Origin of the sequence: Naasia sp., assembly GCF_025465545.1 — a bacterium.
GTDB lineage: Bacteria > Actinomycetota > Actinomycetes > Actinomycetales > Microbacteriaceae > Naasia.
Genome location: NZ_JAODMK010000010.1, coordinates 111,486 through 169,156, shown reverse-complemented (window position 1 = coordinate 169,156; position 57,671 = coordinate 111,486). Strand labels below are relative to the sequence as shown.

Sequence of the window (57,671 nt, the reverse complement as noted above, 5' to 3'; positions counted from 1 at the left end):
GCACGGTGGCCGAGCTCGACGCCGGTGTGCACTCGATCGGCAAGAAGATCGTCGAGGAGGCCGCCGAGGTCTGGATGGCGGCCGAGCACGAGTCCGGCGACCGGCTCGCCGAGGAGACCTCCCAGCTGCTCTACCACCTGCAGGTCATGCTGCTCGCCCGGGGGCTCGCTCTCGAGGACGTCTACCGACATCTGTGACCCGGCGGGCGCCCCGCCCCCGGTCCGGCCGGACCTCTCCACCCCCAATCTTCCGAAGGCAGCCATGCTGAGAATCGCAGTGCCCAACAAGGGCACGCTGAGTGAGTCCGCGGCAGCGATGCTGCGGGAAGCCGGGTACGCGGTGCGCCGCGACCCCAAGGAGCTCATCGTCGCCGATCCGCGCAACGGCGTGGAGTTCTTCTACCTGCGCCCCCGCGACATCGCCACCTACGTGGGGTCGGGCGCCCTCGACGTCGGCATCACCGGACGCGACCTGCTGCTGGACTCCGAGTCGCCCGCCGGCGAGGTGGTCGGCCTCGACTTCGGTGCGTCCACCTTCCGCTTCGCCGGACCCATCGGCCGGTTCTCGTCGCTGGAGGATCTCAACGGGGCGCGGGTGGCCACCAGCTACACCGGGCTCGTCGGCGGCTTCCTCCGTGACAACGGCGTGAGCGTCGAGCTCATCCACCTCGACGGAGCCGTGGAGTCCGCCGTGCGGCTCGGCGTCGCCGACGCCGTGGCCGACGTCGTCGAGACCGGCAGCACGCTCCGCAAGCAGGGGCTCGAGATCTTCGGCCCCGTCCTGCTCGAGTCCAGCGCCGTCCTCGTGGCGTCGGATCCCTCGCTCGCCGGCATCGACGTGCTCGTCCGCCGGCTGCAGGGCGTCATGGTGGCCCACCAGTACGTGCTGATGGACTACGACCTGCCCGCGCCGCTCCTCGACCAGGCATCGGTGATCACGCCCGGACTGGAGTCGCCGACGGTGTCGCCGCTGCGCGACACGGGGTGGGTCGCCGTGCGGGTCATGGTGCCGCGCTTCGACACGAACCAGGTGATGGATGCCCTCTACGAGCTCGGCGCGCGCGCGATCCTCGTCAGCCCCATCCACGCCGCCCGGATCTAGGACGGCCGAGCGATGAGCGTCGCCGTCCGGGTGATCCCCTGCCTTGACGTGGCGAACGGACGGGTGGTCAAGGGCGTCAACTTCCAGAACCTCCGCGACGCGGGCGACCCCGTCGAGCTGTCGCGCACCTACTACGAACAGGGCGCCGACGAGCTGACGTTCCTCGACGTCACCGCCACCACCGAGCAGCGGGACACCATGTACGACGTGGTCCGCCGCACCGCGGAGCAGGTCTTCATCCCGCTCACGGTGGGCGGGGGAGTCCGCTCCGCCGAGGACGTGGCGCGGCTCCTCGCCAGCGGGGCCGACAAGATCGGCGTCAACAGCGCCGCAATCGCGCGCCCTGCCGTGATCGACGAGATCGCCGACCGGTTCGGCGCCCAGGTCGTCGTCCTCTCCCTCGACGTCACCCGCGCCGCGCACACCGACTCGGGCTTCGTGGTCACGACCCACGGCGGCCGCCGCCGCACCGACCTCGACGCCGTGGCCTGGGCGCGGGAGGCCATCGAGCGGGGAGCGGGGGAGCTGCTCGTCAACTCGATCGACGCCGACGGCACCAAGAGCGGCTACGACCTCGAGCTCATCGAGGCGATGCGCTCCGTCAGCACGGTGCCGGTCGTCGCCTCCGGCGGCGCGGGCGCACTCGAGCACTTCGCCCCCGCGGTCCAGGCGGGCGCCGACGCGGTGCTCGCCGCGTCCGTCTTCCACTCGGGCCAGCTCACCATCGGCGACGTCAAGCGGGCGCTCGCCGCGAAGGGAATCGTGATCCGCTGATGACCCTCCTGGATCCCGAGCGCGCCGCCGACATCGACGCAGTGGTCGCCCGCGCGAGCTTCGACTCGGCGGGCCTCCTGCCTGCCGTCATCCAGGAGGAGGGCAGCGGCCAGGTCCTCATGCTCGGCTACATGAACGCCGAGGCGCTCCGCAGGACGCTGTCCGAGGGCCGGGTCACGTTCTGGTCCCGCAGCCGCCAGGAGCTCTGGCGGAAGGGCGACACCTCCGGCAACGTGCAGTACGTGCGCGCCGCCGCGCTCGACTGCGACGACGACGCCCTGCTCGTCACGGTGCACCAGGTCGGCCCCGCCTGTCACACCGGCGCGCACGCGTGCTTCGACGTCGACCCGCTCGCGCCGGTCCTCGGCGGGCCCGCCGCGCACGTCGCGCCGGCCGCCGACGCGACGCGGGAGGCGAACGGTGGCTAGCACCACCCGCTCCGAGTTCGACGCCCTCGTCCCCGACCACCGGGTGCTGCCCGTCGTGCGGGTGCTCTTCGCCGGCGAGGAGACGCCGGTCGGCATCTACCGCAAGCTCGCCGCCGACGCGCAGGGGAACCCACGCCCCGGGACCTTCCTGCTCGAGTCTGCGGAGCAGGGCGGAATCTGGTCGCGCTGGTCCTTCATCGGCGTCTCCTCGTTCGGGGTGCTGACGGAGCAGGACGGCGCCCCGCTCTGGCTCGGCGAGGGCATCGACGCGGAACGCGCCTTCGGCGGCGAGCCGCTCGGCGCCCCTCTCGACGCCGTCGCCCGGCTGGTCGCGCGGTGGCGGACCCCGCGGATCCCCGGGCTGCCCCCGCTCACCGGCGGCCTCGTGGGCTTCATCGGCTGGGAGGCGATCCGCCAGCTCGAGCGCCTGCCCGACGCTCCGCCGGCCGACTTCGACGTGCCGGGCCAGGCGCTCAGCTTCGTCTCCGAGCTCGTGGTCGTCGATCACAAGACCGGCGCGGTCCTGCTCGTCGTGACGGCCCTCGCCGACGGAGCCCCCGACGCGGACGCTCTCTGGGACGATGCGCAGCGCCGGCTCGACGGCCTCCAGGCGCGCCTGTCCGTGCCGAGCCCCGCCGATCTGGCCGAGGCGGACTTCGCGCTCGTGCCGGCGCCGATCCTGCGCACCCGGCGCGAGGACTTCCTCGCCGGCGTCGAGAGGAGCAAGGAGTACATCCGCGAAGGCGACATCTTCCAGGTGGTGCTCTCGCAGCGGTTCGACCTCCCCGCGACCGCGTCCCCCGTCGACGTCTACCGGGTGCTGCGGGCCCTCAACCCGAGCCCGTACATGTACCTGCTCGGCCTCGCCCGCCCGGACGGCTCCCCGTACGCCGTGGTCGGCTCGTCGCCCGAGGCGCTCGTGAAGGTGAGCGAGGGGCGCGTGTTCACCCACCCGATCGCCGGCTCGAAGCCGCGCGGCGCCACGCCGGACGAGGACGCGCAGCTCGCCGAGAGCCTCGCCGCGGATCCCAAGGAGCGGGCCGAGCATCTCATGCTCGTCGACCTGGCCCGCAACGACATCTCGAAGGTCTGCGTCGCCGGAACCATCGAGGTGACCGAGTTCATGCGGATCGAGCGGTTCAGCCACATCATGCACCTCGTCTCGTCGGTGGAGGGTGACCTCAGCCCCGGCGCCGACGCGGTGGACGTGTTCCGCGCCACCTTTCCCGCAGGCACCTTGTCCGGCGCCCCCAAGCCCCGGGCCCTCCAGATCATCGACGAGCTCGAGCCCGCGCAGCGCGGCGTCTACGGGGGAGTGGTCGGCTACTTCGACTTCGCGGGGGACGCCGACCTCGCCATCGCCATCCGCACCGCGCTGCTCGCCGACGGCGTCGCCCGGGTCCAGGCCGGGGGCGGCCTCGTCGCCGACTCCGACCCCGAGTCCGAGTACCGCGAGTCGCAGAACAAGGCGGCCGCACCGCTTCGGGCGGTCGCGATCGCGAACGCGCTGCGCCGGGTGCGCTGACCGTGCCGCCGGCAGCCGACCCGGCCGGCCCGCCCGGCGTTCGGCGCGACGGGCGGCGGGTCAAGTACCTGATCCTGCTCGGGGTGCTCGCCGCGGCGGCCCTCCTGCTGGTCGCGGCCAACGCGCCATGGCTCACCGTCTCGCTCCGGGAGACCGGCCAGGACCTCGAGGTGCGTGGGGCGGACGCCGCGCCCGCCCTCAACGGGATCGCCCTCGCCTGCGCTGCGACCGTCGCCGCGGCGAGCATCGCCGCTCGGCCGGTGCGCTACCTCCTCGCGGCCGTGCTCGCGGCGCTCGGGGCGGGAGCCGCGCTCTCCCCGCTGCCCGCGCTCGCCTCCCCGGACTCCGCGGCCGGCACCGCGGTGGCGGCGGCGACGGGGATCACCGGGTCGGTGCCCGACCTCGTCTCCCGCATCGCCGTCAGCGCCTGGCCGGCCGTCGCCGTCGTCGCGGGCGCCCTGGTGCTGCTCCTCGCCGCGGCGATCACGGTCACCGCACGGAGCTGGCCGGGGACCGGGCGCCGCTACGCGGCCGACCCGGGTGCTGCCGACGTTCGCGGGGCCAACCCAGCCGGTCCTGATTCCCGGAACGCCGACGGAGCCGCTGCCGGGCCTGCCGAGGACTCGTCTCGTGCCACCGATCCGGGATCCGCCCCGGCCGACACCCGCGGCGCTCGCGCCGCCGATGCCTGGGACGCGCTCAGCGCCGGCAGCGATCCGACGGCGGCCGGGGGCGGGGCCGACGACGCGCACGACTAGAATCGCCACATGAGCAACGAGCACTCCGAGCCCGGCCATGGGGACTCGCCCGCCGCCTGGACCGCCGTCGTCGTCATGCTGATCGGGTTCGCCGTCGGCACCGCGGCGCTGTTCCTCGACGCCACCTACGACGTCCAGCTCATGTGGCTCGTCTGGGTCGGTGCGGTCATCGTCGTCCTCGGCCTGCTGATCGGCGCCGTGCTCGCGAAGCTCGGCTACGGCGTGCGCGGGTCCCGGTACGCCGCCAAAGCCGACAACGGCTAGGGCGCCGGTGTCCCTGCTCGCCGAACTGGTCGAGGGCGCCCGGGCCGACGCACAGACGCGGCGGGACGACGTCTCGCTCGTCGAGGTGGAACGGCTCGCCGCCGCGGCGCCGCCCGCGCTCGACGTGCTCGAGTTCCTGCGTCCCGCCGACCGCGTCAAGATCCTCGCCGAGGTCAAGCGCGCGAGCCCGTCGCGCGGCCGCCTCGCCGACATCCCCGACCCGGCGGCGCTCGCCGTCTCCTACGAGACCGGCGGGGCGAGTGCCATCAGCGTGCTCACCGAGGAGCGCCGGTTCGGCGGGTCGCTCGCCGACCTCCGCGAGGTCCGTGCCGCCGTCGGGATCCCCGTGCTCCGCAAGGACTTCCTGGTGGACGAGTACCAGGTGCTCGAGGCGCGCGCGGCCGGAGCCGACCTCGTGCTCCTGATCGTCGCGGCCCTCGACCAGGCCCGGCTCGCCCGGCTGTTCGAGCTCACCTCGTCGCTCGGCATGGCCGCCCTCGTCGAGACCCACGACGCCGATGAGGTGTCCAGGGCACTCGACGTCGGAGCCGCCGTGATCGGCGTCAACGCCCGCGACCTCTCCACCTTCGAGCTCGACCAGGACCTGTTCGGCCGGCTCGCGGACAGCATCCCGGGCTCCGTCATCCGCGTCGCCGAGTCCGCCGTGCGGACCGCGTCCGACGTCGCCCACTACCGCCGTGCCGGAGCAGACGTGGTCCTCGTCGGCGAAGCACTCGTCACCGGAGATCCGGTGGCCACACTCCAGGAGTTCCTCGCAGCATGACCGAGCACGACGCCGCCCCCGCCCCCCTGCAGCTGCCGGGGCCCTACTTCGGCGCCTACGGCGGCCGGTTCGTCCCCGAGCCGCTCGTCGCCGCGCTCGACGAGCTCACCCTCGCCTGGGAGGAGGCGAAGGCCGATCCCGCCTACCGGCTCGAGCTCGACGAGCTGCACCGCAGCTACACCGGCCGGCCCTCCATCCTCACCGAGGTGCCGCGCTTCGCCCAGCACGCCGGCGGCGCCCGCATCCTGCTGAAGCGCGAGGACCTCAACCACACCGGCTCGCACAAGATCAACAACGTCCTCGGCCAGGCGCTGCTCACCCGCCGGATCGGCAAGACCCGCGTGATCGCCGAGACGGGCGCCGGCCAGCACGGCGTCGCCACGGCCACCGCCGCCGCGCTCTTCGGCCTCGACTGCGTGGTCTACATGGGCGAGGTGGACACCGAGCGGCAGGCGCTCAACGTGGCCAGGATGCGCCTGCTCGGCGCCGAGGTCATCCCGGTCACCACCGGCTCCCGCACGCTGAAGGACGCCATCAACGAGGCGATGCGCGACTGGGTCACGAACGTCTCCACCACCAACTACATCTTCGGCACCGTGGCCGGCCCGCACCCGTTCCCGGCGATGGTGCGCGATCTTCAGCGCATCATCGGCGACGAGGCTCGGGAGCAGGTCATCGCCCTCACCGGGTCGCTGCCCACCGCGGTCGCGGCCTGCGTCGGCGGCGGCAGCAACGCGATGGGCATCTTCAGCGCGTTCCTCGACGACTCCGAGGTCGCCCTCTACGGCTTCGAGGCGGCGGGCGACGGCGCGAACACCCCGCGGCACGCGGCGACCATCACCAAGGGCAGGCCCGGCGTGCTGCACGGCGCCCGCAGCTACCTGCTGCAGGACGAGGACGGGCAGACGGTGGAGTCGCACTCCATCTCGGCCGGGCTCGACTACCCGGGGGTGGGTCCGGAGCACGCCTGGCTCGCCGACATCGGCCGCGCCAGCTACCGTCCCGTCACCGACGCCGAGGCCATGTCGGCCCTGCGGCTGCTCAGCCGCACGGAGGGCATCATCCCGGCCATCGAGTCGGCGCACGCCCTGGCCGGAGCGCTCGAGCTGGGACGCGAACTCGGCCCGGATGCGGTCATCCTCGTCAACCTCAGCGGCCGCGGCGACAAGGACATGACGACCGCCGGCCACTACTTCGACCTCCTCGACCGCGGGGCGGAGCAGGCGTGACCGCGGCGATCGAGAGTTCGGTCGGCGCACTGCTCGCCGAGCGCCGCGCGGCGGGCAGGGGCCTGCTCGTCGGCTACCTGCCGGTCGGCTTCCCCGACCTGGCCACCAGCATCGACGCCGCCGTCGCCCTGGTCGAGAACGGCGTCGACGTGCTGGAGCTCGGCCTGCCCTACTCGGATCCGGTGATCGACGGCCCGGTCATCCAGGCCGCGACCCAGCGGGCCCTCGCGGGCGGCTTCCGGCTGCGCCACGGCTTCGAAGCGGTCGCCGCGGTGCGCTCGCGCGTGGCCGCCCCCGTGCTCCTCATGACCTACTGGAATCCGGTCATGCAATACGGCGTCGAGCGGTTCGCGGACGACCTGGTCTCCGCGGGCGGCGCCGGGCTGATCACCCCCGACCTCATCCCCGACGAGGCCGGGGAGTGGCTCGCGGCGTCCGACCGCACCGGCCTCGACCGGGTGTTCCTCGCCGCGCCGTCGTCGAGCCCGGAGCGCCTGGCGAACACGGTGCGGCACAGCCGCGGCTTCGTCTATGCGGTCTCCACGATGGGCATCACCGGCGCCCGGGCCGATGTCGACCGTGCCGCGCGCGGGCTGGTCGGCCGGCTGCGTGAGGCCGGATCCGACGCCGCCTGCGTCGGCATCGGCATCTCCACACCGGAGCAGGTCCGGGAGGTTCTGGAGTACGCGGACGGCGCGATCGTGGGCTCGGCGCTCGTGTCGGCACTGGCCGAGGGAGGCGTCGGCGGGGCGGCTGCGACGGCCGCCCGACTCGCTTCCGGCGTAGTAGCCTGAGCCATCGTGATGCCCCGCAGCCTGCCGAGCCCGCCTCCCGAGTGGAGTTCCTTCACCCTCGGGATCTTCACGATCCACACCTACGCGCTGTGCATCCTGCTGGGCATCGTGGTGGCCCTGCTGCTCACCTCCCGGCGCATGACGCGGCGGGGCGCCGAGCCGGGCGTCGTCGTGGACATCGTGCTCTGGGCAGTGCCGCTCGGCATCGTCGGGGCACGGCTCTACCACGTGTTCACCCACCCGGCCGACTACTTCGGCGACGGCAAGGACCTCCTCGCGATCCTCTACATCTGGGAGGGCGGCAACGCCATCTTCGGCGGTCTGATCGGCGGCGCGGTCGGAGCCTGGATCGGCTGCCGGCTCACCGGCATCCGCTTCTGGACCTTCGCGGACGCCCTCGCTCCGGGACTGCTGTTCGCCCAGGCCATCGGGCGCTTCGGCAACTGGTTCAACCAGGAGCTGTACGGCCAGCCGACCGACCTCCCCTGGGGGCTCGAGATCCCGTCCACCAACCCGGCCTTCCCGGCAGGGCTGCCCGAGGGCACCCTGTTCCACCCCACCTTCCTCTACGAGTTCCTCTGGAACGCGTTCGGCGGGGTCCTGCTGCTCCTTCTCCAGCGCGAGTTCCGGCTGCAGTGGGGCAAGCTCTTCGCGCTCTACCTCGTCTGGTACGGCGCGGGCCGGATCTGGTTCGAGTCCATCCGCGTCGACCCCAGCGAGGTGATCCTCGGCCTGCGCGTCAACGTGTGGGGCGCGATCGTCGCCGTGGTCCTCGGGATCGTGCTCTTCCTCGTGCAGCGGAGGCGGCACCCGGGAGTCGAGCCGGGAGCCTACCTGGCCGGCCGCGAGTGGACTCGCCCCGACGCGATAGAATCGCGCTACACCGCCAAGGACTTCGAGGACGACGGCACCGACGCCGCCTCGCCAGTCCCGGGTGCGCCCGCCACAAGCACGGCGTCCCGGACGGCGGGTTCCGGCAGGTCCTGAACGCCGGGCGGAGCGGATCCGACCGGGATTCCCGCCGCATCGCGTCGACTTCCTGCCTGCGAGCCTTCCCCCCGCCGCGCCTGCGGCGCGTCCCCTGCTGCACAATGGAAAGCTGACCTTCCGTACGTTTCCATCCCGGGCCACCGCCGTCCCGTTCGAGCATCGTTCCCGTGAGGAGGCCCGCCGATGTCCACGATCTCCGCGTCGCAGCCGAGTGTCCCGTCGCCGTACCGCGCCTTCTCCACGGTGCCGCCCGCGCAGGGCATGTACGACCCTGCCGGTGAGCGTGACGCATGCGGCCTCGCGATGGTCGCCACCATGCGCGGAACGGCCGGCCACGACATCATCACCGCCGCCCTCGGCGCCCTGCGCAACCTCGAGCACCGCGGAGCCGTCGGCTCGGACGCCGGCACGGGCGACGGCGCGGGGATCCTCACCCAGGTCCCGGACGCCTTCCTCCGCGCGGTCGTCGACTTCGACCTGCCGCCGGCCGGTCAGTACGCCGTCGGCCTCGCGTTCCTGCCCACCGACGCTGCCGAGCGCAAGCGCCTGCAGGACGCGATCGCGGTGATCGCCGACGAGGAGAGCCTCACCGTGCTCGGCTGGCGCGACGTGCCGCACGAGCCGGACGAGATCGGCAACCTGGCGCGCGGCGCCATGCCCGCCTTCCGTCAGCTGTTCGTGGCCAGTCGCCGGCACACCGCCGACGGCGTTCCCTTCAGCGGCATCGCCCTCGACCGGCAGGCCATGCGCCTGCGCAAGCGCGCGGAGCGGGCGCACGGCGCCTTCTTCTGCTCGCTGTCGAGCCGCACGCTCGTCTACAAGGGCATGGTCACCACGCTCCAGCTGGAGCCCTTCTACCCCGACCTGTCCGACGAGCGCTTCGCGTCGACCCTCGCACTCGTGCACTCCCGGTACTCCACCAACACGTTCCCGTCCTGGCCGCTCGCGCAGCCGTTCCGGATGATCGCCCACAACGGCGAGATCAACACCATCCAGGGCAACCGCAACTGGATGCAGGCCCGCCAGTCGCAGCTGGAGACCGAGCTGCTCGGCGATGTCGGGCCGCTGCTGCCGATCGTCACCCCCGGTGCCAGCGACTCCGCGTCCTTCGACGAGGTCGTCGAGCTGCTCAGCCTCACCGGGCGCTCGCTGCCGCACGCCGTGATGATGATGGTGCCGGAGGCCTGGGAGAACAGCCCGGCGATGGACCCGCAGCGTCGCGCGTTCTTCGAGTACCACTCGCTGCTGATGGAGCCGTGGGACGGTCCCGCGGCGATCACCTTCTCCGACGGCTCCGTCGTCGGCGCGACCCTCGACCGCAACGGGCTCCGCCCCGGCCGATACCTCGTCACCGACGACGGCCTCGTCGTGGTCGCCAGCGAGATCGGCGTGCTCGACATCGATCCCGCCCGCATCGTGAAGAAGGGCCGGCTCCGTCCTGGCCGGATGTTCGTCGTCGACACCGTCGCCGGCCGCATCATCGAGGACGACGAGCTGAAGGCGGACCTCGCCGCGGCGCACCCCTACGCGGAGTGGCTCGCGGAGGGTCGCATCCACCTGGAGGACCTGCCCGAGCGCGAGCACATCGTGCACACGCAGAGCTCCGTCACCCGCCGTCAGCGCACCTTCGGCTACACCGAGGAGGAGGTCCGCATCCTCCTCGAGCCGATGGCGCGGGCCGGCGCGGAGCCGCTCGGCGCGATGGGCTCTGACACGCCGATCGCGGTGCTCTCCGACCGGCCCCGGCTCCTCTTCGACTACTTCACCCAGCAGTTCGCGCAGGTGACCAACCCGCCGCTCGACTCGATCCGCGAGGAGGTCGTCACCTCGCTCGGCACCGGCCTCGGTCCTGAGCCGAACCTGCTCCAGCCCGGACCGGAGCACGCCCGTCAGGTGGTGCTGTCCTTCCCGGTGATCGACAACGACGAGCTGGCCAAGATCCAGCACATCGACCCCTCGCACGGCAGCGCGACCACCACCACGGTGCGTGGCCTCTACCGGGTCGACGACGGGCAGCAGGCGCTCGAGCGGCGCATCGCCGCCATGTGTGCCGAGGTCGACGAGGCGATCGAGCACGGGGCGAAGTTCATCGTGCTCTCCGACCGCGACTCCACCGCCGACCTGGCGCCCGTCCCGTCGCTGCTGATGACCGCCGCCGTGCACCACCACCTCATCCGGCGCGAGAACCGGATGAAGGTCGGGCTCGTGATCGAGGCCGGCGACGTGCGCGAGGTGCACCACATCGCGCTCCTGATCGGCTACGGCGCCTCAGCGGTGAACCCCTACCTCGCCATGGAGACCGCCGAGCAGCTCGTGCGCGCGGGACGGCTCTCCGGGCTCAGCCCCGAGCAGGCCGTGAAGAACGTGATCAAGGCGCTCGGCAAGGGCGTGCTCAAGATCATGTCGAAGATGGGCATCTCCACGGTGTCCTCCTACGCGGGCGCCCAGGCGTTCGAGGCGGTCGGGCTGGCCGAGGCGTTCGTGGCCCAGTACTTCACGGGAACGATCTCCAAGCTCGGCGGCGTCGGCATCGACGTCATCGCGGCGGAGAACGCCGCCCGGCATGCGGCGGCCTACCCTGACGACCCCTCGAGCACGGCGCACGAGCGGCTCTGGGTCGGCGGCGAGTACTCCTGGCGCCGGGGCGGCCCGCCGCACCTGTTCAACCCCGACACCGTGTTCCGGCTGCAGCACGCCACGCGCAACCGCCGGTACGACATCTTCCGGGAGTACACCGCGCTGGTCGACGAGCAGGCGGAGAGCCTGCGCACCCTCCGCGGCCTGTTCCGGCTGCGCACCGAGCGTCGCCCCGAGGTCCCGCTCGATGAGGTGGAGCCGATCGAGAGCATCGTCCGCCGCTTCAACACCGGCGCGATGAGCTACGGCTCGATCAGCAAGGAAGCCCACGAGACGCTCGCCATCGCGATGAACCGCCTCGGTGGCCGCAGCAACACGGGCGAGGGCGGCGAGGATGTCGACCGGCTGCTCGACCCCGAGCGCCGCAGCGCGATCAAGCAGGTGGCCTCCGGCCGGTTCGGCGTGACCAGCATGTACCTCACCCACGCGACCGACATCCAGATCAAGCTCGCCCAGGGGGCGAAGCCCGGGGAGGGCGGCCAGCTGCCCCCCGGCAAGGTGTACCCCTGGATCGCCCGGACCCGGCACGCCACCGCGGGCGTCGGCCTGATCTCGCCGCCGCCGCACCACGACATCTACTCCATCGAGGACCTCAAGCAGCTGATCTTCGACCTCAAGCGGGCCAATCCGGCGGCCCGGGTGCACGTGAAGCTGGTGAGCCAGAACGGCATCGGCGCGGTCGCGGCGGGAGTCGCGAAGGCCAAGGCCGACGTGGTGCTCGTCTCCGGGCACGACGGCGGGACCGGTGCCAGCCCCCTCAACTCGCTCAAGCACGCGGGCACGCCGTGGGAACTCGGTCTGGCCGAGACGCAGCAGACCCTCATGCTCAACGGGCTGCGGGAGCGCGTCGTGGTGCAGGTCGACGGTCAGATGAAGTCCGGGCGCGACGTGATCATCGCGGCGCTCCTCGGCGCCGAGGAGTACGGCTTCGCCACCGCCCCGCTCGTGGTGGAGGGCTGCATCCTCATGCGCGTCTGCCACCTCGACACCTGCCCGGTGGGCGTCGCCACCCAGAACCCGGAGCTCCGGGCCCGCTTCACCGGCAAGCCCGAGTTCGTCATCAACTTCTTCGAGTTCCTCGCCCAGGAGGTGCGCGAGCTGCTCAGCAAGCTCGGCTACCGCACCCTCGACGAGATCATCGGCCGCAACGACCTCCTCGACGTGGACCGCGCGGTCGCGCACTGGAAGGCGGACGGCCTCGACCTCGCGCCGATCCTCGTCGGACCCAGGTTCTCCGCGGAGGAGCCTCGCTACGGCAGGGTCGCTCAGGACCACGAGCTCGACGAGCACTTCGACAACCGGCTGATCCTGCTCGCCGCCGACGTGCTCGACCATGGCGGCAAGGTCGAGATCGACCTGCCCATCCGCAACACCGAGCGCGCCGTTGGCACGATGCTCGGACACGAGGTCACCAAGCGGCACGGCGCCAACGGACTCCCGGACGGGTCGATCGACATCACCCTGCGCGGCTCCGCCGGGCAGTCGCTCGGCGCCTTCCTGCCCAGCGGCATCACCCTGCGCCTCATCGGCGACAGCAACGACTACGTGGCGAAGGGGCTCTCCGGGGGGACGGTCATCCTCCGGCCGCCCGCCGAGGCGGGCTTCGTGGCCGAGGAGAACGTGATCGCCGGCAACGTGATCGGCTACGGCGCCACCCTGGGCAGCCTGTTCCTCCGCGGCATCGTGGGGGAGCGCTTCCTCGTGCGCAACTCCGGCGCCACCGCGGTGGTGGAGGGAGTCGGCGACCACGCGCTCGAGTACATGACCGGCGGCCTCGCCGTGATCCTCGGCGCCGTCGGCCGCAACCTCGGCGCAGGCATGTCCGGCGGCACGGCGTATGTCGTCGACCTCGACCCTGACACGGTGAACCGCGAGGCGCTCGCCTCCGGTGAGCTCCAACTGGAGGCGCTCGGCAGTGCCGACGCCGAGATCCTGAGGGACCTCCTCGAGCGGCACCTCGCCGAGACCGGGTCGAGCGTGGCCCAGTCGATGCTCGCCGACTTCCCCGCGGTGGTCGCCCGCTTCACCAAGGTGTTCCCGCGCGACTACGCCGCGGTGCTCGCCACCCGCCAGACCGCGGTCGCCGAGGGACTCGATCCCGACGGCGACGTGGTCTGGACCAGAATCCTCGAGGTGACGAATGGCTGAGCTTCTCGCCGCGACGCCGCCTCCCAGCACGGAAGGAGGAACCCATGGCTGATCCGAAGGGCTTCCTCAAGGTCCGGCAGCGCGAGCTGCCGCCCCGCAGGCCCGTCCCCGTCCGCATCATGGACTGGAAGGAGGTCTACGAGCCGCACGACCCTGCCATGCTCCGCCGTCAGGCCGGCCGCTGCATGGACTGCGGCATCCCGTTCTGCCACCAGGGCTGCCCGCTCGGCAACCTCATCCCCGAGTGGAACGACCTCATGTGGCGCGGCGAGGACCGCGCCGCGGTGGAGCGCCTGCACGCGACCAACAACTTCCCCGAGTTCACCGGCAAGCTCTGCCCTGCGCCGTGCGAGGCGTCCTGCGTGCTGGGCATCAACCAGCCCGCCGTGACCATCAAGCAGGTCGAGGCGGCGATCGCGGAGGACGCGTTCGCGAACGGCTGGGTCGAGCCGCACCCGCCTCAGCGCCTCACCGGCAAGACGGTGGCCGTCGTCGGCTCGGGACCCGCCGGCCTCGCCGCCGCCCAGCAGCTCACCCGCGCCGGGCACACGGTCGCGGTCTTCGAGCGCGACGACCGGATCGGCGGCCTGCTCCGCTACGGCATCCCCGAGTTCAAGATGGAGAAGCGCATCCTGGACACGCGGCTGAACCAGATGCAGGCCGAGGGGACCCGGTTCCGGGCCGGCGTCAACATCGGCGTCGACATCACCTGGAGCGACCTCCGGGCCCGCTACGACGCCGTGGTCGTCGCCACCGGCGCAACGGTGCCGCGCGACCTGCCCATCCCGGGCCGGGACCTCGACGGTGTGCACTTCGCCATGGAGTACCTCGTGCAGGCGAACCGCGCCGTCGCCGGCGACCCGGTGCCCGGCCAGATCCTCGCCGAGGACAAGCACGTGGTGATCCTCGGCGGCGGCGACACCGGGGCCGACTGCCTCGGCACCGCTCACCGGCAGGGCGCCGCATCGGTCACCACCCTCGCCATCGGCAAGCAGCCTCCGGGGGAGCGCACCGACTCGCAGCCGTGGCCGATGTTCCCGGCCCTGTTCGAGGTGCAGAGCGCCCACGAGGAGGGCGGCCAGCGGATGTTCCTCGCCTCCACCGTCGAGTTCCTCGACGACGGTGAGGGCAACGTGCGCGCGCTGCGCGTCGCCGAGACCGAATACCTGGACGGCCGGCGCGTGCCCAAGGCCGGCACCGAGCGGGAGATCCCCGCAGACCTCGTGCTGCTCTCCCTCGGCTTCACCGGCCCGGAGAGCCGCGACCTCGACGAGCAGCTGGCGGTGCCCTTCGACGGGCGGGGTAACGTGGAGCGCGGTGGCGACTACCAGACCAGCGTTCCCGGCGTGTTCGTCGCGGGGGACGCCGGCCGCGGGCAGTCGCTCATCGTCTGGGCCATCGCGGAAGGGCGCGCGGCCGCTGCGGCGGTCGACACCTACCTGGAGGGGGAGACGGAGCTTCCGTTCCCCGTTCGCCCCACCGACCGCGCGATCGCGGTCTGATCCGGCGCACTCGCGCCGCCGACAACTCGAAGGACATCGCACGCATGAGACGAGCCAAGATCGTGGCGACCCTGGGGCCCGCCACCTCGAGCTACGAGCAGATCCGGGCCATCGTCGACGCCGGCGTGGATGTCGCGAGGCTGAACCTCAGCCATGGTGACTACACGGTGCACGAGGGCGTCTACGCCAACGTGCGCAAGGCGGCCGAGGACAGCGGCAAGGCCGTGGGCATCCTCGTCGACCTGCAGGGACCGAAGATCCGGCTCGGACGCTTCAGCAACGGGCCGCACGAGCTCGCCGAGGGCGACATCTTCAAGATCACCACCGAGGATGTCCCCGGGACCAAGGAGCTCGTCAGCACCACGTTCAAGGGCCTGCCCCAGGATGTGAAGGCCGGCGACTTCCTGCTGATCGACGACGGCAAGGTGCGCGTCAAGGTGCTCGAGACCGACGGCACCGTCGTGACGACCGAGGTGATCGTCGCCGGCCCGGTCTCCAACAACAAGGGCATCAACCTGCCCGGCGTGGCCGTCAACGTTCCCGCGCTCTCCGAGAAGGACGAGGCCGACCTCCGCTGGGGCCTCCGGATCGGCGCCGACTTCATCGCGCTGTCCTTCGTGCGCAACGCCAGCGACATCCAGCGGGTGCACGAGATCATGGATGAGGAGGGCCGCCGGGTCCCGGTCATCGCGAAGATCGAGAAGCCGCAGGCCGTCGACAACCTCGAGGGCATCATCGACGCGTTCGACGCGCTGATGGTCGCCCGCGGCGACCTCGGGGTCGAGCTGCCGCTCGAGGCCGTGCCGATCGTGCAGAAGAAGGCGATCGAGATGGCGCGCCGGATGGCGAAGCCCGTCATCGTCGCAACCCAGATGCTCGAGTCGATGATCCACAGCCCCGTGCCGACCCGCGCCGAGACCTCCGACGTGGCCAACGCCGTCCTCGACGGCGCCGACGCGGTCATGCTCTCCGGCGAGACGAGCGTGGGCGAGTATCCGGTCGTCACGGTGCAGACGATGGCCCGCATCGTGAAGTCCACCGAGGACCACGGTCTCGACCGCATCCCGCCGCTCGGGACCAAGCCGCGCACCCAGGGCGGCGCCATGACGCTGGCCGCCGCGGAGGTCGCCGACTTCGTCGACGCCAAGTACCTCTGCGTATTCACCGAGTCGGGCGACTCCGCCCGCCGCATGTCACGACTGCGTTCACCGATCCCGATGAAGGCCTTCACGCCCGAGCCGGGCATCCGCAATCGGATGGCGCTCACCTGGGGCATCGAGTCGTTCCTCGTGCCGCGCGTGAAGCACACCGACGCGATGTTCCATCAGGTCGACGAGGTGCTGCTCCGCGAAGGGCTCGCCGAGCCGGGCGACACCGTCGTCGTGATCTCCGGATCCCCTCCCGGGATCCCCGGCTCCACCAACGACGTCCGCGTGCACCGCATCGGCGACGCCGTGAGCGGCGCCGCTCCCGCCTGGGCCGAGTAGGGCCAGTGGCCGCGCAGCCGGTCCTCACGGCGACCCCGCTCGCCGGTTCGGCTGAAGGTGCAGGTGAGCTCCTCGTGGTGCTGGCGAGCCTCGGCGGCAGCCACGAGGACTGGCGTGCGGCCGCCGAACTCCTCGCCGATCGCTGGCAGGTGGTCGGCATCGACCACCCCGGGCACGGCGCGTCCGCCCTCGCCGAGGACCCGTTCGCGATCGAGGACCTCGCGGCCGGAGTGCTCGACGCGGTCGACGCCCTCGGGCACGAGCGCTTCGCGATCGCCGGACTCTCGCTCGGCGGCGCGGTCGCCCAGGAGCTGGCCATCACCTGGCCGCAGCGGCTGAGCGGCGTCGCGGTGCTCTGCTCGGCGCCGCGCATCGGCGAGCCGTCCGGCTGGCGCGACCGCGCGGTCGTGGTCCGGCGCTCCGGCACCGGCTCGCTGGTGGGCGGGCTCGCCGAGCGCTGGTTCACGCCCGCCTTCACTGCGGCCGATCCGGACACGGTGGGCAGGGTGCTGGCCGGCGTCGCCGCGACCGACGACGAGAGCTACGCCCTCTGCTGCGAGGCGCTCGGCGGCTGGGACGTGCGCGACCGGATCGCCGGGCTGACCGTCCCGGTGCTCGCGGTGCGCGGCGAGCACGACCCCGTCGCGACCGCCGAGGCGATGCGGCCCCTGGTGCAGGCCCCGGGCGTGACGTCGGTGGTCCTCCCCGGAGTGCGGCACCAGGCGGCGGTGGAGGCCCCGGACGCGGTCGCGGCAGCCCTGCTCGCCGGGCTGTAGGCCCGCCGGCGCACCGCCGGCTCGGGGATGCGCGCCGTCTCCTATCCCTCAGCAGGCAGAATCGGCTCCAGCAGGCAGAAGGGGGCCGTGCAGGCGTTTGGCGGGAGGAATGCCTGCTGAGGGTCGAACCCGTCCCCACCGTCCGGCCGTCCGCCGCTACGCGGCTCCCGGGCCGGCGGGGCCCCGGTGTGCTTCTCGCCCACGCACGCCACGTCGCCCGCCGGAGGCGGTGCGTCGCGGCGTACCGGTGGTGGGACTCGAACCCACACGCCCTTTCGGACAGAGCATTTTGAGTGCCCCGCGTCTGCCATTCCGCCACACCGGCCCTGCCGACGGGCGAGGTCGGCGTCGCCCACCATACCGTAGGCTCTCCCCGTGACAGATCAGCCTCAGGCCCCCGCGGCTGCCCCTCGCAGAGTGGTGGTCGCCGAAGACGAGTCCCTGATCCGGCTCGACATCGTCGAGATCCTCCAGGACAACGGATTCGAGGTCGTCGGCGAGGCGGGCGACGGTGAGACCGCGGTCGCCCTCGCCACCGAGCTGCGTCCCGACCTCGTGATCATGGACGTGAAGATGCCGCAGCTGGACGGCATCTCCGCCGCCGAGCGGCTCTCCAAGAACCACATCGCTCCCGTCGTTCTGCTCACCGCCTTCAGTCAGAAGGAGCTCGTCGAACGGGCGAGCGAGGCGGGCGCCCTGGCCTACGTGGTCAAGCCGTTCACGCCGAACGACCTGCTGCCCGCCATCGAGATCGCGCTCAGCCGCTACCAGCAGATCGTCACCCTCGAGGCCGAGGTCGCGGACATGGTCGAGCGCTTCGAGACCCGCAAGCTGGTCGACCGCGCCAAGGGCCTCCTCAACGAGAAGATGGGCCTCTCGGAGCCCGACGCCTTCCGCTGGATCCAGAAGGCCTCCATGGACCGCCGCCTCACCATGCGCGACGTGGCCCAGGCCATCATCGAGCAGCTGAACGCCAAGAAGTAGCCCGCCCGGCCCCTCCGGTCCTCGCCACCAGGGTCGACTTGCCAGTTAATGACGCTTATCACCCCGAAAAGCGTCATCAAGTGGCAAGTGGCTCCCTTCACGCGGGGCTTGCGGCGGTCAAGCGGGCCTGCACCCGCGCCACCGTCTCCTCCGGGCGCTGCCTGAGGTCGTCCACGGTGACGCGCAGCGTCCGGTAGCCGAGGTCGTCGAGCCGCTCCCTGCGCACGATGTCGTTCCGGAAGGTGCGGGCGTCGGTGCGGTGGTAGTCGCCCTCGTACTCGAGAACCAGCCGCTGTGCCCGGTACACCAGGTCGCATTCCGCTACGAAGCGTCCGTCCTGGTCCCGGATGACCTCGTTGAGCAGCGGTTCGGGCAGTCCCGCCCGGGTGAGGAGCAGCCGGAGGCGCGTCTCGCCGGGAGAGCGCACTCCCGGGCGCACCTCGGCGAACGCGTCCCGGAGCCGCCCGACGCAGGGTCGGTCGTCCGACCTCACGGCTGCCGCCATCGCCGCCCACATGCCGTGGGTGTTACGCGAGGGCCGGCCGACCAGGAAGTCGCCCGCATCGATGAGCTCGTCGACCGTCAGCAGGGTGGCGAGCTGGCACCAGGACTCGAGAGGGCTCGCGATCGGCAGCCCCTCGCTCAGGACGACGAGCCCGGTGCGGGCGATCAGCTGATGCCCCACCGCGCCCGTGGTGCGCACCGCTCGGCCCGGCGCCAGCACCGAGACGTGCAGCCGCCGATCCTCGGCGAGTCGCAAGGGCAGCGGGATCCCCTGCAGCCGGGCACTCGTCGTATGGCTGAAGAACTGCCCGGTGCGCAGCCTCGGCAGGAACGCCTCACAGAGGGTGCGGGCGTCAGAGGTCTCCCCCGAAGCGGACCGCACGCCGTGGAACGGCCGGGCCAGGTCCGGCCGGTACAGGCGTCGGTGCCGGACGCCTGCCCGCTTCGCCTCCGCGACACTGAACGGAGTGCGATCGAGGGGCTGCGGAAGCGGTTCCTGCGAGAGCATCCGCACAGAGTGCCGCCCCGCCCGCCTGGCCGCGCCCCCTGTCCACACCCCAGGACCGACTTGCCAGAAAATGACGCTTCTGGGGTCGGAGAGCGTAATTAAGTGGCAAGTCGGCGGGGGAGAGGGGGAGGAAGCCCGCACCCGGAGACGGGGCGGCGCCGGGCGCGGCTACTTGTCGCGGAGGAGGTTCGTCATGCGGACCGTGGAGAGCCGGCGGCCCTCCTCGTCACGCACGACGATCTCGTGGGTCGCGAGGGTCCGGCCCAGCACGAGGGCGTCGCAGGTGGCGGTCACCCAGCCCGAGGTGACCGACCGAGAGTGCGTCGCGTTGATCTCGATGCCCACCGCGTAGCGGTCCGGGCCCGCGTGGATCGCCGACGAGATCGATCCGAGGGACTCGCCGAGCACCACGTGGGCGCCACCGTGCAGCAGGCCGACGACCTGCCTGTTGCCCTCGACGGGCATCCGCGCGACCGAGTGCGAGGCCGACAGCTCGACGAATTCGATGCCCATCTTGCGCGAGAGCTCGCCGCCGCCGGTGGTCACCAGACGCTCCACCAGCTGCGGGTCCAGGTCCTCGGGCCAGGTCGTCATCGGGTCCTCTCCGGCCCCGGAAGACTGTCCGCGGCCGCGGCTAGGCTGGCATGGTGTCAGAGCCCGATCAGCCTACCCTCCTGTTGATCGACGGTCATTCGCTGGCCTTCCGGGCGTTCTACGCCCTCCCCGTCGACAGCTTCCAGGCCTCCAGCGGGCAGCACACGAACGCCATCCACGGCTTCCTCTCGATGCTCCTCGTGCTCCTGCAGAAGGAGAAGCCCACCCACCTGGGCGTCGCCTTCGACCTGTCCCGGGCGTCCTTCCGCACCCGCGACTATCCCGAGTACAAGGGCACCCGGGGGGACACCCCGGCCGAGTTCGTGGGTCAGGTGCCGCTGCTGCAGGACGCGCTCAAGGCGATGAACATCCCGACGATGTCGATGGAGGACTACGAGGCGGACGACATCCTCGCAAGCCTCGCCAAGCGGGGCACGGAGCAGGGCTACAAGGTGCTCGTGGTGTCCGGCGACCGGGACGCCATCCAGCTGGTCAACGAGGACGTGACCCTGCTCTACCCGTCCCGTCAGGGCGTGACCGACCTCACCCGCTACGACGTGGAGAAGGTGCACAGCCGCTACGGCATCGAGCCGTGGCAGTACCCCGACGTCGCGGCCCTCGTGGGCGAGACGAGCGACAACCTGCCCGGCGTGGACAAGGTGGGGGAGAAGACCGCCGTCAAGTGGCTGCTCCAGTTCGGCAGCCTCGAGGAGATCCTCGCCCGCGCCGACGAGATCAAAGGCGTGGTCGGCAACAACCTCCGGGAGCAGCGCGACCGGGTGGAGCGCAACCGCCGCCTCAACCGGCTGGTCACCGACCTGGAGCTGCCGCTCGGCCCCGCAGACCTCGAGCGCAAGCCGCTCGACATCAAGGCCGTCCGCGATGTCCTCGGCGGCCTGCAGATGCGCAACATCCTCGACCGGGTCCTCAAGCTCGAGGGCGAGTCGGGCTCGGCGTCCTCAGCCGACACCCCCGAGGCGGCGCTGGAGGAGGAGCCGAGCGTCGCACCGCCGACACCCACCCCGCAGAATCTCACCGGCGAGGACCTCGCGGCGTGGCTGCGGCGCAGCGCCGAGGAGCAGCCGACCGGGCTCGCCGTGATGATCGAGCATTCAGGCGGGCGGGTGCTCTCGATCGGCCTCGCCAGCAGCACCGAGTCCGTCACTCTGCCCTGGGTCGCCGGAAGTGCGGACTTCGCGCCATTCGAGGAGTGGCTGGCGGCCGACTCGCCCAAGCTGATGCACGACGCGAAGCCCCAGGTGAAGGCCCTCACAACGGCGGGTCTCGCTCTCGGCGGGCTGGTGTTCGACACCCTGCTGGCCGGCTGGCTGCTGCGGCCGAGCGGCATCGACAAGACGCTGTCGGACCTCGTGCTCCGCTATCTCACCGAACAGCTGCCGATCGCGGACCCCAACCAGCTGGTGTCCGCGGATGAGGGAGCCGGGGTGGCGACCGACGCCTGGTTCCTCGGCCGGACCGTGCACGCCCTGCGGCACGTGCTCGACGAGCGCGACACCCGGGTGCTCACCGACATCGAGATCCCCACCCTGCAGGTGCTCGCCCGCATGGAGGCGAACGGGGTGGCGATCGACGCCCCGCTGCTCGCCGGCCTCTCCAGCGAGCTCGGCGGCCGCATCGAGGACCTTGCCCAGCAGGCCTACGAGGTGCTCGGGCACGAGCTCAACCTCGGCTCGCCCAAGCAGCTGCAGCAGGTGCTCTTCGAGGAGCTCGGCATGCCGAAGACGCGGTCGACCAAGACCGGCTACTCGACCGACGCGGACTCCCTCGCCGACCTGATGGACTCCCACCCGCACCCGTTCGTCGACCTGCTCCTGCAGCACCGCGACGCGAGCAAGCTGCGCCAGATCATCGACACGCTCGAGCGCGGCATCGACACCGACGGGCGAATCCACACGACCTACGTGCAGACCGGCACCACCACCGGCCGGATCTCCTCCAACGACCCCAACCTCCAGAACATCCCCATCCGCGCCGACGAGGGCAGGAGGATGCGCGCCGCGTTCACCAAGGGCGAGGGCTACGAGACCCTCCTCACCGCCGACTACTCGCAGATCGAGATGCGGATCATGGCGCACCTCTCGGAGGACGCCGGCCTGATCGAGGCTTTCGACGCGGGGGAGGACCTGCACCGGTTCGTGGGGTCCCGCGTGTTCGGCGTCGACCCGGTCGAGGTGACCCCCGTCATGCGCACCAAGGTCAAGGCGATGTCCTACGGCCTGGCCTACGGCCTCAGCGCATTCGGCCTCAGCAAGCAGCTGCGCATCGACACGAGCGAGGCCCGTCAGCTGATGACCGACTACTTCGCCCGCTTCGGCGCCGTGCGCGACTACCTCAGGAACGTGGTGGAGCAGGCCAGGGCCGACGGCTACACCGAGACGATCTTCGGGCGCCGACGCCCGTTCCCCGACCTCAACAGCCCGAACCGGGTGCTCCGCGACAACGCGGAGCGGCAGGCGCTGAACGCGCCCATTCAGGGCTCCGCCGCGGACGTCATGAAGCTCGCGATGATGCGGATCGACGCGGACCTGCGCGCCAGGAGCCTCCGCTCGCGCATGCTGCTCCAGGTGCACGACGAGCTCGTGTTCGAGGTCGCAGCGGGGGAGTGGGATGCCCTGGAGGCGATCGTGACGAACCGGATGGCCCACGCCGCGGAGCTCAAGGTGCCCCTCGACGTGCAGGTCGGCCGTGGCGACAACTGGGACGCCGCCGCACACTGATCGCCGGCACCGCGGGTGCAGAATGGACAGGACGCGGAGACGGGGGACGGCATGGCAGGCGCGACGCGGCGGCCGCTGACCGAGCTGCTCGGCGACTCGGCCATCCGGCTGGACTGCACCGCGCTCGACCGCTTCGACGCCGTCCGCCAGTGCGGCGAGGCGCTGGTCGCCTCCGGTGCCGTGACCCGGGCGTACCTGGAGTCCATGCTCGAGCGCGAGCACGCGGTGTCCACCTACATCGGCGAGGGCGTGGCCATTCCGCACGGGACGCTGGGCGGCAAGGACGCGGTGTCGCGCAGTGCGATGGTCGTGCTCGGCTTCCCGGAGGGGGTCGACTGGAACGGCGACACGGTCCGCGTCTGCGTCGGCATCGCCGCCTCGGCGGGCGGTCATGTGGCCCTGGTCGCGCGCCTGGCGGAGATCCTGCTCGAGCCGGCCCTCGCCGAGCGGCTCCGCTCCGCCACCGATCCTGCCGAGATCCGCGTCCTCTTCGGCGGCGGCGAGTCCGCCTAGGCTCGTCGGGTGAGTGGGACCCCCGAGCGCCAGAGCACCGACATCGACCGCATCGCCGACCGCTGGGTGGACACCCTCGTCGAGCTGTCGCCCGAGCAGGGCATCTGGCTGGGCAGGCCCGGCAACGAGGGCGGCTACACCGACTATTCCCCGGCCGGCGCGGAGCGCGTTCTCGAGGCCACGCGCCGAACCCGGCAGGAGCTCACGCAGGCGCGGGCCGCGGACCCGGTCGACGCCGTCACGAAGGCCGACCTGGGGCGCGAGCTGGACCTCGCGGGAGAGAAGCACGAGGCGCTCTTCCATCTCAGGGACCTCAACGTGATCGCCTCGCCCGCGCAGGACATCCGCGAGATCTTCGACCTGATGCCCACGGCCACGGAGGGCGGCTGGGCGCACGTCGCCGAGCGCCTGGGCAACGTCGGCGCGGCGCTCGGCGGCTACATCGAGACGCTCCGCAGCGGCATCGACAGCGGCACCGTGCCCGCCGTGCGCCAGGTGCGCGAGGTGGCGAAGCAGGCCCGCGGCCACGCGGCGGCGGACGGCTTCTTCTTCACCCTCACCGGCGGCGCACAGGTCGGCGGCGTGCCGGTGTCGGATGCCCTCCGCCGGGACCTGGAGGTGGGCGCGACGTCCGCTGCCGCCGCGTACGGCGACTTCGCCGACTTCCTCGAGCGAGAGCTCGCTCCGCACGCGCGCGACGAGGACGGGGTCGGCCGGGAGATCTACTCGCTGGCCTCGCGCGGCTTCCTCGGCGCCGCCATCGACCTCGACGAGACCTACGAGTGGGGGCTCGAGGAGCTGCGGCGGATGGTCGAGGAGCAGGAGGCCATCGCCCGGGAGATCGTCCCCGGCGCGACCGTCGCCGAGGCGATCGCGCACCTCGAGCAGGATCCCAGCCGGAAGCTCTCCGGCACGGATGCCCTGCAGCGCTGGATGCAGGACCTCAGCGATCGCGCGATCGAGAACCTGGGTCGCACCTCCTTCGACATCCCGGCCGAGGTGCGCGCCCTCGAGTGCCGCATCGCGCCGACCCGGACCGGCGGCGTCTACTACACCGGCCCGTCCGACGACTTCTCCCGCCCGGGGCGCATGTGGTGGTCGGTCCCCGAGGGTGTCACCGAGTTCGACACCTGGCACGAGACGACCACCGTCTACCACGAGGGGGTGCCGGGGCATCACCTGCAGATCGGCATCGCCACCTACAACAAGGCGCAGCTCAACTCGTGGCGGCGCATCGCCGGCACCTCCGGGCACGCGGAGGGCTGGGCCCTCTACGCGGAGCGCCTGATGGACGACCTCGGCTACCTCGACGACCCCGCCGACCGCTTCGGGATGCTCGACGCACAGCGCCTCCGCGCGGCCCGGGTCGTGGTCGACCTCGGCGTGCACCTCGGCAAGCCGCATCCGGACGGCGGGACCTGGCAGGGGGATCAGGTCTTCCCCTTCATGCGGGCCAACTCGAGCTGGGACGAGGCGTCTCTGCGCTTCGAGTCGAACCGGTACCTGGGCTGGCCCGGCCAGGCGCCCGCCTACAAGGTGGGCCAGCGCATCTGGGAGCAGCTGCGGGACGAGACCCAGCGCCGCGAGGGCACCGAGTTCTCCATCAGGCGCTTCCACCGCCGGGCCCTGGACATCGGCGGGGTGGGGCTCGACACCCTGCGCTTCGCGCTCCTCGGCCGATGACCGGGTGCCGCCCGGGACCGCCCGTCGGGGGGCGCCGTTACGGTCGCCCGTCCAACGGCCGTCGTCTGCGGGTGGAGACCACTCCTCATCCGCGTTAGACTGCCGTGTTGCCGTTCGGCAGCATCCTGTCCGCTCGCCACGAGCGGGAGACTCCTCTCCTACTCTGTGGCCTGAATTCTGTCCACATTCTGGAGTCACTACTACATGTCAACCGCTACGACCGCCCCGGCCACCAGGCAGATCGCGATCAACGACATCGGATCCGCTGAAGACTTCCTGGCCGCGGTCGAGAAGACCCTCAAGTTCTTCAACGATGGAGACCTGATCGAGGGCATTGTCGTCAAGATCGACCGCGACGAGGTCCTCCTCGACGTCGGCTACAAGACCGAGGGTGTCATCCCCTCCCGCGAGCTCTCCATCAAGCACGACGTCGACCCCAACGAGGTCGTCAACGTCGGCGACAGTGTCGAGGCCCTTGTTCTCCAGAAGGAGGACAAGGAGGGCCGGCTCATCCTGTCCAAGAAGCGCGCCCAGTACGAGCGCGCATGGGGCGATGTGGAGAAGATCAAGGAAGCAGACGGCGTGGTCACCGGAACGGTGATCGAGGTCGTCAAGGGCGGTCTGATCGTCGATATCGGCCTCCGCGGCTTCCTCCCCGCCTCGCTCATCGAGCTGCGCCGCGTGCGCGACCTGACGCCGTACCTCGGCCAGGAGATCGAGGCGAAGATCCTGGAGCTCGACAAGAACCGCAACAACGTGGTCCTGTCCCGCCGCGCCCTGCTCGAGCAGACCCAGTCCGAGAGCCGCAGCACGTTCCTCGCGAACCTGCACCCCGGCCAGGTCCGCAAGGGCGTCATCTCCTCGATCGTCAACTTCGGTGCGTTCGTGGACCTCGGCGGCGTCGACGGGCTCGTGCACGTCTCCGAGCTCAGCTGGAAGCACATCGAGCACGCGAGCGAGGTCGTCGAGGTCGGCCAGGAGGTCACCGTCGAGGTGCTCTCCGTCGAGCTCGACCGCGAGCGTGTCTCCCTGTCGCTCAAGGCGACGCAGGAGGACCCGTGGCAGGTCTTCGCCCGCACCCACGCGATCGGCCAGATCGCCCCGGGCAAGGTCACCAAGCTGGTTCCGTTCGGCGCCTTCGTTCGCGTGGCGGACGGCATCGAGGGCCTGGTGCACATCTCCGAGCTCTCCAGCAAGCACGTCGAGCTGGCCGAGCAGGTCGTCTCCGTCAGTGACGAGGTCTTCGTGAAGATCATCGACATCGACCTCGAGCGTCGCCGCATCTCGCTCAGCCTCAAGCAGGCCAACGAGGGCATCGACCCGAGCAACCAGGAGTTCGACTCCGGCCTCGCCGCCCTCTACGGCATGGTCACCGAGTACGACGAGCAGGGCAACTACAAGTTCCCCGAAGGCTTCGACCCGGAGACCAACGAGTGGAAGGAAGGCTTCGAGGAGCAGCGCGCCAAGTGGGAGCAGGAGTATGCAGATGCTCAGGCCCGCTGGGAGCAGCACAAGGAGCTCATCGTCAAGGGCATCGCGGATGAGGCGGCCGGCATCACCAGCTCGTCCAGTTCGTCGAGCGACAGCTCGCCGAGTGCGTCCGGATCGTCGTCGAGCTTCTCCAGCGAGTCGCGCGGTGCGGGCACCCTCGCCGACGACGAGTCTCTCGCGGCTCTTCGCGAGCGGCTCTCCAGCAACTCCTGATCGAACCTGATTCCACCGAAGGCCGGGCGCGGATGCGCCCGGCCTTCGGTGTCTCCGGTGTCGTGTCGCGGCACGCCCGGGACGCCGAGCGGTCCCCGCCGCGGCCAGGCTGAGCCGGTCCTAGTGGCGGATCAGCGCCCCGCGCGCCGGGAGAGCCGTCGGAGCGCCGCGCGCACCGACGCGCGAGCGCGACCCAGCACGCTGATCCGCGGTCGCGCCGCTCGCTCCCGAGTCGCGGGCACGTCGCGGAACGCGATGCCGCCCCTGCTCTCGACGTCGAGGATGAGCGAGGTCGTCGCCGCGCCGCCGCCGGTCGTCGGCACGGACAGTCGGTAGCTCCCGGCGGGAACGACCCCGCCGGCCTCGACCCGGGCACCCTGCTCATCGCCGACCAGCCGCCCCTCGAGGGTCAGCGGCGGAACCTCGGAATCCGGATCGGCGCCCTGTCGCTCCGCGCCGGTGAGCGGAGTGAGCAGGAGCGGGGAGGGGAGGGTCGTCCGGCCCGAGACGTGCACGGCGCCGAGCGGCAGAATGAACGCGCCGATGTCGCCGCTCGCCTCCGCAATGCGCGGGCGGCCGTCCTTCGCGACGCTGCGGAGCTTCTGCGCGAGATCTATGGTGAGCCCCTTCCGGGTGTTCGAATACGCCACCCCGGGGCGCCCATCGAGGAGGGCGGCGCGGGCGGGGAGCGTGGAGGTCACCTTGCTGCGCTTGTCGGCGCCCAGCCAGCCGGTGTGGCTGTAGAGGTCCCAGACGGGGGACTCGGAGATCCTCCCGTAACCCGACCCTGCCAGGTCGACCTCCGCCGTCACGTCGACGCGGAGGGCCCCGGTCCCATCGCCCCGAGGAATGAACGACGGTGTGGACGAGGTGGGCAGCGACCAGGTGACGTGCTCCGCTCGGGAGCGGATCTCGAGGCCGGCTGTGGCGGTGGGCAGCTGGTCGGTCACGTCGACCAGCTCTCCTGGCAGGGCAGCGCCGACCTCCGCGGGCAGGTTCCGAAGGATGCGGCCGCGGTCGGAGCGGAGCGGTGCGGGTCCGTCCGCGGTGCGGCTGCGCCAGGTGCAGGAAGCCGCGATGCTGACGCCGGCGTCCGTCCACGACACCTCGGTTGCGGTGCTCTGGCCCGCGAGAGTCGAATCGAATCGGTGCAGCGCTCCGAGCAGGTCGGTGCGTCCCGCACGGAGCAGGACGGAGCGGGTGCGGTCGACCGTGGCGAGGTGCCCGTCGAGGGTCTCCGGAACGTACTCCTGATGGATCCGGTGCACGTAGGACATGGCCATCGCCGTTTCGGCGGGTGTCGCGGTTGCCAGGGCGCGGCTGAGTCGAGCGAGGACACGGCCGCGATACTGGTGCAGGAGCATCGCCACCCGATCCGCCTCGTAGGCGGGGGAGTCGAGGGTGTTCTGGATGAACGCGAAGAGGTCGAGGAGGCGGTCCCAGAACTCAGCGGTCTTCGGTCCGTAGGTCTTGGAGTTGTTCGCCCCTGTCGCGTGCCAGAGGTAGACGGGCGTGTCCGAGAGGACCGTCACCACCTCGGCGTGCCGGTATGCCTCGACGTTGAAGTAGATGTCCTCCCAGAGCATCCGGCGTCCCTCGGGAAAGCGGATGCCGTGCCGCTCCACGAAGTCGCGGCGGTAGAACTTGTGGGGCACCATCGGCAGGAGTCCGTCGATCCCGGTCGCGCCGATGATGTTGTCGACGTTCTCGGTGAAGCGCGCCATGCCCCACCCGATGTCGTTGGTCTTGGACTCCTTCGGGCTGAGGACGTCCGCGCGGGTGGCGACCGCGCGCCGGTATGAGCGCTCCAGCGCGTCCGGATACAGCGAGTCGTCGTGATCCATGAAGAGGAGATACTCGCCGGAAGCGAGGTCCATCGCCACGTTGCGCGGCCTGCTGGGCCAGCCGGAGTTGGGGATCTGCGTGATCCGCATGTTCCCCCTGGTGGCGCGCAGCGCCGTGAGGCGCTCGAAGGTGTCGTCCGGTGAGCCGTCGTCGACGATGATGACCTCGAACTCGTCCTGGGGGAGGGTCTGGCGATCCAGGGAATGCACCACCCGGAGGATGCCGTCACCGGGACAGTAGGCGGCGATGATCACACTGACCTTGACTGACGAGCTGCTCATCCGCTTCCCCATCCGTGCTGCACGAGAGCGCAGGAACGGTCCTCGTGGTCGCCCCTGCCGCGCCGTGACGGCGCTCTTGCGGTTCCGATCCGTGGCCGTCGTCCGCGACCGGCCCCGCCGCGTCCGAGTCTAGAGGTGCCCGGCAGACCCTTCCCGGAAAGCTCGGGCCTGAAGACCGGTCGCCGCCTGCGTCTAGATTTGAGCGATGACCCTGATCGCGCTGACCGGCGGCATCGCCGCAGGCAAGTCCACCGTCGCGGGGCGCCTCGCGGAGCTGGGTGCCGTCGTGGTCGACGCCGATCGGCTCGCGCGTGAGGCGGTCGCGGTGGGCAGCCCCGGCCTCGCGGCGCTCGCCCGTGCCTTCGGTGACCGGGTGCTGACCGCCTCGGGGGAGCTGGACAGGGCCGCCCTCGGCGCGATCGTTTTCGCCGACGGGGACGCCCGCGCGCAGGTGAACGCAATCGTTCACCCCGAGGTCGCCCGGCTGTCCCGTGCCAGGTTCGCCGAGGCCCTCGCCACCGATCCGGACGCTCTGGTCGTCTACGACGTGCCGCTGCTTGCGGAGTCCCGCGGGGCGGCGGAATTCGACCGCATCGTGGTCGTTCAGGCACCGGTCGAGGAGCGCATCCGCCGGATGATGACCGCCCGGGGCATGACCCGCGCCGAGGCGGAGGGGAGGGTGCTCGCACAGGCCACCGACGAGGAGCGCGCCGCCATCGCCGACGAGGTGATCGACGCCGGAGGCAGCCTCGAGCAGACGATGAGCGCGGCCGACGCCCTCTACGACCGCCTGAAGGCCTAGCGCCGGGTCGCGCGGCCGGCCGGCGTGCGCCGTGCGCGAACCCCGGCCGCCGTGTCGGAGGCCGAACCTAAACTCGAAGGCATGCAGCCGACCCGTGCCGTCCGCCCCTTCGAGGTGATCAGCGACTACACGCCGAGCGGTGACCAGCCGACCGCCATCGCGGAGCTCGCCGGCCGCATCAACGCGGGGGAGACCGACGTCGTTCTGCTCGGCGCGACCGGCACCGGCAAGTCCGCCACCACGGCCTGGCTGATCGAGGCCGTCCAGCGGCCCACCCTCGTGCTGGCCCACAACAAGACGCTCGCCGCGCAGCTCGCCAACGAGTTCCGCGAGCTCATGCCCAACAACGCGGTCGAGTACTTCGTGTCCTACTACGACTACTACCAGCCCGAGGCGTACGTGCCTCAGACGGACACCTTCATCGAGAAGGACTCGTCCATCAACTCGGAGGTGGAGCGGCTTCGGCACTCGACCACCAACTCGCTGCTCAGCCGGCGGGACGTCATCGTCGTGTCCACGGTGTCCTGCATCTATGGACTGGGTGCCGCCGAGGAGTACCTCGAGGCCATGGTCGCGCTCCAGGTGGGCGAGCGCATCTCGCGGGACCGCCTGGTGCGCCGGTTCATCAACATGCAGTACGAGCGCAACGACTACGACTTCTCCCGTGGCCGCTTCCGGGTGCGCGGCGACACCATCGAGATCATCCCGGTCTACGAGGAGCACGCGATCCGCATCGAGATGTTCGGTGACGAGATCGAGGCGCTCTACGTGCTGCATCCGCTCACCGGCGAGGTGATCCGGCAGATCGACGCCATCTCGGTGTTTCCCGCGACGCACTACGCGGCCAGCCCCGACACGATGCGGCGCGCGATCGGCACCATCCGCGTCGAGCTCGCCGAGCGGCTCGAGGAGCTCGAGCGGCAGGGCAAGCTCCTCGAGGCCCAGCGACTGCGGATGCGCACCACCTTCGACCTGGAGATGATGGAGCAGATCGGCTTCTGCTCCGGCATCGAGAACTACTCGCGGCACATCGACGGCCGGCGCCCCGGAGCCGCGCCCAACTGCCTCATCGACTACTTTCCCGAGGACTTCCTGGTGGTCATCGACGAGTCGCACGTCACCGTCCCGCAGATCGGCGCGATGTACGAGGGCGACGCCTCCCGCAAGCGCACCCTCGTCGAGCACGGCTTCCGGCTGCCCAGCGCCATGGACAACCGGCCGCTGAAATGGGAGGAGTTCAAGGCGCGAGTCGGCCAGACGGTGTACCTCTCGGCGACGCCCGGCCGCTACGAGCTCGGCATGGGCGACGGCGTCGTGGAGCAGATCATCCGCCCCACCGGCCTGATCGACCCGCAGATCGTGGTCAAGCCGAGCAAGGGCCAGATCGACGACCTGCTCGAGGAGATCCGCCTCCGCGTGGAGCGCGATGAGCGCATCCTGGTCACGACGCTCACCAAGAAGATGTCGGAGGAGCTCACCGCGTATCTCGCCGAGGCGGGCGTGCGGGTGCGCTACCTGCACGCGGATGTCGACACCCTCCGCCGGGTGGAGCTCCTCACCGAGCTCCGGCAGGGTGTCTACGACGTGCTGATCGGCATCAACCTGCTCCGCGAAGGTCTCGATCTGCCCGAGGTGTCGCTGGTCGCCATCCTCGACGCCGACAAGGAGGGCTTCCTCCGATCCTCCACCTCCCTCATCCAGACCATCGGCCGCGCCGCCCGCAACGTCTCCGGCGAAGTGCACATGTACGCCGACAAGCTGACCGACTCCATGAAGCAGGCGATCGAGGAGACCACCCGGCGCCGGGAGCGTCAGGTGGCCTACAACACCGAGCACGGCATCGACCCTCAGCCTCTCCGCAAGAAGATCGCGGACATCACCGACGTCCTGATCCGTGAGGGCGCCGACACCAAGGAGCTGCTGGAGGGGCGCCAGTCGGGCAAGCGCTCGCCGACCCCGAACCTGCGTCGCCAGGGCATCGCCGCTGCCGGGGCCAACGAGCTGGAGTCGATCATCGCCGACCTCAACGACCAGATGCTGCAGGCCGCCGCCGAGCTGAAGTTCGAGCTCGCGGGCCGACTGCGCGACGAGGTGGTCGACCTCAAGAAGGAGCTGCGGCAGATGGCCAAGGCCGGACACCTGGTCTAGCCTCGTGCGACAGCGAATCAGTCTGGTCACCCTCGGAGTGGCCGACCTTGACCGCGCACGCCGCTTCTACCTCGCGCTCGGCTGGCGGCCGAGCCCGCGGTCGGTCGAGGGAGAGGTGCTGTTCTTCGACGCGGGCGGCACGGTCGTCGCGCTGTGGGACAGGGCGAAGCTGGCGGCCGACTCCGGCAGACGCGACTCCGGCGGCTGGGGCGGCATCACGCTCGCTTCCAACGTGGGCAGCGCCGCCGAGGTCGACCGGGTCCTCGACGAGGCGGCCACCGCCGGCGCCGTCCTGGCCCGGCGCGGGGCGGCCACCGAGTGGGGCGGCTACTCGGGGGTCTTCGTCGACCCGGACGGCCACCCCTGGGAGGTCGCGCACAACCCCGACTGGTTCCTCGACCCGGACGGCGCGGTCCGCCTCGACTGAGCCCGCCAGGCGGTTATCGAGGATCGCTCGTGTCGGTGGACGGGCGAGCAGTAGCATGGCGCATCCGACTAAGGGGGCCACAGTGCCGCGCCAATCCCTCGACGTGCCCGGCTGCGAGACGGGCGACATGGTCATGATCCACGGCCTGTTCCGGTCCATGTTCGGCGATGCGCCGGGGCTCGTCCGCAGCGTCGCCCCCGGTGACCGCGATCGCGCCAAGATCGTCGGCGACCACGTGCTCGAGATGGTCGAGGCGCTGCACCGGCATCACCACGGCGAGGACACCCTGCTCTGGGACCGGCTCTCCGAGCGCAGCCCTGCCTGCGGGCTGCACATCGCCGTGATGAAGTCGCAGCATCAGGCGATGTCGGCACTCCTGGACGAGGTGGTCCCCACCACGAAGTCCTGGCAGGCGAGGGGCTCTGTGCGGGAGCGGACCGGGGTCGCGGAGAAGCTGGACGGGGTGAACGCCGCTCTCCTCGAGCACCTCGGCGCCGAGGAGAGGGACATCCTCCCGTCCGCCGCCGCCGCGCTCAGCCAGCGCGAGTGGAACCTCCTCGGCGAGCACGGGCGGGCGGGCATCCCGAAGGGCCGGCTCTTCATCCAGCTCGGCTTCATCCTGCAGAGCATGCCCGCGGCCTCGCGGCACGCGTTCCTCGCCGAGATGCCCCCGCCGGCCCGGGTGCTCTACCGCCTCGTCGGCCGGCACCAGTACGCCGCGCACCGCCGCCGCGTCTACGGCACCGCCGCATAGCGCCACCCCTCGGCCGGCTCGGCGAGCGCCCGGCGTGTCGCCCGCCCACAGCGAAACCGGGCCCGGTGTCGGAGGTGCCGAACTAAACTTCTGTGGTGCCGATTTCTGCTGTGCCTGGAGCGAAGCTGAGTGTACGCGGGGCCCGTGTGCACAACCTGCAGAACGTGGACCTCGAGATCCCGCGCGACTCCCTCGTCGTCTTCACCGGGCTCTCCGGGTCGGGCAAGTCGAGCCTCGCGTTCGACACGATCTTCGCCGAGGGGCAGCGGCGCTACGTCGAGTCCCTCTCCGCCTATGCCCGCCAGTTCCTCGGACAGGTGGACCGGCCCGACGTCGACTTCATCGAGGGCCTCAGCCCTGCGGTGTCCATCGACCAGAAGTCGACCAACCGCAACCCGCGGTCGACGGTGGGCACGATCACCGAGATCTACGACTACATGCGCCTGCTCTGGGCGCGCATCGGCGTTCCGCACTGTCCCGTCTGCGGCGAGGTGATCTCCCGGCAGACCGTGCAGCAGATCGCCGACCAGCTGATGGAGCTGGAGCCGGGCACCCGGTACCAGGTGACCGCGCCCGTCGTGCAGCAGCGCAAGGGCGAGTTCGTCGACCTCTTCAAGGAGCTCGCCGCCAAGGGCTACTCCCGCGCGATGGTCGACGGCGCCGTGATCCAGCTGACCGATCCGCCGAAGCTCAAGAAGCAGATCAAGCACGACATCGCGGTCGTGGTGGACCGCCTCGTCGCCTCCGAGGACCTGCTGACGCGGCTCACCGACTCGCTCGAGACGGCGCTCAGCCTCACCGAGGGCATGGTCCAGATCAATTTCCTCGATCTCCCGGGCGACGATGCATGGCGGACGTTCTCCGAACGGCTGTCCTGCCCCAACAACCACCCCATCCAGCTCACCGAGATCGAGCCGCGCACCTTCTCGTTCAACGCCCCGTTCGGCGCCTGCCCCGAGTGCTCGGGCCTCGGCACGCGCATGTCGGTCGACGCCGACCTGCTCCTCGGCGACCCCGACCTGACGATCCGCGAGGGCGTCATCCTGCCGTGGGCGAGCCAGGGCAAGGGCCTCTACAACTATTACGAGCGACTGCTGGTGGGCCTGGCGAAGGACCTCGGCTTCTCCCTCGACATGCCATGGCGCCGGCTGCCCGAGGAGGCGAAGGACGCGGTGCTCCGCGGCAACGACTTCGAGGTGCGGGTGCGGTGGAAGAACCGCTTCGGGCGCGAGATGACCTACACCCAGGGCTTCGAGGGCGTCATCCCGTACCTCGAGCGCAACTACATCCAGGCCGAGTCGGACTCCGCGCGGGCCCGCTGGGCCGAGTACCTCCGCGAGGTGCCCTGCCAGGTCTGCAACGGCAAGCGGCTGAAGCCGGAGGTCCTCGCGGTCCTCGTCGACGGGCACAGCATCGCCGACCTGTCCAACCTCAGCCTGATCGACGCGAGCCTGTTCGTGAACACGCTGACGCTGAACGAGCGCGACGTGAAGATCGCCGCCCAGGTGCTCCGCGAGATCCGGATGCGGCTCGACTTCCTGCTCCAGGTGGGACTCAGCTACCTGAGCCTCTCGCGTTCCGCCGGCTCCCTGTCCGGCGGTGAGGCGCAGCGCATCCGGCTGGCGACCCAGATCGGCTCGGGCCTCACCGGCGTCCTCTACGTTCTCGACGAGCCGAGCATCGGCCTGCATCAGCGCGACAACCGCCGCCTGATCGACACCCTCGTGAAGCTGCGCGACCTCGGCAACACACTGATCGTGGTGGAGCACGACGAGGACACCATCCGCACCGCGGACTGGATCGTCGACATCGGACCGGGAGCCGGTGTCAACGGCGGGCTCGTCGTGCACTCCGGTGACTACACGTCGCTCCTCGGTGAGGAGGCCTCGATGACGGGGGACTACCTCGCCGGTCGTCGGTCCATCGAGACTCCGAAGAAGCGCCGGAAGATCGACAAGAAGCGGCAGCTGAGCGTGGTCGGCGCCTCGGCCAACAACCTGCAGAACGTGTCCGTCGACTTCCCTCTCGGCGTCTTCGTCGCGGTGACGGGCGTGAGCGGCTCGGGCAAGAGCACGCTCGTCAACGACATCCTCTACCGGGTGCTCGCCAACCGGCTGAACGGGGCGCGCAAGGTCGCCGGACGGCACACCCGCGTGACCGGGCTCGACAACCTCGACAAGGTGGTGCACGTCGACCAGGCGCCCATCGGTCGCACCCCTCGCTCCAACCCGGCCACCTACACGGGCGTGTTCGACCGCATCCGCACCCTCTTCAGCGAGACCATGGAGGCGAAGACCCGCGGCTATCAGCCGGGCCGGTTCAGCTTCAACGTCAAGGGCGGCCGCTGCGAGAACTGCCAGGGCGACGGCACCATCAAGATCGAGATGAACTTCCTGCCCGACGTCTACGTCGTCTGCGAGGTCTGTCACGGCGCCCGGTACAACCGCGACACCCTCACGGTCCACTACAAGGGCAAGAACATCGCCGAGGTGCTCGACATGCCGATCGCCGAGGCCGCCGACTTCTTCGAGCCCATCTCCGCGATCCACCGGTACCTCAAGACGCTCGTCGAGGTGGGCCTCGGCTACGTCCGGCTGGGCCAGAGCGCGACGACCCTCTCGGGTGGCGAGGCGCAGCGCGTGAAGCTCGCCACCGAACTGCAGCGCCGGTCCAACGGGCGCACGGTCTACGTGCTCGACGAGCCCACCACCGGACTGCACTTCGAGGACGTCCGCAAGCTGCTGCTGGTGCTCAACTCGCTCGTCGAGAAGGGCAACACCGTGATCACGATCGAGCACAACCTCGACGTCATCAAGTCGGCGGACTGGGTGATCGACCTCGGCCCCGAGGGCGGGGCGGGCGGCGGCACCGTGCTCGCGACAGGAACCCCGGAGAAGGTCGCCCAGGTGGAGGGCAGCCACACGGGCGGCTTCCTCGCGGAGATCCTCGGCACGCGTCGCGCGCTCGAGCGCGCGTCCTGAGGCGCCGTGGCACTCAGCTACCGGCCGAAGGCCGGTGAGATCCCGACCGAGCCGGGCGTGTACCGGTTCTCGGATGCCCAAGGACGAGTGCTCTACGTCGGGAAGGCGAAGAACCTCCGCGCCCGGCTGAGCAACTACTTCGCTCCGCTGCACACCCTGCACGAGCGCACCCGCCGGATGGTGACGACCGCGTCCTCGGTGCAGTGGACGACGGTCGCCAGTGACTTCCAGGCGCTGCAGCTCGAGTACACCTGGATCAAGGAGTTCGACCCGCCGTTCAACGTCAAGTTCCGGGACGACAAGACCTACCCGTACCTCGCCGTCACGCTCGGCGATGAGGCGCCCCGGGTGATCGTGACGCGGAACCGCCGCATCCCGGGCGCCCGGTACTTCGGCCCGTATCCGAAGATCTGGGCTGTCCGGGAGACGATCGACCAGATGATCCGGGCCTTCCCGATCCGCACCTGCTCCGACTCCAGCTACAAGCGGGCGATGGAGAGCGGCCGGCCGTGCTTCCCGGGCCAGATCGGCCGCTGCGGGGGACCGTGCTCGCAGAAGGTGACGATCACCCAGCACCGGGCGATCGTCGACCAGTTCGTCGCCTTCATGGCCAATCCGGATCCGCGGATGGTCGCGGACCTCACCCGCGCGATGAAGCAGGCGTCCGCGGACCTCGACTTCGAGCGGGCCGCGGAGCTCCGCGACCGCATCGGGGCGCTCCAGAACGTGCTCGAGTCGAGCGCGGTGGTGCTGCCCGAGACCGTGGAGGCCGACGTCTTCGGCATCGCCCACGATGAGCTCGCGGCAGCGGTGCAGCAGTTCCGGGTGCGCGGCGGGCGAGTGCGGGGCGTGCGCTCGTGGGTCGTCGACAAGGAGCTCGACCTCGGCATGGGCGACCTCGTCGACTCGGTGCTGCAGAGCGCGTACGACGGCGCCGAGCCGCCTCCGAAGGAGGTGATCGTGCCGGAGCTGCCGGAGGACGCGGACGCGCTCGAGCAGCTGCTCAGCGGTCTGCGCGACCGCGGGGCCGTCCGGCTGCGCGCGGCCCAGCGCGGGGAGAAGGCGGCACTGCTGCAGACCGCGACCCTCAACGCGAAGCAGGCCCTCAACCTCTACAAGATGCGCAGGAGCGCCGACTACGTGTCCCGCAGCCGGGCGCTCACCGACCTCCAGGAGGCGCTCGGCCTGACCGAGGCGCCGCTCCGGATGGAGTGCTTCGACGTGTCGCACCTCTCCGGCACCAACATCGTCGCGTCCATGGTGGTCTTCGAGGACGGCCTGCCCCGCAAGGACCAGTACCGGCGCTTCAACGTCGTCGACTCGACCGACGACACCGAGTCGCTCTATCAGGTGCTCAGCCGGCGGCTGGGGTACCTCGACTCCGCGCCGGTCGGCGACCCGGACGAGGACGAGACCGAATCCGGCGACGTTGCCGCCCGGGACGAGGACGACGACGACGTCGCCGAAAGCCCCGACCCTGAGGCGGACGACGCTGCTCCCGCTCCTCGCCGGCCGGGCAAGTTCTCCTACAGCCCGAACCTCCTGATCGTGGACGGCGGCCAGCCCCAGGTGCAGGCGGCCGCGCGAGCGCTGCGCGAGTCCGGCGTTGAGGGCATCGCCCTGTGCGGCATCGCCAAGCGCCTTGAGGAGGTGTGGCTGCCCGACAGCGACTTCCCGATCATCCTGCCCCGCAACAGCGACGCCCTGTTCCTCATGCAGCGCATCCGCGACGAGGCCCACCGGTTCGCGATCACCCACCAGCGAACCCGGCGCAAGCGCGACATCACCTCGGTCCTGACCGAGATCCCCGGGCTCGGCACCGCCCGGGTGCGGGACCTGCTCCGCCACTTCGGCTCGGTCACCCGCCTCAAGCAGGCGACGCCCGAGGAGATCCAGGCGGTCAAGGGCATCGGGCCCCGCCTCGCGGAGACGATCTCGGAGCGACTGCGCGCGTGACACCGGCCTTCCCCCGCCGCTCGCCTACGCTGGGGGCAGCAGCCACGACCGGAAGCGGAGCATGACCCTTTCCCCCGGGAACGACGCGGCACCCGACGCGCGCCGCACGCCGCTGAGCGGCCAGAACGTGCTCATCGTCACGGGCATGTCCGGGGCGGGCCGCAGCACGGTGGGCAATGCCCTGGAAGACCTCGGCTGGTACGTGGTGGACAACCTGCCCCCGCAGATGCTCGCGACGCTCCTCGACGTGGCGGAGCGCGCGGGGGAGAGTCTGCCCCGCATCGCCGTCGTCGTCGATGTGCGAGGCGGCGCCCTGTTCGCCGAGCTGCGTGAGCTCGTGCAGCAGCTCAAGGGAACGACGCAGATCCGGGTCCTCTTCCTCGAGGCGAACGACGGCGTCCTTGTGCGCCGGTTCGAGCAGGTGCGCCGGCCGCACCCGCTCCAGGGCGACGGCACGCTGCTCGACGGCATCACGGAGGAGCGGTCCCGCACCGCGTCCGTCCGGGAGCAGGCCGACATCGTGCTCGACACCTCTGAGCTCAACATCCACCAGCTCAGCACCGCGATCATCGACATCTTCAGCGAGGCGGACACCCCGGGTGTCCGCGTCACGCTGACCAGCTTCGGCTTCAAGTACGGCCTGCCCACCGACGCCGACATGGTCGCCGATGCCCGATTCCTGCCCAATCCCTACTGGGTTCCGGAGCTGCGGCCGGGCACCGGGCTCGACGGCGAGGTGAGCGCGTACGTCCTCGGTCAGGAGGGCGCGGCGGAGTTCATCGACGGCTACTCCGCGGCCCTCGTGCCCGTCCTGTCCGGATATCGGCGCGAGAACAAGCGGCACGCTACGATCGCCATTGGTTGCACGGGGGGAAGGCATCGGTCGGTCGCGATCGTGGAGGAGATGGCGAGACGACTCCGGGAACAGCCCGGTGTGAGTGTGAGCGTGAAGCACCGCGACCTCGGTCGAGAGTGACTCCGCCCGCCCCGATGCCGCGAAGATGCGACACTGGGGAGATGGGTGGAGGACGAGGGACTTGGCACTGACCGCGGATGTGAAGGACGAGCTCGCGAAGATCGAGGTCGGCAAGACGACGGTCCGCGCGGCTGAGTTGGCCACCATCCTGCGCTTCGCCGGTGGCCTGCACCTGATCTCGGGACGCATCGCGGTCGAGTCCGAGCTGGACTCCCCGCAGGTCGCCCGGCGCGTCCGCAAGGACCTGGCCGAGCTCTACGGCGTGCGCGGAGACGTGGCCGTGATCTCCGCCTCCGGAGTCCGCCGGACCAACACCTATGTGGTGCGCGTCATCGAAGGCGGGGAGACCCTGGCCCGGCAGACCGGCCTCCTGGACGCCCGTCGCCGGCCGATCCGGGGCCTGCCGAATCGCCTCACCACCGGTTCCATCGAGGACCTCTCCGCCATCTGGCGCGGCGCATTCCTCGCCCGCGGCACCCTCACCGACCCTGGCCGCTCTGCGGCCCTCGAAGTCACCTGCCCCGGCAACGAGACCGCCATGGCGCTCGTCGGCGCGGCGGGCAGGCTCAGCGTCTCTGCGAAGGCCCGCGAGGTGCGCGGGGTGCACCGGGTGGTCATCCGCGACGGCGAGGCCATCGGCGACATGCTCGAGCGGATGGGCGCGACCGAGACCCGGCAGAACTGGGAGGACCTCCGGCAGCGCCGGGAGGTCCGCGCCACCGCCAACCGACTCGTCAACTTCGACGACGCGAACCTGCGCCGCTCCGCCCAGGCCGCCGTCGCCGCCTGTGCCCGGGTCGAGCGGGCCCTGGAGATCCTCGGGGACGGCATCCCGGACCACCTGCAGTACGCCGGCCGGCTCCGGCTGGCGCACCGCGACGCGAGCCTCGACGAGCTCGGCCACTTCGCCGACCCGCCCATGACCAAGGACGCGGTCGCCGGCCGCATCCGCCGCCTGCTCGCGATGGCCGACAAGCGCGCCGTCGAGCTGGGCGTCCCGGGCACGGACGCGAACCTCCCCCCGGATCTCGACGACTGATCCGCCGAGTGCGCCCCGGGACGCCGAGCGCGCCCCGTACACGTAGCGCGCTCGGCGCCTCGAGGCGCGCTCGATGAGCAGCGGGACGCGCCCCCTGACCCTGGGAGGATCCTCCCGGTCGATTCTCGGGAATAGCGCATCCGGCGCCCAGTTCTACACTGGGAACGACCCGGAGAGGCGCCTTCTGGGTGGCCCCCGGGGCCACGAGAGGAGACAACTGGATATGGCTGAGTACACCCTTCCCGATCTGGGGTACGACTACGGAGCGCTGGAGCCGCACATCAGCGCCACGATCATGGAGCTGCACCACAGCAAGCACCACCAGACCTACGTCACGGGCGCCAACACGGCGCTGGCCCAGATGGCGGAGGCCCGCGAGAGCGGCAATCTCGCCAACCTGAACAAGCTGCAGAAGGACCTGGCCTTCAACCTGGGCGGGCACGTCAACCACTCGATCTTCTGGACCAACATGTCGCCCGACGGCGGCGACCGGCCCACCGGTGAGCTCGCTGCCGCGCTCGACGAGTCGTTCGGATCGTTCGACAAGTTCCAGGCGCACTTCACCGCCGCGGCGATCGGCGTTCAGGGGTCCGGCTGGGCCCTCCTCGCCTACGACACCATCGGCGGCAACCTCGTCATCGAGCAGCTCTTCAACCAGCAGGACAACATCCCGGCGCTGAGCGTCCCGCTGCTCATGCTGGACGTGTGGGAGCACGCGTACTACCTCGACTACAAGAACGTGCGACCCGACTACGTGAAGGCCTGGTGGAACGTGGTCGACTGGGCGAACGTGCAGCAGCGCCTCGAGGCCGCCCGCTCGAACGCTCGCAGATTGCTGCTCCTTCCCTAGCGATAGGCTCGTCTCGGCGGGTCTGTCCTGCATGGATGGTCCCGCCGAGACCCTCACTCGGCGCCCCTTCGGGCCCGCCGAGACCCTTGAACGGCGGGTCCGCCCGCCACGGATAACCCCACCGGCGTCCACGGACGCCCCGTTGTCAGGAGATCTTCGTTGGTTCGTGTCGGCATCAATGGCTTCGGTCGCATCGGCCGCAATTACTTCCGCGCCGCCCTCGCCAAGGGCAGTGAACTGGAGATCGTCGCGGTGAACGACCTCACCGACAACCGTGCTCTCGCGCACCTGCTGAAGTACGACTCCATCACCGGGCGCCTGGCTGCCGAGGTCACCCTCGAGGGCGACTCCATCGTCGTCGGCGGCAAGGCCATCAAGGTCCTCGAGCAGCGCGACCCTGCCGCCCTCGGCTGGGGCGACCTGGGCGTCGACATCGTCATCGAGTCGACCGGCCGGTTCACCGACGCCGCCGACGCGGGAAAGCACATCGCGGCCGGCGCCAAGAAGGTGCTGATCTCGGCTCCCGCCAAGGGCGAGGACGCGACCTTCGTGATGGGCGTCAACCACGAGGACTACGACCCCGAGAACCACCACATCATCTCGAACGCCTCCTGCACCACCAACTGCCTCGCGCCGCTCGCCAAGGTCTTCCACGACACCTTCGGCATCGAGCGCGGCCTGATGACGACGGTGCACGCGTACACCGCGGACCAGAACCTGCAGGACGGCCCGCACTCCGACCTCCGCCGGGCGCGCGCGGCCGCGGTCAACATCGTGCCGACCTCCACCGGCGCCGCCAAGGCGATCGGTCTGGTGCTGCCCGAGCTGAAGGGCAAGCTGGATGGCTTCGCGCTGCGCGTACCGGTCCCCACCGGATCGATCACCGACCTCACCGTGACCGCCACCAGGACGGCGAGCGTCGACGAGATCAAGGCTGCCTACAAGGAGGCTGCCGAGGGCTACCTCAAGGGCATCCTCAAGTACACCGAGGACGAGATCGTGTCCTCCGACATCGTGAGCGACCCGCACTCGTCGATCTTCGACTCCGGCCTCACCCGGGTGCTCGGCAACCAGGTGAAGCTCTCGGCGTGGTACGACAACGAGTGGGGCTACTCGAACCGCCTCGTCGACCTCACCGAGTACGTCGCCGCGCGGCTCTGACCCGATGGTGTTCCGCACCCTCGACACGCTCGGCTCCCTCGGGGGCAGGGCGGTCGTCGTCCGGTGTGACCTCAACGTCCCCCTGAAGGACGGCGAGATCACCGACGACGGCCGCATCCGCGCCTCCCTGGCAACCATCTCCGAGCTGCTCGACGAGAACGCACGCGTGACGGTGATCTCCCACCTCGGCCGTCCTGACGGGGCGCCGCAGGCGAAGTACAGCCTCGCGCCGGTCGCGCAGCGTCTCGGTGAGCTCCTCGGCATGGAAGTGCAGTTCGACAGCGTCCCGGCCGCCAAGACGTCGAAGGACCTCGGGGACGGCGAGGTCCGACTGCTGGAGAACCTTCGGTTCGACCCCCGGGAGACCAGCAAGGACGAGGGCGAGCGTCAGGCCTACGCCCGGGAGCTCGCCCAGTTCGGCGAGGTGTTCGTGTCCGACGGCTTCGGCGTCGTGCACCGCAAACAGGCGAGCGTCTACGAGCTGGCGAAGGCGCTGCCGAGCGCCGCCGGCACGCTGATCGCCGACGAGCTCGACGTGCTGGAGCAGCTCACCGAGAAGCCGGAGAAGCCGTACACGGTGGTCCTCGGCGGCTCGAAGGTCAGCGACAAGCTCGGGGTCATCGACCATCTGCTTCCCCGCGTCGACTCGCTCCTGATCGGCGGGGGCATGCTGTTCACCTTCCTCGCCGCGCAGGGTCACCCGGTGGGCAAGAGCCTCCTCGAGCAGGACCAGCTCGACATCGTCCGCGAGTATCTGGACCGTGCCGAGAGGCTCGGGGTGGACATCGTGCTGCCGACCGACGTCGTCGTGGCCGCATCGTTCTCCGCGGACGCGCAGCACCAGACCACCGCCATCGACGCGATCGAGGCCACCCCGTTCGGCGCGGACGGCATCGGCCTGGACATCGGTCCCGAGACGGCGGCCCGGTTCGCCGAGATCATCTCGTCGTCGAAGACCGTCTTCTGGAACGGACCGATGGGCGTCTTCGAGTTCCCCGCCTTCGCCGAGGGAACCCGGACGGTCGCCGATGCGCTGACCCGCGTCGACGGGCTCTCCGTCGTCGGCGGCGGCGACTCGGCAGCCGCCGTCCGCGCCCTCGGGTTCGATGACGAGCAGTTCGGTCACATCTCCACGGGTGGCGGCGCCAGCCTGGAGTTCCTGGAGGGCAAGAAGCTGCCCGGTCTGGAGATCCTCGGATGGCAGCAGTAGCCGGGCGCGTGGGCGTCCTGGAGGGCAGTGCGAGATGGCAGCAGTAGCTGGGCGCGTGGGCGTCCTGGAGGGCAGTGCGAGATGGCAGCAGTGACCGGGCGTGTGCCGTTGATCGCCGGCAACTGGAAGATGAACCTGGACCACCTCCAGTCGATCGCGTTCGTGCAGAAACTCGCGTGGACGCTGAAGGACGCGGGGCACGACTACCGCACCACCGAGGTCGCGATCTTCCCGCCGTTCACCGATCTGCGCTCGGTGCAGACGCTGATCTCGGCCGACAAGTACGAGCTGGCCTTCGGCGGCCAGGACCTCTCCCAGCACGACTCGGGAGCGTACACCGGGGAGATCTCGGGCGCGTTCCTCGCCGCCCTCGAGGCCAGGTACGTGCTCATCGGCCACTCCGAGCGGCGCGTCAACCACGGCGAGACCGACGAGATCGTCGCCGCAAAGGTCGCAGCGGCACTGCGGCACAAGCTCGTCCCGGTTGTCTGCGTCGGCGAGACCGCGGCGGACCTGGAGGAGTTCGGGCCCAGCGCCGTGCCGGTCGCGCAGCTGCGCACCGCCCTCGCCGGCGTGCCGGCGGATGCCGAGATCGTCGTCGCCTACGAGCCGGTCTGGGCCATCGGGTCGGGACAGGCCGCGACTCCCGAGCAGGCCCAGCAGGTGGCAGCCGCACTGCGCTCGCTGCTCGCCGAGGTGCTCTCGCCCGAAGCGGCGGAGGCCACCCGAGTGCTCTACGGCGGATCCGTCAAGGCATCCAACATCGCCGGCTTCCTGCGGGAGCCGGACGTCGATGGCGCCCTGGTCGGCGGGGCGAGCCTCGACCTCAAGGAGTTCTCGAGCATCGCCCGCTTCCTCAAGCACGTCGGCGCCTGACCCCGAGCGGATGCGGCCAGGTCAAGGCCTGAGCCGCATCCCGCACGCGGACGTAGGCTCGATCCGCCCGCCGGCGAAGAGGAGAGGTCCGTGAGCAAGCCCCAGGCGATCCTCGCCGGTCGCTACCGCCTCGTGCGCCTCATCGCCACCGGTGGAATGGGCGTCGTCTGGGAGGCCTGGGACGAGCTCCTCCAGCGCCCGGTCGCGGTCAAGGAGCTGCGCACCGAGGTGGGCGTGCCGGAGGACGAGGCGGAGCTCGCCAAGAACCGCGCGATGCGCGAGGCGCGGATCACCGCTCGGCTGCACCACCCGCACGCGGTGCCGGTGTTCGACGCCATCGAGCACGAGGGCCGACCGTGCCTGATCATGCAGTTCGTGCCGTCCCGGACGCTCTCCGACGTCCTCCGCGACGACGGGCGGCTCTCGCCGCACGACGCGGCGAGGATCGGCGGCCAGATCGCCTCCGCCCTCGCGGCGGCACACAAGCTCGGCATCGTGCATCGCGACGTGAAGCCCGGCAACATCCTGATCGCCGAGGACGGCTCCGCGATGATCAGCGACTTCGGCATCTCCCACGCGCTCGGTGACGCGACGCTCACCTCCACGGGACTGGTCCACGGCACTCCCGCCTACCTCGCGCCCGAGGTGGCGCGAGGTGCCGAGTCCGGCTTCTCCTCCGACGTCTTCTCGCTCGGATCGACGCTCTACGCGGCGGTGGAGGGCCAGCCGCCGTTCGGGATGGACAACAACTCCATCGCCCTGCTGCACAAGGTCGCCTCCGGCGCCTTCGCGCCGCCGCAGCACGGGGGAGCGCTGTCGGCGCTGATCCTCGAGATGCTCGCCTCGGACCCGCAGGCCCGGCCGGACATGAAGAAGGTGACCAAGCGCCTCGCTGCGCTCGAGCGGGAGTCGGAGAAGACCGCGCTCCTGCCGGTCGCGCCGCCTCCGGTGCTGCCCCCGGTCGTGCCGCCGTGGGAAGCTGAGCCGGCCACCGCGATCCTTCCTCCGGTGGCCGCGGAGTCGCTCGTGGAGGAGCCGGCGCACAGGGAGCCGGCCCCTGTCGAACCCGTCGGCCACGAGCTTCCGGAGGAACCCGCGGCTGAGGCGCACGGCGAGGAGGAGGAGGAGGAGGAGGAGGACCGGCCGCTCGCGGAAGAGGAGGTGGCTGCGCCGCTCGCCGTCGACACTGCCGCCCTCGGCGCAACCCAGGGCATGACTGCCCCGCCTGCCCCTCCCGCGCCCGTGGCTTCGGTGCCTACGGCGCCGTCGACCCGTCCCGTCGCCGTCCCGGCCGCCGGGTCTGTCGCCGCCGTCGCCGCCGCAGCTCCGCGGGTGCCGGACAGCGCTCAGGCGGCACCCGCGCGGACCGCACCCCCCTCGCCGCCGGTTCCCGACGACGGAGAGCCGGGGGAGCGGCCGGACAGGAGGAGGCTCGCCCTCCTGCTCGTCGTGCTCGCGGTGCTGGCCCTCGCGGCGATCCTGCTGACCTCCCTGATCCGCGGCCCGTTGGGGCAGCCGTCGGACGCCCGCCCCGACACGGCGGGCGGCACTCCCTCCTCCGCACCGTCGACACCGGCCCAGAGTTCCGCCACCCCCGACCCGGAGACCCGCTCTCCTCAGCCGAGCTCGCCGCCGCCTCCGGCGCCCACCACTTCCGCGCCCTCCACAGAGCCGTCCTCGCCGCCGCCGCCGGGCGACGGCGAGGCCCCGTCGGTCGACAGCGAGGACGACCTGGTGGCTGCCATCGAGGACTACTACAGCCTGGTGCCGGACGACACCGCCGCCGCCTGGCCGCTGATGACGGCGGACTACCAGGAGAACCACGCGGGCGGCAGGGATGCCTACGAGGCGTTCTGGGCGCCGGTCGACCAGGTGGACGCGGAAGACGTCACCGCCTCCGTCCCGGGCGAGGCGCAGGCGACGCTCGTGTACACGTACGACGACGGCAGCGTCACCGAGGAGGTGACCTCGTTCGTGCTCGTCGAGGAGGACGGCGTGCTGAAGATCTCCGACTCGACCGTGATCAGCAGCGTCGACCGCTGATCCTCGGGCGCTCGTCACGGGTTCCGACGGCCGCTTCTCCGCCGCGCCCGCGGCTGCGCCGGGGCCTCAGAGCGGGTAAGCGCTTATACTCGTCTTCGGCCCGGAGATCGGGCACTTGACGAAAGGCAATGCGTGGAGATCCTCGCGGTCGTGCTGCAGGTGGTGCTCGGCATCACCAGCCTTCTGCTGACCATGCTCATCCTGCTGCACCGCGGTCGCGGCGGCGGCCTGTCCGACATGTTCGGCGGCGGCGTCACGAGCAACCTGGGCGCCTCCGGCGTTGCGGAGCGCAACCTCAACCGCATCACGGTCATCCTCGGCCTGCTCTGGGTCGCGTGCATCGTGGTGCTCGGCCTCATCACTCGCTTCGACGTCGGCGCCTGACGCCCTCGCCCTTCCCACCACAGCACGAAACGAGGATCAAGTGGCATCAGGCGGCAGCGCAATTCGCGGCTCACGCGTCGGCGCAGGGCCCATGGGCGAGCAGGACCACGGCTTCCACGCCGACCGGATCGCCGTCTCCTACTGGGACGCGCTCGGCAACGAGACGGTTCGCCACTTCGCGGCGAACCTCCCCGACGACGAGATCCCCGAGGTCATCGACTCCCCGTCCTCCGGCCTGCCCGCAGGCCGGGATCAGGCCAACCCGCCCGCGGTGAGCAAGGCGGAGCCGTACAAGACGCACCTCGCCTACGTGAAGGAGCGCCGCACCGAGCAGGAAGCGGCCGAGCTCCTCGAGGAGGCTCTCACCCAGCTCCGCATCCGGCGAGGGAAGATCCCCGCCCAGAGCTGACCGAGCAACGGAAGAGCCCCTGACCAGCGCTGGTCAGGGGCTCTTCTCGTCGGTCCGAGCGGTGCGCGGTCAGTAGGTGCTGGCGATCAGGTTCTCCGGCACGTCCGCGGCCGCCGCCTTGTCGACGAAGAACACCGTGCGCTTGCGTCCCATCACGCCGGCGACGGGCACCTCGTTCGGGCTTGCGCCGGCCAGGGCGAGTCCCAGGGCGGGGGCCTTGTCGGCACCCGACAGGACCATCCACACCCGGTCGGAGGAGTTGATGGCCGGAAGCGTGAGGCTGAGGCGCTCGGGCGGAGGCTTCGGCGCCTCGCGGACCGGGACGACCATCCGCTCCTGGATGCGGTGCACCTCGCGCTCGGGGAAGAGGGAGGCGACATGCCCGTCGGGTCCCACGCCGAGGAAGGTGATGTCGAACCGGGGGACGCGCGCGCCCTCAGGGGCGGCCAGCACCAGCTCGTAGGCGTATGCCGCGGCGGCCTCGGAGATGTCGGGGATCACGTCGCTGGCCGGGAACGGGTGGATGTTCGACTCGGGGATGGCGAGAGCGTCGAGCAGGGCCTCGCGCGCCTGCACGTCGTTGCGGTCGGCGTGCCCCGCGGGCAGGAAGCGCTCGTCGCCCCACCAGAAGTGCACCCGGGACCAGTCCACGGTGTCGCGGGCGGACGAGTCGCGGATGGCCGTCTGGGTGGCGGCGCCCATCGTGCCGCCAGTGAGGACGATGTTCGCCTCTTCGTTCTCGGCGAGGAGGTCGACGACCTTGGTGATGAACCGGGCGGCGACGGATCCGGCCAGCGAGTCGGTGTCCGGGTGGATGATCACTCGGCGCTCGTTGGTCACGCTTGTCCCTTCGACGGTGCGGTCACAGTAGCATCGATCCCCACCGGGCCCTGCAGGCGGGGGAGACCGCGACGGATGACGTCGCCATAGAGGTCGTCGGGGTCCAACCGGCGCAGCTCCTCGGCGAGGCAGTCGCGGAGGCTGCGACGGGGGAGCGACACGTCGTGCGTCGGCTGTCCGGGCTGCACCAGGGTCGCGAGGTTGCCCTCCGGCCGGTCCAGCTCGATGATGCCGGAGCGGCGAACCATGCGCACCCCGTGGATGCCGCTCGAGCCGGTCGCCCGGGTGGAGACCTCGTGACTGACCGGCACGTCGAGCTGGAGGCCCAGCCAGGCGGCGAGCAGCGCGGTCGAGGGGGAGTCCTCGGCACCCTGCACCTCGACTCCGATGACCGGCTCGTACGGCGGCTGGTCCAGCACTGCGGCGAGCTGAGCCCGCCACAGGGTCAGGCGCGTCCAGGCGAAGTCGGTGTCGCCTGGCGTGTAGGTGCTCGACAGGTGACGGAGGAACTCCAGCGGGCTGGGCTGGGTCGACGAGTCGGTGATCCGGCGCTGCGCGATGCGGCCGATGGGGGAATCGGACACGATCTCGGGCGCGAGCCCCGGCCACCAGGCCACGACAGGGGCGTCGGGGAGCAGGAGACCGGTGACGAGGCTCTCCTCGTCGGTCGCCGCGCCGCCGAAGGCGCGCAGCAGGACGACCTCGCTCGCGCCGGCGTCCCCGCCGACCCGGATCTGCCCGTCGATCCTCGCCTCCGTCTCGGCCCGGGACGCGTCGTCGTGGGCGACGACGATCACGCGCATCGGGTGCTCGCGGGACGCGTCGTTGGCGGCCTCGATGGCCTCCTCCTCATGCCCGATCTCGGTGGAGATCACGAGAGTCAGCACGCGGCCGAGCGCGACCGCGCCGCCCTCCTCGCGGATCTTGACGAGCGCCTTGGAGATCCCGGCGGTGCTGGTGTTGGGCAGATCGACGATCACGGGCGTCTCCAGGTCCGGCCGTCGCGCTCCATCAGGGCGTCGGCGGAGGCCGGACCCCAGGTGCCGGGACGGTACTGCTCGGGCTGGCCCTGCGTGGACCAGAACTCCTCGACCGGGTCGAGGATCTTCCAGGAGAGCTCGACCTCCTGGTGCCGGGGGAAGAGCGGCGGTTCGCCGAGAAGCACGTCGAGGATGAGTCGCTCGTACGCCTCGGGGCTCGCCTCGGTGAAGGCGTGCCCGTAGCCGAAGTCCATCGTCACGTCGCGCACCTGCATCCCGGCGCCCGGCACCTTGGAGCCGGAGCGGATGGTGACGCCCTCGTCGGGCTGCACGCGGATGACGATCGCGTTCTGGCCCAGTGCCGAGGTCTGGCTGGCCTCGAACAGGTACTGCGGCGCCCGCTTGAACACCACGGCGATCTCGGTCACCCGGCGGCCCAGTCGCTTGCCGGCACGGAGGTAGAAAGGCACCCCGGACCAGCGTCGGGTGTTGATGTCGAGCCGCATCGCCGCATAGGTCTCGGTGACGGACTCGGGGTTCATGCCCTCCTCCTCGAGGAAGCCGACGACCTTCTCGCCGCCCTGCCACCCGCCGGAGTACTGCCCGCGAGCGGTGGAGTGCGCGAGGTCCTCGGGCAGCCGGATCGCGGAGAGCACCTTCTCCTTCTCGGCGCGCAGGTCCCTCGCGTCGAAGGACACCGGCTCCTCCATCGCGGTGAGGGCCAGGAGCTGCAGCAGGTGGTTCTGGATCACGTCGCGCGCGGCGCCGATGCCGTCGTAGTACCCGGCGCGGCCGCCCACCCCGATGTCCTCGGCCATCGTGATCTGCACGTGGTCGACGTAGTTGGCGTTCCAGATCGGCTCGTAGAGCTGGTTGGCGAAGCGCAGGGCCAGGATGTTCTGGACCGTCTCCTTGCCGAGGTAGTGGTCGATGCGGAACACCGAGTCGGCGGGGAACACGCTCTCCACGACTGCGTTCAGCTCGCGGGCCGTCTTCAGGTCGCTGCCGAAGGGCTTCTCGATGACCACCCGGCGCCACGATCCCTCGGTGGGCTCCGCGAGTCCGGACCGCCGGAGCTGCTCGGTGACCACCGGGAACGACTTGGGCGGGATCGACAGATAGAACGCGTGGTTGCCCTTGGTGCCGCGTTCCCGATCGAGGGCCGTGATCGTCCGCTTCAGCTCGTCGAATGCGGCGTCGTCGTCGAAGGTCCCCGAGACGAACCGGATGCCCTGCGCGAGCTGCCGCCAGACGTCCTCATCGAAGGGCGTGCGGGAGTACTGCCGGACGGCGTCGTAGACGATCTTCTCGAAGTCCTGGTCCTCCCAGTCCCGGCGGGCGAAGCCGACGAGAGCGAACCCCGGAGGCAGCAGCCCCCGGTTCGCGAGGTCGTAGACCGCGGGCATGAGCTTCTTGCGGGACAGGTCCCCAGTGACGCCGAAGATGATCAGGCCGCTCGGACCGGCGATGCGGTTCAGTCGGCGATCGGTGGGCAGGCGCAGCGGGTTGTAGTCCGGTGTGATGGCTACCGGCATTAACGACTCCTTGACGGTGGACGGGCAGAGCCCGTCAGGCTCGAGGGCGGAGTGCGTCGAACAGCGCCGTCGTTGCCGCGTCGGACGTCAGGTTGAGGCGGAGGACAGGCCGGCCGTGCTCGGCGAGCACGGTGGCGTCCCCGGTGGCCTGGGCCTGGATCAGCTGGCCGAAGGTGAACGGCCGATCGGGGATCGCCAGGTCGGTGGGTGCGTCCGCGGTGATCTGCAGGAACACCCCGGTCGCGGGTCCGCCCTTGTGGTACTGGCCGGTGGAGTGCAGGAACCGGGGTCCCCAGCCGAAGGTCACCGGGCGCCGGGAGGCGGTGGCGACGAAGTCTCGCGTCTCGACCAGGCGCGGGAGCGCCAGACGGTTCACGTAGGCCTGGATGGACACGTACCCGTCCGGTCCGAGCTTCGACAGGAGCGCCTCGACGGCGCCGCGGAGGTCGGTGACTCCGCCGAGCACGTCGTCCGTGCCCCGCACCTCGACCCCGCCCTCGGTGAACACCGGGGGAGTGGGCTCCGGGCGAGCATCGAGAAGCCCGCGGGCGGCGATCTTCGCGGACTCCACGTCGGGCTGGTCGAACGGGTTGATGCCGAGGAGGCGTCCGGCGACGGCGATCGCGTACTCCCAGACGAGGAGCAGCTCACCGAGGCTGCCGCTGATCACGATCTCGCCGGCCGCGAGGTGCTCGGTGTGCCTGCTGACGGTCGCCTCGCCGACCAGGCGGACGATCTGCAGGTCGGGCAGGTTCTCGGAGAGCTCCGGCGACCCGGTCTCGAGGACGACCGGCAGCAGGCCCTTGCCGTCCTTGCCGGTGGACTCGGCGATGAGCTGCTCCGCCCAGTCCGCGAAGCCGACGATGTGCGTGCCGTCTGCGACGATGCCGGTCTTGTCCTTGAGGGGCGAGGTCCCGGCCAAGGCGGCGCCGAGCACGAGTCCCGGGTTGTCCGCCTGGTCCACCGCGAGGTACACGAGCTCGGACTCCGCCTCGTCGAGGAGCTGCCCGATGTCGGCACCGGCGAGGCCGGACGGGACGAGCCCGAAGGCGGTGAGCGCCGAGAAGCGGCCGCCCACGTCCGGGTCCGCGTTGAAGACGCGGTAGCCCGCCTCGCGCGCCGAGGCGTCGAGCGGCGAGCCGGGGTCGGTCACGACGACGATCCGATCGCGGGGGTCGATGCCGGCATCCCGGAAGGCCTTCTCGTAGACGCGGCGCTGGCTGTCGGTCTCGACCGTGCCGCCCGACTTCGACGAGATGACGACCGCGCTCTGCTCGAGCCGGTCGTGCAGAGCGGAGAGCACCTGGCCCGGGTCGGTGGAGTCCAGCACGGTGAGCGGGACGCCCCCGGTGCGGGTGATCACCTCGGGGGCGAGCGACGAGCCGCCCATGCCGCCGAGCACGATGTGCTCGACGCCCTTGGCCCGCAGCTCCTCGCGGAGGGCGACGATCTCGGCGACGAGCGGCCGGGAGACGGCGACGGCCTCGGTCCAGCCGAGCCGCTTGCTCGCCTCCTCGATCGCGGCCTCGCCCCAGAGGTCGGGGTCGAGACCGGTGATGCCGGAGGCGACCCTGTCCGCGACGAGCTGGGGGACCACGCGGTCGATCGCCTCGCGGGCGGCACCGCCGGCCAGGATCCGGACGCTCACTTGGCTCCCTTGAGGGCGCTCGTGACCGTCTCGGTCAGCTCCGTCCACGAGACGACGAACTTGTCGACGCCCTCGTTCTCGAGCTGCTCGGTGACCTCATCGATCGAGATGCCGAGGGCGCCGACCGCGTCGATCGTCTGCTTCGACTCGGCGTAGGCGCCGGTCACGGTGTCGCCCTTGATCTCGGCGTGGTCGAAGGTCGCCTCGAGGGTCTTGCCGGGCATCGTGTTGACCACGCCGTGGGTGGTCAGCTCGACGACGTAGAGGGTGTCGGGCAGGTCGGGCGACTTCACGCCCGTCGACGCCCACAGCGGGCGCTGGCGGTTGGCGCCCTTCTCCTGCAGCGCGAGGGCGCGCTCCATGGCGAACTCCTCGACGAAGAGCTGGAAGGCGAGCCGCGCGTTCGCGATGCCGGCCTTGCTCTTCAGGGCCTTCGCCTCATCCGTGCCGATCGCGTCGAGCCGCTTGTCGATCTCTGCGTCCACCCGGGACACGAAGAAGGACGCGACCGAGTGGATCGTGGAGAGGTCGATCCCCGCGGCGGACGCCCGCTCAAGGCCCGTGAGGTAGGCGGCGATGACCTCCGCGTAGCGCTGCAGGCTGAAGATGAGCGTGACGTTGACGCTGATCCCGTTGGCGATCGCCTCCGTGATCGCGGGCAGGCCCTCCTTGGTGGCGGGGATCTTGATCATCACGTTCGGGCGGTCGACCTTCGCCCAGAGCGCCTTCGCCTCGGTGATGGTCGTCGCGGTGTCCCGGGCGGCACCCGGGGTGACCTCGATCGACACCCGGCCGTCGTAGCCCTCGGTGGTGTCGTAGATCGGGCGGAACACGTCGCAGGCGCGGGTCACGTCGGCGGTCGTGATCTCGAAGATCGCGCTGGTCACGTCGGCGCCCCCCGCGGCGAGCTCCCGGACCTGCTCGTCGTAGGCCTCGCCCTTGGCGAGCGCCGAGGCGAAGATCGTCGGGTTCGTGGTGACGCCCACCACGTTCCGGGTGTCGATCAGCTCCTGGAGCCGACCGGAGTCGAGCAGCTCGCGGGACAGGTCGTCGAGCCAGATGCTCACGCCGGCCTCGGACAGGGCCGCGGTGGGGGTGGGAGTGCTGGGGGCCGTGTCGGTCATCGTTCTTCCCTCATTCGTATGGTCGTCGTGCCGCCGGTCGCTCAGAGCGAGGCCAGCGATTCCTTCGCGGCCGCGACAGCGGCCTCCCGGGTGAGCCCGAACTTCTCGTACAGGACCTGATAGTCGGCGGAGGCGCCGAAGTGCTCGATCGACACGCTGCGGCCGGCGTCGCCGATCCACGGGCGCCAGCTGAGCGCGATGCCCGCCTCGATGGACACACGCGCCTTGACCGCGGCCGGCAGGACCTGCTCGCGGTACTCGGCGCTCTGCTCGGCGAACCACTCCAGGGACGGGACGGACACCACCCGGGCCGAGACGCCGTCGCCGGCGAGCTGCTCCCGAGCGGCCACCGCGATCTGCACCTCCGAGCCGGTCGCCAGGAAGATCACGTCGGGAGCTCCGCCCGGCGCCTCGGCGAGGATGTAGGCACCCTTCGCCACGCCGCGCGCGTGGGCGAACGTGTCGCCCTGCGCCTCGCCCTCGCCGCGCGCGAAGACCGGCAGGTTCTGCCGGCTCAGCGCGATGCCGGCGGGACCGTTGCGGCGTTCGAGGATCGTCTTCCACGCCCAGGCGGTCTCATTGGCGTCGGCGGGCCGCACCACGTCGAGGCCGGGGATGGCGCGGAGCGCGGTGAGCTGCTCGATCGGCTGGTGGGTGGGGCCGTCCTCGCCCAGCGCGACCGAGTCGTGCGTCCAGACGTAGATGGTGGGCGCCTTCATCAGGGCGGCGAGGCGCACCGCGGGGCGCATGTAGTCGCTGAAGATGAGGAACGTGCCGCCGAAGGGGCGGGTGTTGCCGTGCAGGACGATGCCGTTGAGGATCGCCCCCATGGCGTGCTCGCGGATGCCGAAGTGCAGCACGCGACCGTAGGGGTCGCCGGTCCACTCATGCGTCGACCACTCGCTCGGCACGAACGAGCTGCCCGAGGTGATGGTGGTCAGGTTGCTCTCGGCGAGGTCGGCCGAACCGCCCCAGAACTCGGGCATGATCGGCGCGATCGCGTTGATCACCTTGCCTGAAGCGGCCCGGGTGGAGACGTCCTTGCCCGGCTCGAAGACGGGCAGGGCGTCCTCGAGTCCGTCGGGGAGCTGCTGCGCGAGCAGGCGATCGAACAGCGCCTTGCGCTCCGGGTTCGCCGAGGCCCACGCGTCGAACTGCTCTGTCCACTCGGCGTGCTGCGCCTGGCCGCGCTCGACGGCGCCCCGGGTGCGGGCGAGCACCTCGTCCGCCACCACGAAGGTCTCGTCGGGGTCGAAGCCGACGACCTCCTTGAGAGCGCGCAGCTCGTCGCCGCCCAGGGCGGACCCGTGGATCTTGCCGGTGTTCTGCTTCTTCGGGCTCGGCCAGCCGATGATCGTCCGCAGGATGATCAGGGACGGCTTGTCCGTCGCGGCCTTGGCCGCCTCGATCGCCTCGAAGAGCGCCTGGACGTCCTCGACGTAGTCGCCGGTCTTCTTCCAGTCGACGGTCTGCACGTGCCAGTCGTAGGCCGCGTAGCGCTTCGCGACATCCTCCGTGAAGGCGATGTTGGTGTCGTCCTCGATGGAGATCTGGTTGCTGTCGTAGATGGCGATGAGGTTGCCGAGCTTCTGATGGCCGGCGAGCGAGGACGCCTCGCTCGTGATGCCCTCCTGGAGGTCGCCATCACCCGCGATCGCGTAGATGAAGTGGTCGAACGGGCTCTGGCCGGGGGCAGTGTCAGGGTCGAAGAGGCCGCGCTCGTAGCGGGCGGCGTAGGCGAAGCCGACGGCCGAGGCGAGGCCCTGGCCCAGCGGGCCGGTGGTGATCTCGATGCCGTCGGTGTGGCCGTACTCGGGGTGGCCCGGAGTCTTGGAGCCCCACTTGCGCAGCTGCTTCAGATCGTCGAGCTCTAGTCCGTAGCCGCCGAGGTAGAACTGAACGTACTGGAGCAGCGAGGCGTGACCTGCCGAGAGGACGAACCGGTCCCGGCCCACCCACTCGTTGTCGCTCGGGTCGCGGCGCATGACCTTCTGGAAGAGGAGGTACGCGGCGGGCGCGAGGCTCATGGCCGTTCCCGGGTGCCCGTTGCCGGCCTTCTCCACCGCGTCGGCGGCGAGGATGCGGGCGGTCGTTACTGCCTTGTCGTCAATGGGGTCCCATTGAAAATCTGCCACGAGGGGAAGACCCTTCTTCATGAAGTTGTACGGCCAGTTCTCGGCCTGTCCAAGTATATGGTTGCCCCCGCCGGGGGCGTCCGGCCTTGACACCGCCGCCGCGGGTGACGACTGCGGCCACAGCGGCCGTGACGGAGCGGGTCTCTCCGGCGGAGGCCGACGCCGGGGCACCGGGCGGGGTCCGCCCCTCGGGTAGAATCGAGAACGGTGAGCACAGCGGTGGAGAGTCAGGCCCGGGTCGGCGCGAAGCGCCCGCCCGTCGGTTTCCGGACCAAGGCGCGGGCCTATCTCGCCCTCACGAAGCCGAGGGTGATCGAGCTGCTGCTCGTGACCACCGCGCCGGTGATGATCCTCGCGGCGAACGGCATCCCGAATCCCTGGCTGATCCTCGGCACCCTCCTCGGCGGCGCCCTGAGCGCCGGGTCGGCCAACGCGTTCAACTGCTACATCGACCGCGACATCGATGCCGTCATGCACCGCACCCGGCGGCGTCCGCTGGTGACCGGAGACGTCACGCCGCGCGAGGCGCTCGTCTTCGCCTGGATCCTCGGGGTCGTGTCCACGGTGTGGCTCGCGGTGTTCACCACGTGGGTGGCCGCGATGCTGTCGGTCGCCGCGATCCTGTTCTACGTCTTCGTCTACACGCTGTGGCTCAAGCGCCGCACCGAGCAGAACATCATCTGGGGCGGCATCGCGGGCTGCTTCCCGGTGCTCATCGGCTGGGCGGCCGTCACCGGCGAGCTGGCGTGGGCGCCCTTCATCCTCTTCATGGTGGTGTTCCTCTGGACGCCGCCGCACTACTGGCCACTCTCCATGAAGTACCGCGACGACTACGCCGCGGTCGGCGTGCCGATGCTCGCCGTGGTCCGATCGCGCCAGGCGGTGGGCCTGCAGACGATCCTGTACGCCTGGGCGACGGTGGCCTGCTCGCTGCTGCTCGTGCCGGTCGCCGCGATGGGACTCGTCTACACCGGCATCGCGGCGGTGTCCGGCGGCTGGTTCATCTACGAGACGCACCGCCTCTACGGGCTCGCCATCCGCGGCGCCGAGCCCGCGCCGATGCGCGTGTTCCACGCATCGATCAGCTACCTCACGCTGCTCTTCCTGGCGGTCGCGATCGACCCGCTGCTGCCGTTCTGATGCGCACCCCGTTCGCGGTCCTCGCCGATCGCGTCGCCCTCGGTCCCCGCGCGCTGCGCTGGGGGACCACCGCGGCGCTCCTCGTCAGCGTGCTGATCGTCGTCACCGGGGGAGTGGTGCGGGTCACCGGTTCGGGGCTCGGCTGTCCCACCTGGCCCGCGTGCGATTCCGGCTCGCTCACCACCACGCCCGAGCTGGGGATCCACGGCCTCATCGAGTTCACGAACCGCGCTCTCACCGGCGTGCTGATCCTTGCGGTCGGCTGGGCGATCCTGGCCGCCCGCCTGCAGCGCCCCCGCCGGCGGGCGCTCACCCGACTCGCCTGGTCACAGTTCTGGCTGGTCGTGGTCAACGCGGTGGCCGGCGGCATCACCGTGCAGACGGGGCTCAATCCCTGGGTCGTTGCACTGCACTTCGTGCTCGCCATGGCGCTCCTCGCCACCACGACGCTCACCTGGCACCGGGCACGTCAGTCCACGGAGGTCGTCGACCTCGGCTCGGCTGATCGGCGCCTCGCGGAGGTGCTCACCGTCGTCACGCTCGCCCTGATCGCAGCAGGCACCGCCGTCACCGGCTCCGGTCCGCACTCGGGGGACTCCGCCGAGGTGCCGCGCATGCCGTTCGACTGGGTGTGGGTCAGCATGGTGCACGGGACGCTCGCCGTCGCCGTCCTGCTGCTCGCGATCGCGCTCTCCGCTCGCCTGTCCCGCAATCCCGGAGCGGGCGTGGCCCGAGCGCGGGTGCGAACCCTGGTGATCGTGCTGCTCGCCCAGGGACTCGTCGGCATCGCGCAGGCGCTCTCGGCGCTTCCCGCCGTGCTGGTCGTGCTGCACCTGCTCGGCGCAGCGCTGGTCTGGGTGGGCGTCCTCCGTGTGCTCCTCGACGTGAGTCCGCGGCTCTTCGGCACCGTCCGGGCCTCCGGCGGCGACGCGGCGGACGGCCCGCTGGTGTCCGCCGCCCCCGGCGAGCGGTTCCTCCGCCCCTGACGCGTGACGCGCGGAGGTTCCCCGCGTAGACTGGCTGGTCGGCGCGCTCATCCTCGTTCGCGATCCGGATCGGGCCCGACGGCGGTCCCACGGCATCCGGGTGACGTGCAGGTGCTTCGGCGATGGTGGGGAGCGCTTCGGTTCCGCAACGGGCGGAATTCGCATGCCCGTGCGCCGGTTGATCACAGGGAAGAGAGGTGCTCATGTCAGACGTCCTGATTGATCGTCCAGAACTCGCGAGCCTCGGCCAGTACGAATTCGGCTGGTCCGACACGGACGCCGCGGGTGCCACGGCACAGCGCGGGCTCTCGCCGCAGGTCGTGGAGAACATCTCCGGGCTGAAGAGCGAGCCGGCGTGGATGCTGAAGAACCGCCTCAAGGCGCTGAGCATCTTCGAGCGCAAGCCGATGCCCACCTGGGGCGCCGATCTCTCCGAGATCGACTTCGACAACATCAAGTACTTCGTGCGGTCCACGGAGAAGCAGGCGCAGACCTGGGAGGACCTCCCCGCGGACATCCGGGAGACCTACGAGCGGCTCGGCATTCCCGAGGCGGAGCGTCAGCGCCTCGTCGGCGGCGTCGCTGCCCAGTACGAGTCCGAGGTCGTCTACCACCAGATCCGCGAGGACCTCGAAGCCCAGGGCGTCCTGTTCCTCGACACGGACACGGCGCTCCGCGAGCACCCCGAGATGTTCCGGGAGTACTTCGGCACGGTC

47 protein-coding genes and 1 tRNA gene (2 of these 48 cut by a window edge) are annotated in these 57,671 nt (G+C 70.7%); 38 read left to right on the top strand and 10 right to left on the bottom strand.

Going from position 1 to position 57,671, the window contains the following annotated elements; genetic code table 11:
- The 15 genes from JWR33_RS03035 to JWR33_RS02965 all read left to right on the top strand — a co-directional run.
- Window positions 1-197, top strand: the 3' portion of a protein-coding gene (locus tag JWR33_RS03035) for a phosphoribosyl-ATP diphosphatase (RefSeq protein ID WP_297409339.1). The gene continues 67 nt to the left of window position 1, outside the view; the window shows 197 of its 264 coding nt (coding positions 68-264); its start codon lies off the left edge, out of view; it ends in the stop codon at window positions 195-197.
- 64 nt (window positions 198-261) lie between these two features.
- Window positions 262-1,101: an ATP phosphoribosyltransferase gene (gene hisG, locus JWR33_RS03030; RefSeq protein WP_297409337.1), complete on the top strand. Its 840-nt coding sequence runs from the start codon at window positions 262-264 to the stop codon at window positions 1,099-1,101.
- A gap of 12 nt (window positions 1,102-1,113) precedes the next feature.
- Window positions 1,114-1,875, top strand: coding sequence for an imidazole glycerol phosphate synthase subunit HisF (gene hisF / locus JWR33_RS03025; protein ID WP_297409335.1), 762 nt, complete (start codon window positions 1,114-1,116; stop codon window positions 1,873-1,875).
- Window positions 1,875-2,303, top strand: a complete 429-nt coding sequence (gene hisI, locus JWR33_RS03020) for a phosphoribosyl-AMP cyclohydrolase (protein WP_297409333.1) — start codon at window positions 1,875-1,877, stop codon at window positions 2,301-2,303. Before hisF ends, hisI begins: the two co-directional genes overlap by 1 nt.
- Window positions 2,296-3,828: an anthranilate synthase component I gene (locus tag JWR33_RS03015; RefSeq protein WP_297409331.1), complete on the top strand. Its 1,533-nt coding sequence runs from the start codon at window positions 2,296-2,298 to the stop codon at window positions 3,826-3,828. Before hisI ends, JWR33_RS03015 begins: the two co-directional genes overlap by 8 nt.
- A gap of 2 nt (window positions 3,829-3,830) precedes the next feature.
- Window positions 3,831-4,586, top strand: coding sequence for a Trp biosynthesis-associated membrane protein (locus JWR33_RS03010; protein ID WP_297409329.1), 756 nt, complete (start codon window positions 3,831-3,833; stop codon window positions 4,584-4,586).
- Between the two features lie 9 nt (window positions 4,587-4,595).
- Complete coding sequence (locus JWR33_RS03005) at window positions 4,596-4,850, top strand: HGxxPAAW family protein (RefSeq protein WP_297409327.1); 255 nt, start codon at window positions 4,596-4,598, stop codon at window positions 4,848-4,850.
- Between the two features lie 13 nt (window positions 4,851-4,863).
- Window positions 4,864-5,634: an indole-3-glycerol phosphate synthase TrpC gene (trpC, locus tag JWR33_RS03000; protein ID WP_297409376.1), complete on the top strand. Its 771-nt coding sequence runs from the start codon at window positions 4,864-4,866 to the stop codon at window positions 5,632-5,634.
- Window positions 5,631-6,863, top strand: a complete 1,233-nt coding sequence (gene trpB / locus JWR33_RS02995; protein ID WP_297409325.1) for a tryptophan synthase subunit beta — start codon at window positions 5,631-5,633, stop codon at window positions 6,861-6,863. Before trpC ends, trpB begins: the two co-directional genes overlap by 4 nt.
- 8 nt (window positions 6,864-6,871) lie before the next feature.
- Entirely contained in the window at window positions 6,872-7,657 is a 786-nt protein-coding gene (trpA, locus tag JWR33_RS02990) for a tryptophan synthase subunit alpha (protein ID WP_297409374.1), read from the top strand.
- Between the two features lie 9 nt (window positions 7,658-7,666).
- On the top strand, window positions 7,667-8,644 hold the full coding sequence (gene lgt, locus JWR33_RS02985) for a prolipoprotein diacylglyceryl transferase (RefSeq protein WP_297409372.1): 978 nt from the start codon (window positions 7,667-7,669) through the stop codon (window positions 8,642-8,644).
- A gap of 264 nt (window positions 8,645-8,908) precedes the next feature.
- On the top strand, window positions 8,909-13,432 hold the full coding sequence (gltB, locus tag JWR33_RS02980) for a glutamate synthase large subunit (RefSeq protein WP_297409370.1): 4,524 nt from the start codon (window positions 8,909-8,911) through the stop codon (window positions 13,430-13,432).
- A 44-nt stretch (window positions 13,433-13,476) separates the two neighbouring features.
- On the top strand, window positions 13,477-14,934 hold the full coding sequence (locus JWR33_RS02975; RefSeq protein ID WP_297409323.1) for a glutamate synthase subunit beta: 1,458 nt from the start codon (window positions 13,477-13,479) through the stop codon (window positions 14,932-14,934).
- 44 nt (window positions 14,935-14,978) lie between these two features.
- Entirely contained in the window at window positions 14,979-16,421 is a 1,443-nt protein-coding gene (gene pyk, locus JWR33_RS02970) for a pyruvate kinase (protein ID WP_297409321.1), read from the top strand.
- A 5-nt stretch (window positions 16,422-16,426) separates the two neighbouring features.
- Window positions 16,427-17,197, top strand: a complete 771-nt coding sequence (locus tag JWR33_RS02965) for an alpha/beta fold hydrolase (protein ID WP_297409319.1) — start codon at window positions 16,427-16,429, stop codon at window positions 17,195-17,197.
- A 242-nt stretch (window positions 17,198-17,439) separates the two neighbouring features.
- Here the strand turns inward: JWR33_RS02965 and JWR33_RS02960 are convergent.
- Window positions 17,440-17,522: transfer RNA gene (locus JWR33_RS02960), tRNA-Leu, on the bottom strand.
- Between the two features lie 50 nt (window positions 17,523-17,572).
- Between JWR33_RS02960 and JWR33_RS02955 the strand changes: the two genes are divergently transcribed.
- Window positions 17,573-18,181, top strand: a complete 609-nt coding sequence (locus JWR33_RS02955) for a response regulator (RefSeq protein ID WP_297409317.1) — start codon at window positions 17,573-17,575, stop codon at window positions 18,179-18,181.
- A gap of 97 nt (window positions 18,182-18,278) precedes the next feature.
- Here the strand turns inward: JWR33_RS02955 and JWR33_RS02950 are convergent, their stop codons facing one another.
- A complete protein-coding gene (locus tag JWR33_RS02950; protein ID WP_297409315.1) occupies window positions 18,279-19,193 on the bottom strand; it encodes a DUF559 domain-containing protein in 915 nt (304 codons plus the stop codon).
- A gap of 168 nt (window positions 19,194-19,361) precedes the next feature.
- Window positions 19,362-19,787: a hotdog fold thioesterase gene (locus JWR33_RS02945; protein WP_297409313.1), complete on the bottom strand. Its 426-nt coding sequence runs from the start codon at window positions 19,785-19,787 to the stop codon at window positions 19,362-19,364.
- 53 nt (window positions 19,788-19,840) lie between these two features.
- Between JWR33_RS02945 and polA the strand changes: the two genes are divergently transcribed.
- From polA to rpsA, 4 genes are all read left to right on the top strand, one after another.
- Window positions 19,841-22,525 (top strand): DNA polymerase I, encoded by a 2,685-nt coding sequence (gene polA / locus JWR33_RS02940; protein ID WP_297409311.1) that lies wholly within the window; start codon window positions 19,841-19,843, stop codon window positions 22,523-22,525.
- A 51-nt stretch (window positions 22,526-22,576) separates the two neighbouring features.
- On the top strand, window positions 22,577-23,038 hold the full coding sequence (locus tag JWR33_RS02935) for a PTS sugar transporter subunit IIA (RefSeq protein WP_297409310.1): 462 nt from the start codon (window positions 22,577-22,579) through the stop codon (window positions 23,036-23,038).
- A gap of 9 nt (window positions 23,039-23,047) precedes the next feature.
- Window positions 23,048-24,721: a DUF885 domain-containing protein gene (locus JWR33_RS02930; RefSeq protein ID WP_297409308.1), complete on the top strand. Its 1,674-nt coding sequence runs from the start codon at window positions 23,048-23,050 to the stop codon at window positions 24,719-24,721.
- A gap of 204 nt (window positions 24,722-24,925) precedes the next feature.
- On the top strand, window positions 24,926-26,425 hold the full coding sequence (rpsA, locus tag JWR33_RS02925; protein ID WP_297409307.1) for a 30S ribosomal protein S1: 1,500 nt from the start codon (window positions 24,926-24,928) through the stop codon (window positions 26,423-26,425).
- 131 nt (window positions 26,426-26,556) lie between these two features.
- On the opposite strand, the gene JWR33_RS02920 is transcribed toward rpsA, so the two are convergent.
- Window positions 26,557-28,551, bottom strand: a complete 1,995-nt coding sequence (locus JWR33_RS02920; RefSeq protein ID WP_297409306.1) for a glycosyltransferase family A protein — start codon at window positions 28,549-28,551, stop codon at window positions 26,557-26,559.
- 205 nt (window positions 28,552-28,756) lie between these two features.
- Here JWR33_RS02920 and coaE point away from each other — a divergent pair, with 205 nt between their 5' ends.
- The 15 genes from coaE (at window position 28,757) to JWR33_RS02845 (ending at window position 46,567) form a co-directional block, all read left to right on the top strand.
- A complete protein-coding gene (gene coaE, locus JWR33_RS02915; RefSeq protein ID WP_297409304.1) occupies window positions 28,757-29,353 on the top strand; it encodes a dephospho-CoA kinase in 597 nt (198 codons plus the stop codon).
- A gap of 81 nt (window positions 29,354-29,434) precedes the next feature.
- On the top strand, window positions 29,435-31,501 hold the full coding sequence (uvrB, locus tag JWR33_RS02910) for an excinuclease ABC subunit UvrB (protein ID WP_297409302.1): 2,067 nt from the start codon (window positions 29,435-29,437) through the stop codon (window positions 31,499-31,501).
- A gap of 4 nt (window positions 31,502-31,505) precedes the next feature.
- Window positions 31,506-31,928, top strand: coding sequence for a VOC family protein (locus tag JWR33_RS02905; protein ID WP_297409300.1), 423 nt, complete (start codon window positions 31,506-31,508; stop codon window positions 31,926-31,928).
- An 82-nt stretch (window positions 31,929-32,010) separates the two neighbouring features.
- Entirely contained in the window at window positions 32,011-32,682 is a 672-nt protein-coding gene (locus JWR33_RS02900) for a hemerythrin domain-containing protein (protein ID WP_297409299.1), read from the top strand.
- Window positions 32,683-32,777: 95 nt separating this feature from the next.
- A complete protein-coding gene (gene uvrA / locus JWR33_RS02895) occupies window positions 32,778-35,663 on the top strand; it encodes an excinuclease ABC subunit UvrA (RefSeq protein ID WP_297409297.1) in 2,886 nt (961 codons plus the stop codon).
- Window positions 35,664-35,669: 6 nt separating this feature from the next.
- The gene (gene uvrC / locus JWR33_RS02890; RefSeq protein ID WP_297409295.1) at window positions 35,670-37,619 is read left to right on the top strand and encodes an excinuclease ABC subunit UvrC; all 1,950 of its coding nucleotides are present in this window, start codon (window positions 35,670-35,672) and stop codon (window positions 37,617-37,619) included.
- Between the two features lie 61 nt (window positions 37,620-37,680).
- Complete coding sequence (gene rapZ, locus JWR33_RS02885) at window positions 37,681-38,595, top strand: RNase adapter RapZ (protein ID WP_297409293.1); 915 nt, start codon at window positions 37,681-37,683, stop codon at window positions 38,593-38,595.
- Between the two features lie 61 nt (window positions 38,596-38,656).
- The gene (whiA, locus tag JWR33_RS02880) at window positions 38,657-39,634 is read left to right on the top strand and encodes a DNA-binding protein WhiA (RefSeq protein ID WP_297409291.1); all 978 of its coding nucleotides are present in this window, start codon (window positions 38,657-38,659) and stop codon (window positions 39,632-39,634) included.
- 223 nt (window positions 39,635-39,857) lie between these two features.
- Complete coding sequence (locus tag JWR33_RS02875; protein WP_297409288.1) at window positions 39,858-40,484, top strand: superoxide dismutase; 627 nt, start codon at window positions 39,858-39,860, stop codon at window positions 40,482-40,484.
- Window positions 40,485-40,643: 159 nt separating this feature from the next.
- Window positions 40,644-41,645 carry a type I glyceraldehyde-3-phosphate dehydrogenase gene (gap, locus tag JWR33_RS02870; RefSeq protein WP_297409286.1) on the top strand — a complete coding sequence of 334 codons (1,002 nt, stop codon included), beginning with the start codon at window positions 40,644-40,646 and terminating at the stop codon, window positions 41,643-41,645.
- Between the two features lie 4 nt (window positions 41,646-41,649).
- Complete coding sequence (locus tag JWR33_RS02865) at window positions 41,650-42,855, top strand: phosphoglycerate kinase (protein ID WP_297409284.1); 1,206 nt, start codon at window positions 41,650-41,652, stop codon at window positions 42,853-42,855.
- 81 nt (window positions 42,856-42,936) lie between these two features.
- Window positions 42,937-43,731 carry a triose-phosphate isomerase gene (gene tpiA, locus JWR33_RS02860; protein ID WP_297409283.1) on the top strand — a complete coding sequence of 265 codons (795 nt, stop codon included), beginning with the start codon at window positions 42,937-42,939 and terminating at the stop codon, window positions 43,729-43,731.
- Window positions 43,732-43,821: 90 nt separating this feature from the next.
- Window positions 43,822-45,774 carry a serine/threonine-protein kinase gene (locus tag JWR33_RS02855; RefSeq protein ID WP_297409281.1) on the top strand — a complete coding sequence of 651 codons (1,953 nt, stop codon included), beginning with the start codon at window positions 43,822-43,824 and terminating at the stop codon, window positions 45,772-45,774.
- Window positions 45,775-45,906: 132 nt separating this feature from the next.
- Window positions 45,907-46,158, top strand: coding sequence for a preprotein translocase subunit SecG (gene secG, locus JWR33_RS02850; RefSeq protein ID WP_297409279.1), 252 nt, complete (start codon window positions 45,907-45,909; stop codon window positions 46,156-46,158).
- Window positions 46,159-46,198: 40 nt separating this feature from the next.
- Window positions 46,199-46,567: an RNA polymerase-binding protein RbpA gene (locus JWR33_RS02845; protein ID WP_297409277.1), complete on the top strand. Its 369-nt coding sequence runs from the start codon at window positions 46,199-46,201 to the stop codon at window positions 46,565-46,567.
- Between the two features lie 69 nt (window positions 46,568-46,636).
- Here the strand turns inward: JWR33_RS02845 and pgl are convergent, their stop codons facing one another.
- From pgl to tkt, 6 genes are read right to left on the bottom strand one after another with little or no spacing between them, the layout of a single operon-like run.
- On the bottom strand, window positions 46,637-47,407 hold the full coding sequence (gene pgl / locus JWR33_RS02840) for a 6-phosphogluconolactonase (RefSeq protein WP_297409275.1): 771 nt from the start codon (window positions 47,405-47,407) through the stop codon (window positions 46,637-46,639).
- Window positions 47,404-48,387, bottom strand: coding sequence for a glucose-6-phosphate dehydrogenase assembly protein OpcA (locus JWR33_RS02835; RefSeq protein ID WP_297409273.1), 984 nt, complete (start codon window positions 48,385-48,387; stop codon window positions 47,404-47,406). Before JWR33_RS02835 ends, pgl begins: the two co-directional genes overlap by 4 nt.
- Window positions 48,384-49,922 (bottom strand): glucose-6-phosphate dehydrogenase, encoded by a 1,539-nt coding sequence (gene zwf, locus JWR33_RS02830; protein ID WP_297409271.1) that lies wholly within the window; start codon window positions 49,920-49,922, stop codon window positions 48,384-48,386. The genes JWR33_RS02835 and zwf overlap by 4 nt, the downstream gene beginning before the upstream one ends.
- Before the next feature lie 34 nt (window positions 49,923-49,956).
- Window positions 49,957-51,570 carry a glucose-6-phosphate isomerase gene (locus JWR33_RS02825; RefSeq protein WP_297409269.1) on the bottom strand — a complete coding sequence of 538 codons (1,614 nt, stop codon included), beginning with the start codon at window positions 51,568-51,570 and terminating at the stop codon, window positions 49,957-49,959.
- Complete coding sequence (gene tal / locus JWR33_RS02820) at window positions 51,567-52,694, bottom strand: transaldolase (RefSeq protein ID WP_297409267.1); 1,128 nt, start codon at window positions 52,692-52,694, stop codon at window positions 51,567-51,569. Before tal ends, JWR33_RS02825 begins: the two co-directional genes overlap by 4 nt.
- A gap of 41 nt (window positions 52,695-52,735) precedes the next feature.
- Window positions 52,736-54,829: a transketolase gene (tkt, locus tag JWR33_RS02815; protein ID WP_297409265.1), complete on the bottom strand. Its 2,094-nt coding sequence runs from the start codon at window positions 54,827-54,829 to the stop codon at window positions 52,736-52,738.
- 219 nt (window positions 54,830-55,048) lie between these two features.
- Between tkt and JWR33_RS02810 the strand changes: the two genes are divergently transcribed.
- The 3 genes from JWR33_RS02810 to sufB form a co-directional block, all read left to right on the top strand.
- A complete protein-coding gene (locus JWR33_RS02810) occupies window positions 55,049-55,969 on the top strand; it encodes a heme o synthase (RefSeq protein ID WP_297409369.1) in 921 nt (306 codons plus the stop codon).
- Window positions 55,969-56,955, top strand: a complete 987-nt coding sequence (locus JWR33_RS02805) for a COX15/CtaA family protein (protein ID WP_297409263.1) — start codon at window positions 55,969-55,971, stop codon at window positions 56,953-56,955. Before JWR33_RS02810 ends, JWR33_RS02805 begins: the two co-directional genes overlap by 1 nt.
- Before the next feature lie 203 nt (window positions 56,956-57,158).
- Window positions 57,159-57,671: the beginning of a Fe-S cluster assembly protein SufB gene (gene sufB, locus JWR33_RS02800; RefSeq protein WP_297409261.1), read on the top strand. 906 nt of this gene lie beyond the right edge of the window; only the first 513 of its 1,419 coding nucleotides appear in the window; its start codon is at window positions 57,159-57,161; the stop codon falls past the right edge of the window.

What these genes read in the sequence shown, in the direction of transcription:
- hisG (WP_297409337.1), top strand. Translation starts at nt 262, where the DNA reads ATGCTGAGAATCGCAGTGCCCAACAAGGGCACGCTGAGTGAGTCCGCG.
- hisF (WP_297409335.1), top strand. Translation starts at nt 1,114, where the DNA reads ATGAGCGTCGCCGTCCGGGTGATCCCCTGCCTTGACGTGGCGAACGGA.
- hisI (WP_297409333.1), top strand. Translation starts at nt 1,875, where the DNA reads ATGACCCTCCTGGATCCCGAGCGCGCCGCCGACATCGACGCAGTGGTC.
- JWR33_RS03005 (WP_297409327.1), top strand. Translation starts at nt 4,596, where the DNA reads ATGAGCAACGAGCACTCCGAGCCCGGCCATGGGGACTCGCCCGCCGCC.
- trpB (WP_297409325.1), top strand. Translation starts at nt 5,631, where the DNA reads ATGACCGAGCACGACGCCGCCCCCGCCCCCCTGCAGCTGCCGGGGCCC.
- lgt (WP_297409372.1), top strand. Translation starts at nt 7,667, where the DNA reads ATGCCCCGCAGCCTGCCGAGCCCGCCTCCCGAGTGGAGTTCCTTCACC.
- gltB (WP_297409370.1), top strand. Translation starts at nt 8,909, where the DNA reads ATGTACGACCCTGCCGGTGAGCGTGACGCATGCGGCCTCGCGATGGTC.
- JWR33_RS02975 (WP_297409323.1), top strand. Translation starts at nt 13,477, where the DNA reads ATGGCTGATCCGAAGGGCTTCCTCAAGGTCCGGCAGCGCGAGCTGCCG.
- pyk (WP_297409321.1), top strand. Translation starts at nt 14,979, where the DNA reads ATGAGACGAGCCAAGATCGTGGCGACCCTGGGGCCCGCCACCTCGAGC.
- JWR33_RS02950 (WP_297409315.1), bottom strand. Translation starts at nt 19,193, where the DNA reads ATGCTCTCGCAGGAACCGCTTCCGCAGCCCCTCGATCGCACTCCGTTC.
- JWR33_RS02945 (WP_297409313.1), bottom strand. Translation starts at nt 19,787, where the DNA reads ATGACGACCTGGCCCGAGGACCTGGACCCGCAGCTGGTGGAGCGTCTG.
- JWR33_RS02935 (WP_297409310.1), top strand. Translation starts at nt 22,577, where the DNA reads ATGGCAGGCGCGACGCGGCGGCCGCTGACCGAGCTGCTCGGCGACTCG.
- rpsA (WP_297409307.1), top strand. Translation starts at nt 24,926, where the DNA reads ATGTCAACCGCTACGACCGCCCCGGCCACCAGGCAGATCGCGATCAAC.
- JWR33_RS02920 (WP_297409306.1), bottom strand. Translation starts at nt 28,551, where the DNA reads ATGAGCAGCTCGTCAGTCAAGGTCAGTGTGATCATCGCCGCCTACTGT.
- coaE (WP_297409304.1), top strand. Translation starts at nt 28,757, where the DNA reads ATGACCCTGATCGCGCTGACCGGCGGCATCGCCGCAGGCAAGTCCACC.
- uvrB (WP_297409302.1), top strand. Translation starts at nt 29,435, where the DNA reads ATGCAGCCGACCCGTGCCGTCCGCCCCTTCGAGGTGATCAGCGACTAC.
- rapZ (WP_297409293.1), top strand. Translation starts at nt 37,681, where the DNA reads ATGACCCTTTCCCCCGGGAACGACGCGGCACCCGACGCGCGCCGCACG.
- JWR33_RS02875 (WP_297409288.1), top strand. Translation starts at nt 39,858, where the DNA reads ATGGCTGAGTACACCCTTCCCGATCTGGGGTACGACTACGGAGCGCTG.
- JWR33_RS02865 (WP_297409284.1), top strand. Translation starts at nt 41,650, where the DNA reads ATGGTGTTCCGCACCCTCGACACGCTCGGCTCCCTCGGGGGCAGGGCG.
- tpiA (WP_297409283.1), top strand. Translation starts at nt 42,937, where the DNA reads ATGGCAGCAGTGACCGGGCGTGTGCCGTTGATCGCCGGCAACTGGAAG.
- zwf (WP_297409271.1), bottom strand. Translation starts at nt 49,922, where the DNA reads ATGCCGGTAGCCATCACACCGGACTACAACCCGCTGCGCCTGCCCACC.
- tal (WP_297409267.1), bottom strand. Translation starts at nt 52,694, where the DNA reads ATGACCGACACGGCCCCCAGCACTCCCACCCCCACCGCGGCCCTGTCC.
- JWR33_RS02805 (WP_297409263.1), top strand. Translation starts at nt 55,969, where the DNA reads ATGCGCACCCCGTTCGCGGTCCTCGCCGATCGCGTCGCCCTCGGTCCC.